This is a genomic window from Adonisia turfae CCMR0081 (assembly GCF_011009555.1).
Classification (GTDB): domain Bacteria; phylum Cyanobacteriota; class Cyanobacteriia; order Phormidesmidales; family Phormidesmidaceae; genus Leptothoe; species Leptothoe turfae.
Map to the genome: position 1 here is coordinate 4988525 of NZ_QXHD01000004.1, position 53068 is coordinate 5041592.

The following is a 53068-nucleotide window of genomic DNA, read 5'->3' on the forward strand; positions in this document are numbered from 1 at the left end:
CAAGTAGCATTGTGTCAGTACGACCCACCAAGTCAGTGGGTACTGCTCCATCAATATCAGTAGCCTCGTCGAGTCCCATTATTAGGAGCGTCACTGGACGGGATACCTGATAGCGGAAACCTGATTGCCATAGATCGCTCAATGGCGGTGTGGCCGTTTCTTCTCCCAAACCCTTAGGTAGAGGCACAGTCAATATAAAAGCTGCCCCAGCCGCTGCAGATACCACTGCTGTTGTTCCAAAAATGCCAGTCCAGGCAAAAACTCTGAGGGCGTTACCTAGAAATGAACGATGCTGAGGTATATCGGATGAAGTCGTGGAGTCGGACTGAGACGATGGAGAGGGAGACATAGGGTATTTATTAGAATGCCCGGACAGGCGGGGGATGCCTAGCAAAGAATGAATGGTGATCCCTAGAAACAAACTACGCACTCTTCAATCGAGAGTCAGAACGCGATTGGACGTGATTTGCGGATTATCATCCAAACAGCATGTTTGTTTATGGATTTCTCAGGTGTAGAAACAGTTGTGTTTGCTGGTGTGTCTATGGGGATGGGGCTATGGACGTTTGATGTGTTCCACACATTAGTGAGAAGTTAACCAATATTAAGCTGTTTCTATGCTTCGCGTTTTGGGGAATCGCTAATATTGTTCAGAATTCTATAAGGACACACCATTTTAACGCCGTAATTTAACTTTATTAAGTAAACAATGACACAACCTATGAACCCAACTCCAAAGTTAGTGCCAATTATTTTAGCTGGCGGTAAAGGTGAGCGTTTTTGGCCGGTTAGTCGTCTGAAGAACCCCAAACAGTTTTTATGTTTAGACGGTAGTGGTCGCAGTTTGATGCAGTCTACGGCGGATCGTTTATTGCCTTTGTCCGGTGGCTGGGATGCAATTTGGGTGATTACAGCGTCTCATTTGGCGGATGGTGTCAAACAGCAGCTGCCTGAACTGCCTGAGGACAATATTTTGGTGGAACCCCAAGGCCGTGATACAGCACCGGCTGTGGCCTGGGCAACTTTGGAAGTGGCTAAGCGCCATGGGGAGGATGCGATCGCATGTTTTTTCCCGGCCGATCACTACATCACTGACGAACCCAAGTTTCGTGCCACAATTCGTGCCGCAGCTGACTTGGCTCTGAGCCAGCAAGCCATTGCCACACTAGGGATTCAGCCCACGTTCCCATCCACGGGATACGGCTATATTGAGCAGGGCGATGATGCGGGTCAATATGGTGAGTTAGCCGCTTACCGTGTGAGTCGCTTTACAGAAAAGCCTGAGCGTAGCGTAGCCGAAGAGTTTCTGGCGAGTGGGCGCTACAGCTGGAACAGCGGCATGTTCATTTTCCCGGCAGGGGTAATGATTAACGAGCTCAAGACCTATTCGCCTGAGCTCATGGGACCGCTGATGTCTAAAGGTGTCGATGCCTATGCTGAACTGGAGAAGCTCAGCATTGACTACGCAGTAATGGAAAAAACCCAGAAAGCCTATGTAATGCCTGCCAACTTTGGTTGGGATGACCTGGGGGACTGGAATGCCATCGAGCGTCTGATGAAGGGGGATGCTGAAAATGTGGACATGTGTCAGCACCAGGCCCACGATACCAATGGCTGCATTGTTTACTCTTCTTCGGAAGACGAAGTAGTGGTCACCATTGGTTTAGAGGATGTAGTGATTGTGCGTGATGGTAAAGCCACCCTCATTGTTAAAAAAGACCGCACCCAAGACATCAAAAAAGCGGTGAAAGCCCTTGGACAAGAGCAGAAATTCCATCATTTCCTTTAAGGCATAGGTCATAGCCAGCCAGGCTAACTCATTAGCTTAACTTATATAGCTACAGATGCTTTATAAAGCTCCATCCGTTTTGGTTGGAGCTTTATTGCATTTTAAGAAGCGATAGTCAGTGAAAAAGGTTGAAAGCATTAACCTTAAACCATTCAGAGAGTTCATTGCTAGCTATTAAGAGGTTTTATGACAGCCACAAATCTCAAACCTGTAGAAATTCTTCGGGATACGTTTCAGCGGGTAGGCCCTGTGTTTGTGCCAGTTTTGCTGCTGGCGTTGCCTGGTGTACTCATTTCTGTTCTGGTTCGGAATGTGATGCTTCAAGGCATGCTCAATGTAATATATGCAATTTTGGTTGCGCCTATTTTAGGTGGAGCCATGATTATTCTGGTTAATCGCTGTTTAACAGGCCAGACAACGGATCTGAGTGAAGCGGTGGCCATGGCCTGGAGAAAGGCTAGCAATCTAATTCTGACGTCACTGCTATTAGTCGTAATTTTAATCCCAGCATTTGTATTGCTATTGATTCCAGGCATTTACCTCTCTGTACGACTATTTTCGACCCAATACGCTGTTGTCTTGGAAAATAAGTCACCAACCGAGGCGTTATCAGCCAGCTGGGAGCTAACCCAAGGAAAATGGTGGAAAATCTTCTGGGCTGTTTTTGTGATTACGCTTGCCTTGGTGATTCCACTGTTTATTGTTAGCGCTATTGTGGGTGCCGCCTTGCCCTGGGGTGCCACCATTGTGTCCAATTTGCTGGGGCTGGTGATCACGCCTCCCATCGTTATGGCATTGCTCATGGTCTATAAAGTGCTTAAAGGTGAAGCGGCTTTAGACGCTGATGGTGCGAATCCCGCGAGTGCTTGATCACTCTGATTAATTGATTAATATTGCTTCAGGTAAAGTTGGATCCTGAAACTATTTTTCTAGGCTGTGGAGTACGACACCCACAGCCTATTTTTTTAAGCATCTGACAGCTTCGAGCATGCCCCGTGCTTTGTTCAGGGTTTCCTGATATTCATTTTCAGGCACCGAATCGGCAACCAGTCCTGCTCCTGCCTGAACGCTAATCCGATGTGTGCCATCCTCCTTGCTTTCGACCACCATAGTTCGGATAGTGATCGCGCTGTTGAGCTGACCTTCAAAGTCGTAGTAGCCATAGACCCCAGAATAGGGGCCGCGACGACAGGGCTCCAGGTCATTCATGATCTGCATGGCGCGAATTTTGGGCGCACCACTGACTGTACCTGCTGGAAAACAGGCTTTGAGTAAGTCCCACGCGGTTTTGCCAGGTGCCAGTTCGCCGATGACGTTGCTGACGATGTGCATGACATGGGAGTAACGCTCAATGATCATCAGCTCATCAACGCTGACGGTGCCGCTGGTACATACGCGCCCCAAATCATTACGGCCTAGATCCACCAGCATCACGTGCTCGGCAAGTTCTTTGGGGTCAGCCAATAGATCCTCAGCATAGGCATTATCTTCAGCAATTGTTTTGCCGCGAGGACGGGTACCGGCAATAGGTCGGAGAATGGCGGTCAGGGTATCGTCATCGCCTTCGCGGGTGGCTTTGACCATAACCTCAGGGCTGGAGCCAATAATCTGCCAGCCTTGGAAGTTGAAATAGGCCATATAGGGCGATGGATTGACCAGTCGCAATGAGCGATATAGGTCAAACGGATTACCACTGTAGTCAGTTGTCAGACGCTGGGAGATGACCAACTGGAAAATATCGCCTGCTTTGATGTGGGCTTTGGCCGTTTCTACACTTTGGCAAAATTCGTCTTTGCTACGGTTACTGGTATAGGCCAGCTCAGCTGCTTGATTACTGCCAGGAGGGGTCCATGCAAGGCGACTGTCTTGGCTCGCTAAGGGCAGGTTGAGTTTATTGACGAGGTTGCTTATGCGATCGCAACTCTCCCCATAAGCCTGCTCCAGCCCAATCTCAGGGTCACGTAAATCTGCATAGCTAACAGCCCAAATTTTTCGCTTAACCTGGTCAAAAATCAAGAGGCTATCCACCTGCATCCATAGACCATCAGGCAGGTCACCCTGACTAAACGGGTGAATCGTAACCGTCGGCTCAATCCACTTGATCAGCTCATAACCCCAAAAGCCAAATAACCCACCAATACCAGGGGGTAAGGCGGGCAATTTCACCGGTTGATAGGGAGCAAGACAGTCCGTCAAAATATCAAAGGGATTGCCGGTAAACACTTGCTCAGTACCGTCGCGAAATCGCTGAGTGGTCGTTTCGCCTTTGGCTTCAAGAGTCCATAGTGGATCACACCCCAATAGACTATAGCGGCCAATATTTTCACCCCCCTCGACAGACTCCAGTAAAAAACTGTAGGGCTGCCCTGCGCATACCTTGCACCAGGCTGACACTGGCGTATCCAGATCGGCAACCCACTCCTGGTATACCGGGACAAAGTTACCCTGTTTTGCAAGCGTCTTAAATGTGTCGAGGTCTGGATAAATCATGGAGTATTGGAAGGTAGGCGTAAACGCATATGCAAGTTCAACCTTAAGTTGTTTTGCAGAAAACTACAGCTCTAGATGTGGATAACGTTGTTCAGCCTGTCTTATGGGGTTGAACCTTGGGTAAGCGGCAAAATTAATCAGAGGATAGTCGGCCATTAGACCATTAAAAAGAGGCAGCCCATAGACTGCCTCTTAAAGCCGTAACGGTTATTCTTCTAAACCAATGCAATAGGTGCAGTAGCTAAAATCCTTAAACCTCGTAGGGTTCCTTACCGCTAAACTTAATAGTCGCTGGGTTAGGATTACTCCCAATGTTGCGATCAATCTTGCCGCTGTAACCACGACCTTCGTTAACCTTCTCAGGAGGAACACCATCTGCCGGGTGCAAATAGGTAGTCTCACCAGTAGGTAAAACGCGATAAATTTTATAATCAGTAATTCTGGGCTTAAATTTGGTCTTGAGTTGACGGCTGAGAGCTAAGCACTGCTCTTTGCGAGCTAGATAAAGCATATTCTCGCCTGTGTTCATGATAGCTACACCACCAGTGGGCATCTCAAAGGGCTGTTCCTTTTTGCTGCTCCAGGTGATAACGTACTTTTCTTCCCGCTCAGCAGCGGAAAGTAGGCCACCAGTACTGCCACCAAAGATCGGAGTTTTGCCAGTAATTTCTTCAGACATGGAAATATTATCTCTCAACCTTATCGCTCACAAATTTATCACTGTAAATGACGTTGTTTACATTCTTTGTGAGGAAGCGTAATAGTTCTTCAGAGTTTAAATGTGGCTGTCTAAATCTGCTACATCCCATGACGATTAAAGGATTTCTAGCTTCACTGTTTTCTTCCCAGGAAAACACCATATCTAGTGGTAGTAACAAAGAACAATCATCAAATATGGTGAATTATTTATTTGGTGGAAAAAATTTATAGAATTTCTTGAGTAAGGTCAATAAGGTCAATATAGATACGTAATGAATATATGGGGAAAATGGCACCGTAACCATTGATAATAAAGGCACATTTAAGATTTCGGATTTATAAGCTGTGAAAATATTCCGAGCTCGCACACTACAGACCCTGTTTGCAGACAGTTGGACCATTTTTTGGGGGGACTGGTTGGATTTGCGGGTGCGGATTCCCCAAGTGGCGGCATCAGGGTTGGTGTCTCCCCTTATCTATATTTTGGCGTTTGGGTTGGGGTTGGGGAGTTCTCTCGACCAAGCTGCCCGCCCCCCCGTAGGGGATAGCTATTTAGAATTTATTCTGCCTGGTATGGTGGCGCTATCATCCATGGTGATTAGCTTTGGTGGAACCACGTTCTCGATTTGTGGTGAGCGACTGTTTACGAAAAATTTTGAGGAAATGCTGCTGTTTCCCATTCATCCTCTAGCGATGCATTTAGGAAAGATGTTGGCAGGGATAGTACGTGGTTTGTTAACGGCTGGCTCAGTGATTTTGGTGGCCATCCTGTTTACCCGTGATGTATGGAGTTTCTTGCACCCACTGTTTTTATTGCTGCTAGTGCTGAATTGTGCGGTGTTTGCTGGTTTAGGGGTAATTGTTGGCTTAAATGTTAAGTCCTTGGAGAGCGTTGGACTCTTTAACAATTTTTTGATTGTACCGATGTCATTTCTGGGGGCGACATTTTTTGACCCATCTACGCTGCCCGCTGTGCTAAAGGGCATTGTTTATCTGCTGCCCCTCACCTATACAACCATTGGCTTACGGGCTGTAGCGTATCAACCCCTGAATGAGTTTCCTTGGTACTCGATTCCTGTGTTGTTGATAGTTGCGATCGCACTTTCCATGAATGGGGCCTATCAGTTTGCCCGCCAGCAAGACTAACTTGCGATCGCGTCCTGCATGGTGGGAGGCATAGTTGCGATTTCTAGTGGAGTTTGGGCTACTAAGTGTTGTTGTAAGGTCTCGTCCTCCATGATGCGCTGTTCAAGCTCTGCTGCAACTTGGTTAAAGTTCAGATGCTGATCTCGCAGTTGTGAAAAAATCCGATAGGTACTGAGGGGCGGCACAGTCGCATCGTCTGTGGAGATCTGCACTAAGTTGTAAAGAGTGCCGCTTGCATAGACTGCAAACGTAATGCGAAATACCTCAAAAAAGTTGATGACCCAGCGACAGTCTTCTTCTGAATAGGTTTCGTAATATCGAATTAAGCTAGCAATACGAAGCTCCAGATGAGATTGTACATTGGGACAAAATAGGGCAATTTTGAGCAATAAAATGACTAGCACCAGTGGGTTTCCTTGGGCTAGGAACATACTAAAGAATTTGGACGGTTGTACCCCATCTTCACAGGTAAGAATGTCAATGACTCGTTTGCAGGTACGTAAAATCAGAGCTTCTGTTAATAACTCCGAGTTATTGTGCCTGTAAATTGTCAAAACAGAGTCGGGTAATTTGTCTTTGAGGGCGCGAGTAATGGGGGTATTGGGGAGTGCATAGGCTAGATAGTGCAATAACGCCCGTTTAAATTCCCAGTAAGTCAGCTGCTGGCATTGTTTACGCAACAAATTTGCCAGGTTCTCATAGCCAAAACGACCTGGCTGCAACAGCAGCATCTTGATCAAATTAATGGCAGCTTCGCCTAATACCGTTGGGTTATCGATTGTTGTGGGCGGAGACTCCATCTGGGATTTGGCTGTATACATTGCCAGATCAAAGCGAAACTTTGACTTCAGCTGTGACGATAAGTGACGAGCGGCTTCGCGTTGTTCTAATGGGTTCTCTAGATTTAGATACTGAGGAGCCAATAAATAGGATGTATATCGATTGCTCCAATGTTCATGCTGTTCGTAGCGGGCTGCAAACAGTTTCAGATCATGAAAGTCTTGACTGGTAATAAAGTTCCGCATCCAAATGCGCAGTCGCTTGAGGATTAGCGAAAACCCAGGACGCATTAAAACTTGGTCATCAAACATCTTGATCAGAGCGCGGATGGCGTCTGGTTGGCGTTGAATGCCCCAGTTGTTAATTAGGATGTAGCAAACCCGTTTGAGGGTAAATAGAAACTGCTGTTCGCTGTTCGCAATGACTATAGAATATAGGGCGACAGGAAGCTCTGATTCAGTGGATGATTCTGTGTAATCCACAAAAAGACGACGAAATGTGGCCAAAACAACGTCAACAGGTTCCGTTTGGACACTGTAGAGAAAGAAATCGTATAAGACGTGTTGGGCGTTCTGGATATCTGTACGAACCATAGTCACCAGGAACTCAATCAGGAACTTACATATTGTCAGCTAAGTCTACCTAAAAGAATTAATGATTTTCGGATGTAATGGCACCCGTGTGCCTACTGAAGCACTGCCAAAGCTATTGAAAAGTATAAATCGAGACATAAGAGTGGGCTGGGATGTCTGCGTATGAATCATGAAATTGCTTTTTAAAAAGCATGGACTGCTCCCCAGAGGCTGCCGATAGGTTTTAATGTCGAAGCATTAAAATTGAACGGGTAAGCAACAATAAGACCCATATCTGCCCCTCAATGAGAAAATGGGAATAGTCTGGTATACCCATCTTTCCATTCTAGGGAAAATCACTGGTGTGACGCCACTTAGAACGCCTAGCTTTGATTTGCTCCCTTTCGGTGTCCCTGTTGCTTGCACCAGGAGTACGATTGGAACTCATAGGTAACCTATTACTCAAAGGGTTAGCTTATTCACCGCAGCTAATCCCTTAGACGGATGGTTGTGCAACGACAGGAGCTGGTTGCTCTGCTTTGAGTTGAAATATGCGTTGAATGACCTGTGCCACTGACTTATCAGGGGTTGATGCGCCTGAGGTAATGCCGATCACAATTTTGCCAGTGGGCAACCAATCTTTAGAAACGGTTGGGGTTTGATGGAGTGGCTGATGCTCGATCTGGTTGCCAGGCCCTAAGCGCTGGGGACCATCGATGTGATACGACGGAATGTCACGCTCAATGGCAATTTCTTGTAGATGGGTCGTATTCGATGAATTGAAACCACCAATCACCACCATCAGATCCATGTCCATATCGACTAACTCAAACATGGCGTCTTGCCGTTCTTGAGTGGCGTCACAGATGGTGTTAAAGCTGGAAAAATGCTCATTAATGGCTTGAGGGCCATACTTTTTCAGCATGGTGCGTTCTAGCAGTTTGCCAATTTGTTCGGTTTCCCCTTTGAGCATGGTGGTTTGATTGGCAACGCCCACAGCGCCTAAATCTTGGTCAGGATCGAAACCTTGTGAATAGGCATTGGCAAATTTATCCAGAAACTCGGTGCGTTTGCGCAGCCTTTCCTCTGGAGAATTGCCGCTGTTAAGAATGTAGTTAGCAACGTACTGTGCTTCGTCCAGGTTGAGAACCACCAGGTATGTATTTGCGAAGGATTTGGTGGCTACGGTCTCTTCATGCTGGTACTTGCCATGGATTATGGAGGTAAATGCTTGTTTTTTATGCTTCTCTACGGACGTCCAGACCTTAGATACCCAGGGACAAGTGGTATCGACAATGGTGCAGTTAAGCTCGTTGAGGAGCTTCATTTCGTCAACACTGGCTCCAAAGGCGGGCAAAATTACCACATCACCCTGCTCAACGCCTGAAAAATCTTTTGTGCCGTCGATGACCTGGATAAACTGAACGTTCATTTCCTGGAGACGTTCATTGACACCGGGATTATGGATGATCTCGTTAGTAATCCAAATACGCTGGTTTGGAAAATGCTGGCGAGCTTCATAGGCCATGGCAATGGAGCGTTCTACGCCCCAGCAAAAACCAAAATCTTTAGCAAGCTTAATCGTTACATCGCCTTGAGTGTAGGTATAACCCTGGTTGCGGATAGTTTGAATGAGGTCGCTTTGGTATTCGTCATCCATTTGAACCGCAATTTGCTCTTTTTCTCCAAAGCCTTGATTGCGGTAGTAGTTATCGGATTTGTTGAGACTACGGCGAAATGCTCTGGTATCCATTGGTTTTACAAAGATGCAGCGAATGTACCTAGTCTACCGAAAAGGGGAATAGGGAGTGGGGACTAGAGAATAGGGAGTGGGGACTAGAGAGTAGAGATAAATTTCAATGCTTGAGTGGCCAAAGCTTTTAATACCCTTCAAAGTTTATGTTGGGGTCTCAAACTGGGGTCTTTGCCCATTCCCTTTCTCACCTATGGCAATTCCAGTTGACTATAAAGTGCGATCGCAGCACGCCACACCAAATACCCTTCTCGATTCAGGTGTAGGCCATCGGTCGTTAAATCCGGTCTCAGTTTGCCCTCACCGTTGGAGAAAATCGGATACAGTTCCAGATAGTAAGCATCGTAATCATCTGCGATGTTTTCTAAGGACTGATTCATGGCTCGAATCCGTTCGTTGGGCAGTTCGAGTAACAGATGACGGCTTTCCCAGGTGGCGGTTTCTGCGCCATGGGGCAATATGGACTGAACGACCACTTGGGTATCAGGATGATTGGTGGCCAGATAGTCCATGATGTCGCGATAGTTGTTCAGGACATCTTGATCGCTTTGGCCCCAGATCAGATCATTAATACCAATCATCAAAAAGATGGTGTCGACATTGGCAACATCAAGCAGGTGTAGACGTGACAGTAGGGTGTAGGTTTTTTCGCCGGAAATCCCCTGATTCATCCATATCCGACGCCCAGGCAACAATTCTGCTGGAAACCACAAACTCAGCGAGTCACCTAGCAAAATAGTCAGGTGATCTGGGTTTTTATCAGCCATGGTCTCAATTTCTTGCCCCAACAGGCTGACCCACTGTTGGTAACTCAGACGCCGTCGATTCGGTTGAGTCTCTAGTGCTGCTGGTTCAATGGCAGATGTCGGATCAGTGGCATAGGCGGCATTCGCCTGCGGCAGGACTGTTGGGTCACCGCCGCCAGATTTGTCCTGCCAAATGACTAGCAGCGCAATAAATAATACCCCGTTCATCATCAGTGAGAGGGCGGCCCAATAAGGGATTGTCAACGGAGATTTCAGAAACCGATTTGCCACAACAGTATTCGAGCCAACGTATAAGGCGTTGGACAGATTCTAATCGGATCTGCCATGGATGGACAGCCTTTGGGAATAGATTTTTTCTGATAAATTCGTGGGATCGTCGCCAGGGCAGTAGACCTAAGTTTCAGAGATCCGTTGCACTTCGTAAAGGACTAGTAAATGGCCATCAAAGTCACAAACGGCCTGTTCTGTAAATTTGAGGTCGGGAGGGGTGTTAAAGGAACTCGCTTTAATGGGTGTTAAACCCAAGGACTGGATCTGGGGCAAGGCGGCAGCCAAGGAGGGAATGCGAATGACGGTAGCGCCACGGTGAGGCACAGGAGCTGGTGGCAAACAGCTGCCTTTAACCTCCGTGAGTGCCAAGGCGCGGGGCTCTTCCTCTGTGCTCAGGGCTGCGAACCGCAGCTGTGCGGTTGCTGGCAGCTGAAATGCTGAGTATAGATAGGAATCAGCATCCGCCTTGCCTACATAGTCGAGTTGGAAGCCCAAACAGTCACGATATAGTCTGAGGGACTGTTCCAAATCTGCCACTAATAGGCATGGGCGCTTGAGATGCAATCTTGATGGCACAGTCTTCTCCGCATTCACCATGGCCTAAACATTAAATCTAAAGAGCATGACATCCCCTTCTTGCACCACGTAGTCCTTACCTTCACTGCGCAATAGGCCTTTCTCTTTGGCAGCGTTCATAGAGCCGTGTTCTACCAGGTCCTTGTAAGCAATCGTTTCAGCCCGAATAAAGCCCCGTTCGAAATCGCTGTGGATAACACCTGCTGCTTGAGGGGCAGACATGCCTGCGTTGATCGTCCAAGCACGGGACTCTTGGGGGCCAGTGGTGAAATATGTGCGTAACCCGAGCAAATCGTAGGTGGCTCGAATGAGGGATTTGAGTCCCCCTTCTTCCACTCCAAGTGCTTCTAGAAAGTCGATGCGTTCATCTTCTGGCAGCTCTAGGAGCTCTGCTTCGACTTGAGCGGAGATGGTGACTACCTGTGCATTTTCTTTTGCTGCCAGGGTTTTAATTTGCTCAACCCAGTCATTGCCCTCGGCAAGTTCATCTTCTGATACGTTCGCCCCATAGATAATGGGTTTGCGGGTTAAAAAACCTAAGGACTTAATGAGTAGTTCTTCGTCGTCTTCTAGCTCCACAAGGCGTGCTGATTTCCCTTCGGCTAGCACAGGCTGAATTTTTTCAAGCACAGCCAGTTCCGCTTGGGCTTCTGGATCTCTCCGTGCTTGTTTACGAACGCGCTCCATGCGGCGTTCAATTTGCTCTAGGTCAGCCAGGGCCAGTTCCAAGTTAATAATTTCGGCATCGCGCAGCGGGTCAATTGAGCCATCAACGTGAATAATGTCGTCATTTTCAAAACAACGCACTACATGGACAATGGCGTCTACTTCACGGATGTTAGCCAAAAACTGGTTGCCGAGGCCTTCACCTTTACTTGCGCCTTTGACAAGGCCAGCAATGTCTACAAATTCTATGCGTGCTGGAATCGTGTTTTCTGATTTGGAAATTTCGGTCAAGACAGCTAAACGAGCATCGGGCACTGCCACCACGCCAACATTGGGTTCAATGGTGCAGAACGGGAAGTTCGCTGCTTGGGCTTTTGCGTTTTCAACTAGTGCGTTGAAAAGGGTTGATTTACCTACATTGGGGAGCCCGACGATTCCAGCTCTAAGCATGGTCTCTAATTTTTATGAAGAAATTTCCATAGTCCAGCATAGGTCAAAGCGATAACCTTGGGGTTTGGGAAACTGTAATTCACGGATGCTCTGAATTAATCACTGTGGTTTTTGGTGTTAGAAACTCAAGATTTTAGCCAGATGTGGTCTATGCTTTGGCTAATGGGTATCTAGCACGTTAAGTCAAGATATTCCTAGTAAGTGTCTTGATGCTTGGCCTTCATTTTGTTTCTCCTGTTGTGAGCATGGAGATAGTTATAAGCCTCTGTTCTAATGATGGGACGAACGCTGTAAAATGCCAAAAATGCTGCGAAACTGGTGTAAATCAATGGTTTTTAGATTTTATCTTCAGGGACGTCAGGGTAGAGTGAAATCATTTTCAGCACTCGTGCTTTCAACATGTTTATTGCTCGGTCTCACCAGCTGTAACCGCGTGGGTGAGCGCACTAAAGATGTCATCAATGCGATTTCGATGCAAAACTTGTCCAATGGTCAGACGCTATTGAAAAACGAAGAGAGTGATGTGCAGCTAACGCTTCCTGCGGGATGGGTTGATGTCCAGACGTTGCGTCCTGATGCTGACTTATATGTTGCCCACGAAGATCGGACGATGTATGTCATGGTCTTGGCCGATCCTAAAAAGTCTGAATTGGATGGGTTTCCCTTGGGTAATCATGCCCTCCAGTATCTAAGTTTTTTTGATAGAGGGTTGAGCCAGAAACAGCCTGATAAAGCGACAAATGTTACCTCGCTGAATGGCCTTAATGCTGTGCAGTATGAAATCCAAGGGAATGTGGACAATCAAGCTGTGACGTACTTACACACAACAGTTGAGGGGGAAAACAGCTATTTTCAGGTGGTTGGTTGGACAACTGCGCAAGCGTACTCTGAAGCCAAGGGTGAATTGCTGACTGTAATTGAAAGTTTTCGAGGTAGTTAGTGGTGTTCTTCCTATAGCTGCTGTGGGAGATAGTGTCCGTTCTGTGGCGTAATGGTAATAGTGTAGGCATTAAAACCAGGATGTTATGGGCAGTTTTGTGATTAGACAGTTGAGAGCAGTTGTCAATCATTCTTTAATAAAGCGTTGGGTGGTGTTTGGTATTGCGATCGCAACTTTCCTCATCCCCACCTTGTGCAATCCTGGTCACGCTTGGGCGAGCCTCACTGACGATAGATATGACGGCAATATTTTTGCCCTTTATGCGGGAAATGGAGCCATTGTGCCCCCCCGTGTCAACTTGGCGCAGTCCCTCAAGCAAGAAAAGCCAACGCTGCTGTTTTTCTATGTCGATGACAGCAGCGACTGCAAAGAATATTCGTTTGTCATTTCACAGCTACAGGCTCCCTATGGCAGGGTCGCTAATTTTGTACCTGTGATGGCTGATGCTGTGCCGTTAAAAGATTCATTTTCGCCTAATGAGTCAGGGTATTACTTCAAAGGTTCAGTTCCTCAAACTCTGGTGCTAGATGGTAGTGGTAAAGTGCGCTTTGACCAGACTGGTGCCGTTACCTATGAAGAGGTGGATGATGTTTTTAGGGAGGTGTTTGATCTGATGCCTCGTGAAGAATCTAAAGAGCTACGCCGCCGTGTTGTCAATGAATTAAACGTGGAGCTTGTGCCAGGGGATTAGGCATTCGTCCCTAACTATGCCCCTAACTATGGGGTTTAGCGGAGAGTGCCCATGACCCACAAGCATAAGGGGCATGTACCTAAATCAGTTCTGGACTTGGTTGTATGTGCATCACTGATCGAGAACACTACGAATCAGGCTGCCTTATGTCGTACCTGCGAAGTGTTAGGGGTAAACCGGCTGATTCTGCCTGCCCCTGATGTTTCCTGGGAGTTTCGTAAAATTTCGGCATCTGCACAGCGTTGGCAACCATTAGAGTATTGTCCACCAGAACAGCTGGACCAATGGTTAGCTCAGCAGAATGGCTATGTCCGTGTTGCTCTGACGGTAGGCGGTTCAGTCCAAACGTTGACAGACTACATGTTTCCGGCAAAAACCTTGTTAATATTGGGCCGTGAATTAACGGGTATTCCAGCTGATATTGCTGCTATGTGTGATGTGACTCTAACCATCCCCCAATATGGACGAGTGGAATCATTAAATGTACAGACGGCGGGTGCGATCGCAATCTACGAATACAATCGTCAATGGCGATCATCCAATTAATCCAAGGGAATGTCAGCCGTTTCTGAGGCCTCCTCAACCACCTGATCTAGATCAATGGCAGTATCTTCGAGTTCAAGATTAGGCTCCTTGGTTGCCTCTACCGGACTATCGGGCTCTAGTGGATTAGGCCGTATGCGTCGGATTGGTAAATTGGCCATCAATGCCGTTACCCGCTGGTCTGACTCTAGAGAGAATTCCAGACCATCAAAATCGATCTCTACATAACGCGAAACGACCTCTAAGATTTCTTTGCGCAGCTTTTCTAAGTTTTGGGGTGAGATGTCAGATCTGTCATGGGCCAAAACAAGCCGAAGGCGCTGTTTAGCCGTGTCACGGCTAACCGGTTCAGGGGTTCCAAAGAGTCTTTCTAGGAATTCACTAATCATGATCGTTTCCGATGAGGCGGATGGCAAAATCAACGGTCGCTGTCCATCAACCGTTTGAATAAAAAACTAGTTAAATAACTGACGTAATTTTTTTAAAAAGCTATCCTTTGGCACACTCAGATCCATGAGTGGGACTTTTTCTCCTTGTAGACGACGAGCAATGTTGGAAACAGCAGTACCTGCTTGAGAAAGATCCTTACTTAGGATGAGGGGTTCCCCATTATTAGTTGAGACTACCACCTGCTCATCATCGGGAATGACCCCTAGCAGTGGCACTGCCAAAATATCTTGCACATCCTTCACCGACATCATTTGCTCAGCTTCCACCATGGACGGCTTTAGTCGATTGATAATCAGTCGCATTGCCTTAACGTCATTGGCTTCTAAAAGACCAATTACCCGGTCAGCATCACGGACAGCAGAGATTTCAGGCGTGGTGACAATAATGGCTTCGCGGGCTGCTGCGATCGCATTGCGAAAACCCATCTCAATTCCAGCAGGGCTATCGATTAATACAAAGTTGTAGGCCTTGGTCAGGGCTCTGACCAGTTTTTTCATCTGCTCTGGGGTAATGGATTCCTTAGAGCGATTCTGAGCAGCAGGTAGCAGGGCTAAATTCGGCTGACGTTTATCTTTGACCAGTGCCTGATCGAGGCGGCATTCACCAGCCAGTACGTCTAGGGCTGTATAAACGATGCGATTTTCTAGGCCCAGCAGTAGATCTAGGTTACGTAGCCCAAAGTCAGCATCAATTACTACGACGCGTTTACCTGACTTGGCTAGGGCCATTCCCAGGTTGGCCGTGCAGGTGGTTTTCCCAACGCCTCCCTTACCGGAGGTAATGACAATAATGCGGTTCATAGCCATGAATTAAATGGGCGATTGAGGACGGTGTGCGCGAAGGGTAGGGCTCAAGTAGGGCAATAATCGCACGTTGTGGCAAATTTTATGGGAAATTCTCCAGGGAATTTTTGTGGATCGCCCTATGCAAGTGCTTGAGTCTGTGCTGGAACCCTCTTTTCAAGGGACATTGAGGTGAATCTGGGCAAATTCGGATGCGATCGCAATCCGAATTTCTTCATTGCTAATATAAGCAACTTCTGGCTGATATAAGGCCGGTGGTTTTTCCGGTGCCCGAGCCACCTTATCGGCAATGCGTAGCTGTGTTGGTTGCATGTGCAATGCCATAATTCGGCAATCTGAATTACCATCTGAACCGGCATGGGCTATACCCCGCAGACGACCCCAAACAAAAATATCGCCTGCGGCGATCAAGGATCCCCCCGGATTCACATCACCTAAAACGACAATGGAACCTGGATGTCGAATTTCAGTTCCAGAGCGCACGGTCAACTGTATGTAGAGAGGCGTTTCCAGCGCTTTCCCTGGATCCCGGGAATCAGTCAGATGTTCTAAGGTTTGCTGATCTACGGAATAGCCTGCTGTGGCCGCCGCAACCGCCGTCTGTCGCCGCTGCGTATAAATACGCTTCATCCTTAGCTGAGCCGTTTGCAATAGCTCATCAAGTTCTTGCAGCTGACGATTATCGAGCAGTCGATCACGAGCAATTAGATGCACCGTTGTATTGGGTTGAAAGAAACGATTTTCAGAGTTAAGACGGCGAGAAAGCTGTTGACATAACTCGTCCCACTCCACCGGGGTGAACTTTTTCTCCGCTGCGGGAGACAGCATCAGTAATAGTCGCCCTTGCTCGCTCTTAAAGGTAACCTGCTGTTTAGAGACGCTTTCTGACTGGTCTACCTCTAGGTCTAAAGACGATACATCGACCAAGGCGTCACCCTCGTCATTATTTTCCTCTTCAAATACATAGAGTTCTACATTTTGCGTTCTCTTTAACCGTGCAGACAGCGCGGAGCGGCTAGTTTGATCAGCCTCATGATCAGCCGTGACTGACGTTGCAGGGTCTAGCTGCGATGTCTGCTCAGACATATTCGACTGCTCAGATGTATCAGTATTAGTAGGCTCGTCTGGCTGGAGAGGACTATCGAAAACCTCTTGATTGGTTATATTTTTGCCTGCGCCGTTATCCATATTCGAGTTGGCTAAGAGTGCTTCTAGGACGCCTTTAACTACAGATAAAAAATCGACCACTCAGTGGTCACCGAAGAGCATAAACCACTATAGAGCCCAAACCTCTTTCTAATCAGCGCATGTTTGGATTGCCCTCAGGGTTTTCGATATTGATTGTCACATTGCTATTGAATGGGTCATAAGGTTGAACTCGACACATATTATGTTTGATTCGTTCTCATCTATTCCTTTTCAGGTGTATTTAAGAGTGAAGCTTGCCTGGAATGGGGCAAATATAGGGCGTTACTTCTTGAAAAATTAGGATATCTAGATATTTGTTGTTTATTCAGTACATCTTAAGTCGTCTGAATTTTTGGGTGACGACAAGATTATTGGTGGTTTACTACTAATGTTTCTGTAACTGACGGTTACATCCTGTGGCTTTTCGGTGGGCACGGCTTTTATCAAAATGAGGTTTTTAGATATGTTTAAGCCCCGCTCTACCTTGACCCTGGCTGCTACGGTTGCGTTGCTAGCAGTGATTGCCCCTGGTCACCTTGCTTCTCGTGCCAATGTCTTGGCCGCCCCTATAGAGCTGTTTGTGATTTACAATTCACCGCTGACCTGCCATGCCTTGGACTGCCATTCACGCCAAGATTCATACTTTACTTAAGACAACGTCCCTGCTTCCTAAAGACACAGCCATTTTAATGGGAGTGTCTGGAGGGCAGGATTCTTTGTGTTTGGCGAAGCTATTGTTAGACCTACAGCCAAAATGGAATTGGCAGCTGGCAGTCGTGCACTGTGATCATGGCTGGCGATCTGACTCTGCTGATAACGCTGCCCATGTGGCAAAACTTGTTCGGCAGTGGCAACTCCCTTATTTTGTGGCGACAGCCCCAGAACTACCGAAAACAGAAGCTGCTGCCCGCAGTTGGCGCTACGGCATATTTGCAGAGTTGGCTAGCACCCATAGCTATTGCCATGTGGTTACAGGACATACGGCAACTGATCGAGCTGAAACTGTGCTTTATAACCTGTTGCGGGGCAGTGGTGCTGATGGGGTGCAGGCATTGAGCTGGCAGCGGCCTCTCAGTATTACCCACCAGGATGTTTATGTAACTCGACCGTTACTACAGCTGACTCGTCAAGAGACGGGGCTGTTCTGTCGAGAACTGGCGCTACCTGTCTGGCAAGATGCTTCTAACGAGAACCTGCACTATCGTCGCAATCGCATTCGTCAAGAGCTGATGCCTTATTTGCGATCGCACTTTAATCCCAATGTCGAAACCACCCTGGCCCAAACCGCCGAAATTTTTACTGCTGAGGTGACTTATCTAGAAGCGCAATCTCAGCAACTCTACAGCGAGGTGATTAATCGGATGGACCAGAATGGCTGGCGTATGCGTCGATTACTATTGCGAGCTGCCCCTTTAGCGTTACAGCGTCGAGTCGTTCGTCGGTTGTTGCAAAGGGTATTGCCTCAGCAGCCAACCTTTGACCATATTGAAAAACTCGTAGCCTTAGCCGATGCCCCTAACCGCACCCAGACCGATCCGTTTCCAGGTGGGTTAATTGCTCGGGTTGAGCACGACTGGATCACGTTGCAATAGTGCCACCACCGGGTACCCATGAACGGTTGGATCTACCTAGCAAGTATCGAGCAATCCACCTAAGCTATAGAGAGAAACTTCTTGGCACACTATGCGTTGGTTAATTGCAGTTGTCCTGGGGCTATGTCTCAGCTTCACTCCTCTATCGTTATTACCAGCGTTGGCAGGGCCGATAGGGGGCTCCCAGGCTGATATTAATGGTTTACGCCATCAGGCTTTTGATTTGACCCGTCAAGGTAAATTTGACCTAGCGGAAGTGGTATGGACGCAATTGGTTGAAGCATTACCTGATGAACCTGCTGTGTGGAGCAACCGTGGCAATGTGCGAGTCAGTCAAAACAAACTTCAGGATGCAATTCACGATTACGACCAGGCCATTGCCTTAGACCCATTGCAACCGGATCCGTATCTCAACCGAGGCGCGGCCTATGAAGCTGTGGGGAATTGGCAAGAAGCCATTGATGACTATAATCGGCTCCTCAAGCTCTCCCCTGACGATCCAGCGGCTTACAACAATCGTGGTAATGCTAAAGGCGCTCAGGGGGATTGGAAAGCTGCGCTTAAAGACTACGAAAAGTCGATTACGATTCAACCGAGTTTTTCGTTAGGGTATGCCAACTACGGAATTGCACTGTTTGAAGTAGGTGAACGGGCCAAGTCAGTGCAAGTACTCAAAAGCCTTGCACGTAAGTATCCCAACTATGCAGATGTGCGTGCTGCCTTGACAGCTGCATTGTGGGAAACGGGGAACTGGGGAGAAGCTGAGAGTCAGTGGGCCGCTGCAAGAGGCCTTGATCGTCGCTATGCCGATTTAAAGTGGGTCAAAAAAGTACGACGTTGGCCCCCCTCCTTAGTGGCCGGTCTAGACCATTTCTTAAAACTCTAACGATTACAGAGCGTTAGAGTGTGACACTTTTTTTTGAAACAGGTTGCGTTGCCAAGCATGGGCATGCAGCAACATTCGGGCAAAAAAATATTTTGGATGCATTGTGCCTGGCTAATTTTACAATTCTTAGCAATGGTGATTAACTGCTTTTTTTGTTTGTTGTATCAATGGTTTTTAGTGTGTAGGTTGAGCAATCTGTAGCGGCTATCATGATTGATTTCAGTCTTTCTACGATAGAAGTTCTTTGAATAGGGCTTGATACTTATAGATGAGTTGTGTTGTAAAGTGCAGCTAGCAAGGGTAGCTGTTGAGTCAGAAAGAGCAGTCCGAAAACTGGCGATTTCCTTCTGTAGCTAGCTTTTAGCAGTTGGTTTGTGTGTTGTATTTTGACAATTTCATCATTATCCTGATGTATCTACGCCTGTAGACTATGCGCTTTTGCATGTTCTCGAAAAACCTACGCATGTGCGGTTGAGAAATGCATTTGGGGGCTGGATGGCTATGTTACCTGGTGTTTTAACCCAATGACGACATTGCACGTCTTCTGGATGAAGTGCTCACCAAAGCGAGTGGCACATTAAGCCTAGTAAGCATTGACGGGTGTTGTCACTGATTGCACTTCCTTTATTCCTGGGCATCCTATGTACCACAGGTCTTTCAGTAAAAAATCATCTCAGCTACAGACACTGCTACCTGTGAAGTCTTCAGTGTGTGATGAGCCGGGATGGTGTTCATCTTGGCATACAGTTTCTGCCTCTATTGGGCAATTTCATCAATCCCTCGAACCTTCCTCAAGGATGGCTTGCTTCTCTGATCCTGAAGATGCTGTAGATCATGCTCAGCAGCTTCAACGGCAGATACAACAACAGATTGACTTACGGGAAACCATTCGGCAGATCCGACAAGTTTTATCAATCAATGATATCTATAAGACTGTTGTACAGTCACTGATGGACTTTTTTCAGGCAGACAGCATATTTCTTCTTGAAAATGCTCCAGGCTGTTGGCAGTCTGTAGAGTCATCACTCTGTTCAACGAGTAATGCCCATCAAACGAATGCTTTGAATGATTATCTCGGGTTAGAGAGTGTGATTGCAAAGCTAGAGCAGCCGTTTCCCATCATGGTTAATGACCAATCTGTTCTCCAGTTGCCAGTACATCAGCAGTGGCTTAGTCAATTCCCTGGGTCTTGGCTATTAGGGCCAATACACTTGCCTCATAAGCGGCAGACACAAACACTGGATAAACCTTGGGGCATAGTTGCGATTGGTCGCAAAGATCAGGCGAATATTTGGACGAAGGATGAGTTAGAACACGCAAAAGTCCTAGTGGATGAGATTGCGATCGCACTGCATCACAGCCTTTCGTACGAACAGCTAAGGCGAGAAAACCAAGATTTACAATCCCTGGCATTAACCGATAGCCTTACAGGGCTGGCTAATCGGCGACGATTTGATCGCTATTTTGATGCCGAATGGCAGCGGCTAGCACGGGATCAAAAGCCGCTCACCCTGATTTTGTGTGATATCGACTATTTCAAGCGGTACAACGATTACTATGGCCACCCGACGGGAGATATTTGCTTAGCTAAAGTTAGTGATATTCTGACTCGTTGTATCCGTCGCCCTGCAGATTTGGTGGCTCGTTATGGGGGGGAAGAATTTGCCGTGATTTTGCCCAACACTGACACGGGTGGTGGCCATAGCGTTGCCCTTGCCATAAAGGGTCTGCTTGCTAAAGCAGCGATTCCCCACGCAACGTCTGGCATTGCTGAGGACGTGACGTTAACTATGGGAATTGCCACCGTTATCCCTGGACGTCACCTCGCGTCCCAAGACCTGCTCCAAGCTGCTGATTTAGCGCTCTATCATGCTAAGCAACAGGGTCGCGATCGCATCTACGTCCATGCCCATTACTGCATGCATGAAGATGATTATCCTATCAGCAATAATAAATTAGAGCCCATTACCCATGATTTAAGCTCACCAGATAGATAGCTGCGGTATGTGCGTTATTGATAATTGATAATGCGTGCAAAATTCTGAGGGTCTAGACTTGCTCCACCCACTAAGGCACCATCAATGTCAGGTTGGGCCATAATTTCATCCACATTTCCTGGTTTGACCGAGCCACCATACTGGATGGGCACGTCTTTATTTGCCAGTTGGGAGCGAATGAGCCAGCACACACGGTTAGCCTCCTCTGAGGCACAGGTATCTCCAGTTCCAATGGCCCAAATTGGCTCATAGGCAATAATCAATTTGCTTTGATCAACCCCCATCAACCCCTTTTCGATTTGGTTAACCACGTGGGTTTCTGTGTCACCTGCGTCGCGTTGCTGTTTGGTTTCACCAACACAGAGAATGGGGGTAAGTCCAGCAGCTTGAGCCGCTTTCAACCGTAAATTAACCGTTTCATCGGTGTCCCCAAAATACTCACGGCGCTCACTATGACCAACAACGACATAGCGCACACCGATTTCCGTCAGCATTTCCCCAGAAATTTCTCCGGTATAGGCACCAGAAGATTCCCAGTGGATATTCTGAGCCCCTATCATCACCCGTGAACCATGGAGTGTTTTCGAAAGTGTGGTCAGGGCCGTGAAAGGAGCACATAGAATAACTTCTCGCTCCTCAGGGGTGGCCTCTAGCTGAGGCAAAAAACCATTCAAAAACGCCAGACTATCTGCCTGGGTTTTATGCATCTTCCAATTACCAGCGATAACAATTCTTCGCACGGGTGTTTAATTTTGCTCTCAATATTGCATCCAGCATCCTACCGAGAAACCTGAACCCAGTGCAAATCAGGTCAATAGATTGCAAAAAAGATAGGGGACATCATCGATAAAAACATATGAGGCCTGGCAGATGCTTGCCAGGCCTCACGTGCATCAACTATTAGTCCATACGATGTTAGTCCATACGAAAGGGGGTTATTCCGGTGCTAAGCCAGCTGTTTCACGCGCTTTTGCCGCTTCATCTGGATGGATATTAAGACGTGTGAGATTGACACGGCCACGGCCATCAATTTCCCGAATTTTGATTAGCACTTCCTCACCGACGGTTACCTCATCTTCGACCTTATTGACACGGTAGTCTGCCAATTGGGAGATGTGGATCATGCCCTCCTTGCCAGGTCGATATTCGACGAACGCGCCGATGGGAATGATGCGAGTGACCTTACCCACATATACATCGCCAGCCGAAGGCTTGAAGGTGATGCCTTCGATAATGGCCTGAGCCCGCTCTGCAGCTGCTCCATCCACTGAGGACACGGTAATGGTGCCATCATCTGCAATATCAACCTTGGCTCCGGTTTCATCGGTAATGCTCTTGATTTGCTTACCGCCAGGGCCAATGACCATGCCGATCATTTCGGGGTTAATCTTGAAGCTTAGAAGTCTAGGCGCATAGGGTGATAGCTCAGTGCGTGGGGCATTGATCGCCTCCAGCATCTTGGAGAGGATATGTAATCTAGCAGGCTTAGCCTGGTTGATTGCATCTGCAATGGTCTCTACGGATAGACCCGTAATCTTCATATCCATCTGCAATGCTGTAATGCCACTGTCAGTACCGGCAACCTTAAAGTCCATATCGCCGAGAAAATCTTCGATACCCTGAATATCGGTCAAAATGCGGATTTCATCGCCTTCTTTAATTAGACCCATTGCAGCACCGCTTACCGGCTTTGATAGCGGCACCCCAGCATCCATTAAGGATAGGGTGGAACCACATACCGAGCCCATGGAAGTTGAGCCGTTGGAGGACAAAACCTCAGACACAACCCGAATCACATAGGGGAAGTCGCCCATGGATGGTAGGACAGGCAGCAATGCGCGTTCGGCTAGTGCTCCGTGACCAACTTCTCGACGTCCTGGTGAACGCATGGGGCGAGTTTCACCAACGGAGTAAGGAGGGAAGTTGTAATGGTGCAGATAGCGTTTCTCTTCATCGGGATGCAGGTCATCCGTCATCTGGGCATCCCCTGGAGTGCCCAGAGTAACTACAGACATAACCTGGGTAAGGCCCCGTTTGAATAGTCCTGTACCGTGAACCCGACTGGGTAGCACCTTTGTGCGGCAGCTAATGGGTCTCACTTCATCGAGTTTACGACCATCGACCCTAACCCTCTCTTCAAGGATTTGAGCGCGCATCAACTTTTTGGTTAAGCCTTTATAGGCATTGCCAAACGCTTTGCCATCTTCTGTGACAGCTACTTTAATGGGATCCTCGTCATCCAGCTCATCCAGCTGTTCGCTGATGTGAGCTTTTAGTGCATCCAGTTTTTCATCCCTTTCTGGCTTGGCAAGCTCAAATTCTTTCAGGATATCTTTGATGCCATCGGTTGCTTTCTCTGACAAAAAGTTTGTCAGAGTTGAATCTGTTTCTGGGCTAGGCAGAGTCACTTGCTCAACACCTAACTCCGCCAAGATGTCTTTCTGAGCCTGGATGATGTCACGAACAACCTCATAACCGAAGTCAATCGCTTCAATAACATCTTGCTCAGGCAGCTGGTTGGCTCCAGCTTCAACCATGATCACACCGTCAGGTGAACCGGCAACGACCAAGTCCAAATCGCCGTTTTCAATTTCCTTATAGGTAGGATTGATAATGAAATCATCACCAATTAGACCTACCCGTACCGCTGCCATAGGGCCATGGAACGGAATTTGGGCTAGTAGAGTTGCGATAGATGCGCCTGTGGCTGCCAGAACATCAGGTGGAACATCATGATCCATCGAGACAGTGGTGGCAACGATTTGAATGTCATTCCGTAGCCATGATGGGAATAGGGGCCGCATGGGCCGGTCGATAAGACGACTGGTCAGAGTTGCTCTTTCTGGTGGACGTCCTTCTCGACGTAAAAAGCCACCTGGGATCCGCCCTGCTGCGTAGAGGCGTTCTTCGTAGTCAACTAGCAAGGGTAAAAAATCGATGCCATCCCTTGGGCTAGCGGACTGGGTTGCGGTTACTAATACAGCAGTTTCTCCAGACTCAATCAGTACTGAACCGCCTGCTTGGGGGGCAAAAAGACCCACCTTAAGTCGAATATCCCGTCCATCAAAAGATATTGACTTGTCAATTTCTTGCATTTACAACTACGTCCTTCTTACTTCTTTCACATTTGTTCTCTGGCAATCCTAGCACTGATGTAGAACAGTTGTTTCCTCTTCAAAATTAAAGATATGGCTGCTGCCAGCACATACTTTTAAATAAGATTGAATTCGTTTGAATACTTGTTCCCTAAGAGGCCTCACCTTTATGGGAGACCCTTCTCTAAAAAATATTTCAAGCTATATGCCCAGTTGAAAATATGTGGTGAGTAAGGACAAAGTTAAGGCCAAACTAATCAGAAATAGTTTGTTTTGCTCAAGTATTTTTCAAAAACGAACTCTAAACCTTTGGCACGGTTTTTGAAGTGATCATAAATTTTGTCTCGGAAGTTGAGAGGCTGCCTCATGCGTTTTTTCTAATCTTGTTTAGCATCACTGGGTGAAGCCTAGATTTGTTTCAGCTTTTGGTGTTGCCGAGGGCAGGATACTTTATAGTAAGCGCGATTAATGGAATTTATTGCATTATGACTGTATTGGTGACAGGGGTAGCTGGTTTTATTGGCTATTTTCTAGCGTAGCTGCTGTTAGCTGAGGGCGAAACTGTTTATGGCATTGATAACCTCTTACCACAGAGGATAATGTGGACCATCCGGTATCGCTTTATGCTGCAACTAAGAAGGCAAATGAGTTGATGGCTCATTCCTACAGTCATTTGTATAATCTGCCGACGACAGGGCTGCGCTTTTTTACGGTCTATGGTCCATGGGGACGGCCAGATATGGCTTATTTTAAGTTTGTAGATGCGATCGCAAACGACCGTCCCATTCAAGTTTACAACCACGGCAAAATGCAACGGGACTTCACCTACATTGATGATGTTGTCGAAGGTGTAGTACGGGTGCTACGGCACTTGCCTCAACCGATCACAGATGATGCCTTTAATACGGCTGCTCCCTACAAGCTCTACAACATCGGTAATCATAGCCCAGTAGAGCTAATGCGCTTTATCGAGATTATTGAGCAAGTGTTAGGAAAAACGGCTGTCAAGGAAATGATGTCCATGCAACCAGGCGATGTGCCAGTAACCTATGCGGATGTTGTTGATTTGACCGCGGATGTAGGGTTTGCTCCAAGCACTCCTTTAGAGGAGGGCATTGCGAAAATTGTTGCCTGGTACCAAGACTATTATGGACGTTAGCCCTAGCTAGGCCGACGGCGAATGGTGCGATAACCCAGCACGCTAGCAATCACCACTATTAATAGATAGGGACTATAGGCCACTAACCATAACCCTAGCTGCATAAGCCCTACCGTCAGGTTGCCGACTGACTGGGTAGCATCTCGCCATGTGGTACTAATCGTTTCGCCGAGGGGACGCCCAATGGGTTGTGGTGCAACAGCTGCTGCCAATGACAAATCAACTGTGGAGTAACGTACCTGGGTCTGTAAATTTTGCACACGGGCATCAATTTGCTCAATTTGCTCCCGTACACGACTTAGTTCGCGAGACACCTCTAACACATGGGAGATTTCACCGGAGCGTTCCATGATTTTGAGCAAAGATTCCTCTGATTTTCGGAGATTACGTAGCCGAGCCTGAGCATCAATAATTTGTGTGGACACATCTTCAGCACTTAAGCCCTGCTGTTGAATAGTGCCAAGGTTACTCAATGCTTCTAAGAGAGGATCTAAATTCGCTTGGGGCACTCGAATGCGTAAGTAGGCCGTGCGTTGACTTGCCTCTATTTGATTGTCTTGGAGGTCTAGAATATCGCCCTGGTGAGTGCGAATAATTTGTGAGGCGCTCTTTAAGCCATCATCGACCGAATCGACGATTAAGTTAAGCTGGGCGCGTTTAATCAGCTGAGGTTGGCCAGAGGTTACAGCGGCATCATTGGGGGGCTCGACAGGTCTGCTTGCATCGGCTTCCATTGCTTCTTGAGCTGTCAAGATGTTGGCTGATTCAGCAACTGCTGCTGTTTCGGCTGGAGCCTGGGCTTTGGAGCGAAACTCATCACCACTGATACTCATTTCAGTGGCCGCCCCACAGCTCACTAAGCTAGCGACTGCCACAAGGATTGCTAGGCCTGCTCTCATTGACTTTGCCATGGGTTTTCTTACGTCTCATACGAGTTGCTTGTCCTCAGTATGAAAGGGAATTCTGGCTAAATTCGCCAGGTTACCAATTTTGCAACAACGCCACACCGCATATCTCTTTGGCTGTGAGCCTCACCTCAAATTTTCAGTACTGAAAATTTATGACTGCAAAAACCGTACTCCAGAGTACTTCGAAGATGGAACGATTGTAGCTAGTGCTGTAACTAGAAAAATAAAAGTCTGAACGTAAATTTGCCATACTAAAACTACTGATACATCAGCTGTTGTCCCAGCATGAGGCCAGGTCCCTATGACCGTCACCACCTACAAATGGACCATAGACCGCTACCACCAGGCCATCCAAGCTGGCGTATTCGACGACCAGCCCGTCGAACTACTACGCGGAGAAATCATCGTCATGCCACCGGAGGGTGAACCCCACGCTTACTACAACCGTGAAGCAGGCGATTACCTGCGCAGCCTGCTCGGCAGCCGGGCTAAAGTCAGCGAAGCCCATCCCATCACCCTCAGCGACGACTCAGAACCCATCCCCGATCTGGCCATCATCAAACCCCTGGGCACTGTCTATCTAAAGCATCACCCCTACCCCAGCGATATCCACTGGCTGATCGAATTTTCCAACGCTACCCTCACCAAGGACCTGACCACCAAAAAAAACACCTATGCTGTATCCGGGATTCAAGAATATTGGGTCGTCAATTTAACGGATAAACAGCTCCATGTCTTCAAAAATCTACAGAATGGGCAATATACCTCGGAAGATGTCCTGAAAACTGGCATCGTATCGCCTATGGCCTTTCAGAATATAAAAATCCAGGTGTCTCGTCTGATGACTCCATAGCTAACGATCCAACCAAAAATTAGGCCATACTCTGAAGTCAGGAGCAAGTTGAAATACAAAACCTATATTTGGAAGGGATTACAGGCTAATTAGTTTATTTTGACTAACTGCGTTTCGCCACTCACCCATCAAGCAAATCAGCCTTAATGCATACGTATTTATAAAGTCGCAAAGCCTGTATGAGCGGTGAAAGTAGTGTCAGTCCAAAAATTCTATCGTGGATTCATCAGTTGCCGATTTTGCAACCATCCGCTAGCATCCCAGTTTCTCTGAGTATTCATACAATAAGCCTCGGTTTCTCACAGAAACCGAGGCTCTAATGCGGATGAAAGGACTTGAACCTTCACGTCACGAAGACACTAGAACCTAAACCTAGCGCGTCTACCAATTCCGCCACATCCGCTTGCGAACTCCATACTATCAGAGAATTTGAACAAGTTAGTAGCTAGTTTTCTAGAATAGATATTTTTCCCTCCATCAAATCATGACTCCTCAAAATAATCACACTAGTTTAGTGCGTGTCGGATTATCAAAAGAATTCGAACAAGTGATAGTCGGTTCTCTGGAATGGACAATGTTGTCCTAGCCGGACCATTATAGGGATGTGTACATGTGGTTAAGCCGCAGCACAATAGTGGCTTAGACTACTAAGTGACTACTATATATATGATTAATTGTGTAGACGACTGTTGTCGTTACACGCGCAGTGGGAGAAACCTAGCGGATGGGAAAGGTCGTCGGTATTGACCTCGGTACTACCAACTCAGTTGTCTCAGTCATCGAAGGTGGCAAACCGGTGGTCATCGCCAATACGGAGGGGATGCGTACGACCCCTTCGGTGGTTGCATTTAGCAAAGAGGGTGAGCGTTTGGTGGGGCAAATGGCCCGGCGTCAAACGGTACTCAATCCTCAGAACACCTTCTACAACGTTAAGCGCTATTTGGGGCGTAAGTATACAGAGTTAACCTCTGAGTCAAAACGTGTTCCCTACACCGTGCGTAAAGATGATGCTGGCAATGTTAAAATTCGCTGCCCGCGTCTAGATAAGGATTTTGCCCCTGAAGAAATATCATCCATGGTGCTGCGTAAGCTAGCTGAAGAGGCTAGCCGTTACATGGGGCAGCCGGTGACTGGCGCAGTTATTACGGTGCCTGCTTACTTTAATGATGCGCAACGTCAGGCTACCCGCGATGCAGGCCGCATTGCAGGTCTAGAGGTAAAACGGATCATCAATGAGCCCACAGCAGCAGCATTAGCCTACGGACTGGATCAGCAATTTAATCAGACTATTCTGGTCTTTGATCTGGGGGGTGGCACGTTTGATGTGTCCATCTTGGATGTTCGTAATAACGTCTTTGAGGTGAGAGCTACCAGCGGCGATACTCAGCTCGGTGGTGTCAACTTTGACAAGAAAATTGTTGACTGGTTAGCAGACGAGTTTTTAGAAACTGAAGGTGTTGACCTACGACGAGATCGCCAGGCATTGCAGCGTCTGACTGAAGCCGCTGAGAAGGCCAAAATTGAGCTATCGGGGCTGCCCACAGTTGAAATCAATTTGCCTTTCATTACGGCTACTGCTGATGGGCCAAAGCACATTGAGAAAAAGCTGTCGCGATCGCACTTCGAATCCCTGTGTGCTGATTTAGTGGGTCGCCTCCGTGCTCCTCTACAACAGGCGATGAATGATGCGCATCTGTCTCCCTCACAAATCGATGAAGTGGTTCTTGTGGGCGGTTCTAGCCGTATGCCCATGGTTCAGCAGCTAGTGCGCTCTATTTTGAGTAAAGAACCCAACCAAAATGTAAACCCTGACGAAGCCGTTGCCGTTGGTGCGGCTATTCAGGCCGGTATCCTCACCGAAGAAGTGAAGGACATCATGTTGCTGGATGTCACGCCGCTGTCTCTAGGGTTAGAGACTATTGGTGGTGTGATGAAAAAGGTGATTCCGCGTAACACTACGATCCCTGTCCGACGCTCCGATATTTTCTCCACGTCTGAAAATAATCAGACCGTTGTGGAAGTGCATGTGATCCAGGGTGAGCGGGAAATGGGGATAGATAATAAATCCCTGGGGCGGTTCAAGCTTATGGGAATCCCCCCAGCACCAAGGGGAATTCCACAGATTCAGGTGTCTTTTGATATTGATGCCAACGGTATTTTGCAGGTATCGGCCATGGATAAAACCACGGGCCGTGAGCAAAGTATTACCGTGCAAGAAGCGTCCAATCTTTCTGACGATGATGTGCAGCGCATGCTGCGGGAGGCGGAAGAATTTGCTGACGTTGACCGGGGCCAGCGAGAACGCATTGAGAAGCGTAATCGAGCTGAGACGCTAACGTTCCAAGCGGAGCGAGCGATGCGCAGTGTTTCCATTGATTTTGGATTACAGTTTGCTCGCGATCGCAAACGCCGCATTGATAACCTGATTCAAGACCTGCGTGATGCCCTCAAACGAGAGGATGAGCGCATGATAGACATGATTCAATCTGAGTTACAGGATGAACTGTACGAGTTGAATCGCGAGGCCTATCTGTACGATGCCGATAATGACGACGGCAATATCTTTAACCAGATTGGCGACACCATTAAAAAAGCCTTTGAGGATGACGACGATTACTATCGTCGTGACTATGACTGGAATGGTCAAGGCCAGTGGGGTACCCCCAGCTGGACTGCTGGTCGTCGTGATAATCGCAGTGGTTGGGACGATTGGGATGATAGCTGGAATCAGCCAGCATCACGTCCAGGTAGCGCACGTCAATCCTATGATGCTGCCCCTCCTCGTAGTTACGATAATCGCAGTGGTTACGACAATCGGGATTACGATAACCAGGGGCGTCGGGCAGACAGTTACGATCAAGCATCCTACGGGCAAGGGGCTTATGATCAAGGAGCTTATGGTCAAGAATCCTATGGTCAAGATGCTTATGGGCCTGATGCGTATCGTCAAGAGCGCTTTAATCAAGACAGGTCTAACCAGGGGCGTTATGATCAGCGTCGTTATGACCAAAATACCCAGGGTGGCTATGGGGGCAATTCCTATGAGTCTCAGCCGCAAGATCGCTATGAGCAGCGTTCTTCTCAAGATCGATATGTTCAAGGCGGCTATGGCCAAGAGACCTATGGCCAAGAGGCTTATGGCCAAGGATATGACCAAGGAAGTCATGGTCAACGTAACCAAGACCGGTATGAGCGTAGTCCCGACCGTAATCGCGAGGAGAATTTTGATCGCAGCAATGCCTACAGAGATGTAAGGGATAACTACGACCAACAGGGCTATAACCAAGATCGCTACGGTCAGCGTGACGTGGGTGATGGTCAAGATGCTGGAGCCGCTCGCCGCTCGGCTTATGGCCAAGATAATAATGCAGAGCAAGATCGCTATAGACCAAGCTCCACGGATAGAAATTCGGTGAGACCGCAGACTGGTTCTGGTCGCTATGCGCCCTCTAATGCTGGATATCCATCTCAGCCAGCCGATGGCTATGCCAATGGAGGTAAATCTACAGCTAGCAGCTGGAATTCTAATGCGTCTTTGGATGAAGATCCTTGGGCTGATAAGGCTGGTGAACCAGCCAGTAAGCCCGCCAAAGGTTACTCTGATAATTCTGGTCGGCCCAGCAGCAGCTCACAAAGCTATAACGAGGATGAATGGGGCGACCAGGACGAACTCTGGTAAGCCGGTCGGGACCCTCACTATGCAAAATTTTCGAGACTACTATGAGATTCTCGGCATCGTTGAGAGTGCTGATTCATCAACGATCAAACAGGCCTATCGTCGTCTTGCACGCCAGTTTCATCCCGATCTAAACCCTGGAGATCAAGAGGCTGAAGAGCGTTTTAAATCCCTGGGTGAAGCCTATGAGATACTTTCCGATGCTGATCGGAAGGCTCAGTACGATGACTACCGACGGTATTGGCTACAGCAAAAGTCTGAGGCCGACTATCGGGATTTAGAAGACTTTAACCGGTTTGTTGATCAGCTGCTTAATCGCCAAGTGATTCCCAAATCGCCAGTTCAACCTAAGAAAAAACAAACGCAAGCAAAGACAACGGGTGATCCTCGACGGCGGGATGCAGAAGCATCTCTTCAGGTTCCCTTAGAACGAGCGTTTCAAGGAGGAGCTGAACGGGTACGCCTCGAAGATGGACGTGCCTTAGAAGTGGATATGCCACCTGGCATGCTCACGGGGCAACGTATTCGTCTACGGGGTCAGGGTATTAATGGTGGTGATCTTTATCTAAATATAGTTGTGGAGCCCCATCCCTTTTTAAAGGTGCAAGGACGAGATGTCGTCTGTCATTTACCGATTACACCCAGTGAAGCAGTTTTGGGTGGACAAATTACTGTGCCCACCCTTGATGGGCCTGTCCAAATGACCATTCCGGCAGGTATTCAATCGGGGCGAAAGCTACGGTTGGCTGGTAAGGGGTATGGTCGCATAACTGAAGAACGCGGCGATCAAATTGTGGAGATCGAAGTGGCAGTCCCCAAGCTTCTCAGTGACCAAGAAGCCGAGCTCTATGAAAAGCTACGAACAATTGAAGCGTTTAATCCTAGGGCTCACTTAACGTACTAAATTAAGCCCCAAAATAGGCAGGAGCCTGACCTGGAGTCCATTTGATATTGCACCCAACGCTGGGTATCTGGTCGTCAGATAAGCCCTGTCCGGCCAGGAGCGTATCAATTGCCTGGCGTAGGTCTTTGCCTGTGACTGGTTTGCCATTACTAGGGCGGCTATCATCTAGCTGTCCTCTATAGGCTAACTTCAGCGCGCCATCAAATAAGAAGAAATCGGGGGTGCAGGCAGCGGTATAGGACTTGGCTACGCCTTGAGTTTCGTCATAACAATAGGGAAAGTTGAACCCCTGGGTTGTCGCTTGAGTTTTCATATGCTCGGGAGCATCTTGGGGGTGCGTCTGAATGCTATTGGCACTAATGGCGATAATGCTTAAGCCTTGCTCGGCATAGTCATGCCCAATTTGGGCTAGTTCTTGTTCCACATGTTTGACAAATGGGCAATGGACGCAAATAAACATGACTAACAGCGCTTTGCTGCCTGAAAAATTCTCTAGGGTGACAGTGTCACCCGACACAACATCGATTAATGAAAATTCTGGAGCTTGGGTTCCCAATGCCAACATTGTGGACTCAACCATCACCATGGCAGATACCTCGAAGTACGTCCTTTATTGCTGATTCAATCAAGTTTGTGAGCGATTTAGTGGATCTAATCGCCAGCTAAAACCCGGCTCATTAGCCACCAAATGCCATGGCTGACATAACAACCGCAGATAGCAGAAGACCAGGGCTTAATAGCAAAATTAGCGTTAACAGCTCATGCATTTCCATAGACTTAGATGTTTCCTTTCAAAAGACTGCGGATATTTAATCGGGTGTTGCTGACCTCGTGATGATTCCATCTGTCAAATTGAGGCTGTTGGCAAGCTATACAGATGGACTTATCGTCTCAATCAGCAACGGTTTAATGGTTTCTGACTGCACTTATCATGGCCGATAAATCTATGAGGCGTGGGGAATTTTTATCAAAAATATGGGTCGTATTTGACAAAGTACCGTATCCTTTTACTTTTAATTGTGTCTGTTGGCGTTCTGTGGGGTAGTTTTATGGCATTCAAGCACTGTTTGCATCAGTCGTTAGGAGGTAGCCTGATTGCTCTTGCTTTATCAATGGCACCAGCATTCGCAGAAAATCTACAGAATTGGTCGTTTGATACGAGTAGCAATGAACTAACATTTTCCTTGTCTGACGAGGTTTTTCCAGAGTTTTTTCTACTTTCAGAACCCCCACGCTTAGTCCTCGATATCCCCAACACAGACATTGGCGATATTGACCCAGAGCAGATTTATGATGGAGCTGTCAAAAATATTCGGGTAGCCCAGTACACCCCAGAAAATGTCAGGGTTGTCATTGAATTAGCTCCGGAAATAGTTCTATCCCCTGAGCAGGCTGACATTCAATTTGATGATAGTGATGATGGTCAACGACATTGGCGTTTTCGCCCGTTAATTGCTGAAAACAATACAGTTGCCCAGAGTACTTCCCTAACCCCAGTCCAGAACTCTGACGATCATAATGTCAGTCTTGCCGCAGCGAATCTACACATTCCTCAAAGCTCGACAACCACAACAGCACTGCCCATTGATCCCTATGAGTCTGAGGCTTCTAGCGGTGTAGTGAGTGTTCCACCCTTAGAAGAGAATGATGGGGTCAGTGTTCCACCTTTAGCAGACGTTAACGTTCTATCCATAGAAGATAATAATGCTTCTGACAATGCTGCTCCAGTGTCTGTCGTTGATGCAGAGGTGCCAGAATTGCCACCTATGAAGGTTCCAGAGCTTGAAGATACTGGTACAGAAGATGTCTTGACGCCAACAGTAGTTTTAGAAGCAGAATCACGGCAATCGACCCTACCAGATCTCGCTGCCAGTACGAGTGAGCAACCTGTCGCTGCCGCTGAGCCGATTAGTGCGGAGGTAACGCAGAACGCAGATGTGGCCGTCGCTGGTGATGAGACTGTAGCAGCGGAAGAGCCGACTCCTGCTGTCAAGATGCCAGGGGAGTCATCTGCCGCTGTGCCAGACGTCGAGATGCCTGCTCCTGCAAGGCCGGCGTCAACTGCACTGGCTCCGGTTGAATTATCGTCTTTATCTGAAGAAGACCAGACAGTTGCGGAAGATCGTGACCCACCTGATTTTCAGACTATTCAACAACCTGCCGCTGAGCGTACAATTGTGCAAACGGACTTACCTGTGCCGCTACAGTTTGGGCAACCCTTACCTGAAGGGATCTAGGCTAAAAGATCTGAAATGCACTGAGGTTTCGGGGAACAGCAGTGTGCTGCCCCCCTATGACTGTAATGCCCTAAATTCGAAATATTTACTCTCCATAGAGCCATGGGCTTTATGAGACTGAAATCTTTTTAGGACGGGATGATTTGATACCTGAGCGCTTTTTTGTCCTGTGGTTTGATTGCTGAGCTGCAATGGGCAATGTGAAGTGAATTTGCGTGCCCTGATCTTTGCCTTTAGATGTGGCCCAAATTTTGCCGCCCTGCGCTTCTACAATTTGACGGCAAATGGCAAGTCCCAAACCTGTTCCACCCACTGATCTGCGGAGTGCCCCTTCTTCTTGGTAAAAACGTTCGAAGACCGTTTCTAATCGCTCTGGCTCAATGCCTCGGCCACTGTCATTGACTGAGACTTCTACAAACGCATTGTCTTTGATGTGGGCTTGGATGGAGATATTTCCGTTGGCCGCCGTAAATTTACAAGCGTTGTCCAGTAGCTTGGTAAGTACCTCAACGATCCATTCACCGTCGCCCCGAATCAAAGGTAGGGACTCTGGTAAGTCAACCATAATTGTCGAGGAACTGGTCATTGTTCGTCGACTGCTTAAGGCAAGGGCAACACATTCGCTTAGAGCAAGGGACTCCAGGTTCCATTCAATACGACCACTTTCAAGGCGCGATAGGGTTAAGAAATCTTGGACGAGCCGTTGCATGCGTTCAGAGTCATCCATGGCAGTTTGCAACATCGCTTGCCGCATATCCATGGGCATGTCAGGCTCTGTAAAAATACTTTCTAGGCAGACTCGAATAGTCGATAGGGGGGTGCGTAGCTCGTGGCCAGTAATGGCGATGAGATTGCTGCGTGTTCGATCGAGGGCTTCTAGCTGTTGGTTGAGACTTTCTAGATTTGCATAGGCTTCAGCTTGAATTACAGCTACACTGAGTTGAGCAGCAACGGCTTCCACCAGACTGATATCGTTTTTGCTCCAGGGTTGTGGGGTATCGCTGCACTGGTGAAGCTCAATCATTCCTAGTAACCGCTCTTGGTAAATTAGAGGTACTAGTAAGCAGCTATGAATATCCCATTGGTTTAATAAACCATCAATAGTAGAGATATCGTCGATTTGATTCTTCTGTTGGCTACCAACTGGGGTTTGTGAGTAGGTCAGGGATTCCCGTTGTCGGTTGACAGTTTGGAACAGAGGATTTTCGATAAGAGGCCAGACTTCGCCTTTGAGAGAGGTGATATTTGGTTGCCGGAATTCATGTTGAATTTCAATACTGTCGTAACGGTCACTACGATAAATAATGCAGCGACAAGCAGAAATTTCTTGCCCGAGTTCGTGGGTTGCGATCGCAAACACCTCAGTTGGGTTCAATGACTGACGAATAGCCGCTGTAATTGAATTGATCAACCGCTCACGATTTTCTTGAGCGGCCATCGTTTTATAGGCTTTAAGTAGCTTGTACTGACTAGCCTGCACATACGTAACTAATCGCTGAGCAAAGGGATAGGACTCAGTAACCTCAGCGTTATAAGGTTTACCCCCAAGTAGGTCCGCTGGCAAAAAATCAGTCTGAGCTTGGGTGATTTTATCGGATAAATCTGGTCGATAGTGAGCAATACGCTTCAACAAAATATAAGCTGCCTGTTCACAGACACGCCGATCAAGCGTCCAAATGCCTTCAAAACGACGGCTTTGATCAAACGCAGGCGCACCGTTTAAAACCCTAGGTTTTTGCGAACCATGATGCTCACGGCAAACCAAACAGGCCGTGTACTGTTGGCCCAAAACTACGAGGTGCCATTCATGCACCAGCGCATCTTCAGGATCAAAGGCAATGGTTTCATGCCTGACAGTGCCATCAGCATTGGCAAACTTGGTATTGGTGGCTGCTAACACATAAATTTGAGGCGTAATGTCAGCGAGTCGTAAGTAACGATGAGCTTCTTGACGATAAAAGCGTTCCTGCTGAAAGCTGGCAATCATCAAAGGACGATCGTCCCCCGCCAATACCTGATCTTCCATCGCATGGGAAAGGGCCGTCAGCGATGTTTTGAAATACATTTGTGGCCTTAGTGCCGGTAAGACCGCAAGCAGCTCGTCTAAAACTGAAGCCGGATTGCCCATTAACTGTAGGATTTAATTGATGTCGAGACTCTTCGCCCAACTGCCCCAACCTTATCAGTGCCTATCCAGGCTGCGGAGGAATTGTAACTAAGCTTAGAGGAGAGGTGTAAGGCGTCAGAAGAGCAGCTTGCCATCCTTCCAAGGATGGCAAGCTGCTAAGGGGCCACGGAAAAAGCTCTGTAAAGTTCGAAGGCTTTAATTCTCCGAAAAATAAAGGTGGGCGGTTTCCTGAATGAAACCACCCACCTCTAAAACGCTATTCCTTATGGGTTCTAAGTATTTATAAAGAACCGGAACGACTTAACAAGCTTAGGCAACACCGCCCATATCGCTAGTGTCCTTCAGGAAACCGCTGTAAGCTTCCATGCCGTGCTCGCCAATATCCAAGCCCTTCAGCTCTTCCTCAGCAGAGACACGTAGACCAAACGCAGACTTCAGGATGGTCCAAACAATGGCACTGAATACAACAGTAAACAGACCAATGGCAACGATACCGATCACCTGAGAGATGAGCTGCTCGATGCTACCGCTGTAGAACAGGCCAGTTGTGGTATCAAACAAACCTACGGCAAGGGTCCCCCACATACCGCACACAAGGTGTACGGAAATAGCGCCCACGGGGTCATCAATTTTGATGCTGTCAAAGAAGCTAACGGAGAAGACAACAAGGATACCTGCAAGCAGACCAATGATGATCGCACCCCAGTAACCAACAACAGCACAGCCAGCCGTGATACCTACCAGCCCAGCCAAAATACCGTTGATAATCATGGATAGGTCAGGCTTACCGCTCATGATCCAAGCAGTTACAGTTGCGGCTACACCACCAGCTGCTGCCGCCAGGTTAGTGGTTACAGCAATATAAGGTACAGATGCGCTAGCTGCTAGCTCAGAACCAGGGTTAAAGCCAAACCAGCCGATCCAAAGGACAAGACAGCCAAGGGTAGCAATACTCATGTTGTGGCCAGGAATCGCATTAATCTGACCATCTTGGTACTTACCAAGACGAGGGCCAAGGATAGCGGCACCAACTAAAGCGGCCCACCCACCCACGGAGTGAACAACGGTGGAACCAGCAAAATCAAAAAAGCCCAGGTTACCTAGCCAGCCATTGCCAGACCAGACCCAGTGACCAGTGATGGGGTACGAAATGGCGGTCAGCAGAATGCTAAAGAGAATGAAGTCAATGAATTTGATCCGCTCTGCAACGGCACCAGACACGATAGTTGCTGCAGTACCTGCAAAAGCTGCCTGGAATAGGAAGAACACAGGAGCAGTTAAGTTACCTGCATAGGGCTCGGTTGTAGACAAACCGGACAGGAAGAAATTACCCATACCAAAAACAGGGTTGGCCTCGTTAAACATAAGACCAAAACCAATTGCCCAAAAAGACAATGTAGCAAGGGCAAACACGATCAAATTCTTGGAAAGAATATTGACAGCATTCTTCTGGCGACAGAAACCGGTTTCCAACATTCCGAAACCAGCGTTCATAAAGATCACCAGAATGGCTGCGATCAGCACCCAGATGTTATCCAAAACAAACTGAACATTGTCAGCAGTAATTGCATCTTCTTGAGCATGGGCTGCAGTATTCCACGTGGCAACGATTACTAATGCCAGGGGGATACAAACTAACCAAGCCCATGAAAAGCTTCTGCCAAAAAAGCGCTTAGCCATCTGATCAAATGGCGGCGCATAAGAATCCCAGACAGACGATTTACGCCGTCTCGCCTTGCGGCTCAAATTTAGACTAGACATCTCAACAGACGTTCCTACAACACAATCCAATCAACTAAAACTCACTCTCAAAGGATCCAGCCCTAGACAGTGATGTCTTTGTGTGAGGGGACCTTGACAGTTCAAGATACTCAATGACCGACAAGAGATTTAGGACCGTGATATGGCTCTGCCAAAAATTGGAGAAAATCTTAGTTAAGAATTTTCACCATCATGAATGGCAGATCTGCCACATTCTGCGCCCTAAACACCTAGCCTTAAGCGTCTGGTTTCTCTTTGGTGCATTGTGCATATCTATTAGATAGATTCCACCAATTTCAGCCAAGTCATTCTGTATCAAGTAATACACTTGGTTTGTGTGACTGGAATATTCGGGGTTTGAGACCTCATTATTTTGGCTTATTTTCAAAAATTAATATTATTGACAGCCTAAAACCCTTGCTGCTATGTGTTCTCTTTTGTGTCCTTTGAAGGGAACATCGTTTTTAGGTAGGGATGGTGACCCAGTTCGTTGAGTCGAGTTTGTTTTTCCAGGACGCTATCTTCAAGGGATTTCCGATAAGCTTGGACGCGCTCGAGGAGCTTGCGATCGCATGTTGCCAATATTTGCACCGCTAACAGACCCGCATTTTTTGCATTGCCAATTGCTACCGTTGCCACTGGGATGCCACCGGGCATTTGGACGATGGAATAAAGTGAGTCTATGCCTTGCATGGCGCGGCTTTTTACAGGGACGCCAATCACAGGAAGTGGCGTCAGGGCGGCCACCATGCCGGGCAGATGAGCAGCTCCACCAGCCCCAGCAATAATGACTTTTAGGCCTCGTTCGACAGCGGTTTGAGCGTAACTCACCATGCGTTTTGGGGTGCGATGAGCCGATACAATGGCCACTTCGTGAGGAATACCAAAGTCTTCGCAAACGGTAATGGCTGCTTCCATAGTGGGCAGATCAGAGTCGCTGCCCATAATGATGCCAACAAGAGGAGAAGTCATGGGATGAAAGGTGAAACGTTATATCTGGCTGTGCCAGAGTTGCTGTTGTTAGCCTACCGGGTTCCTATGGGATGATTCGTACAAAGATTTGAACTGCAACTGCCCATGTCAATTTTGCTAAGTGCACGATTACCTCATCTGTCGGGACTCTATTGTCTTGAGGTAGTCGGCCATCAGCTGCGCTCTATGTTACCCATGGCTAAAGTGTCGGCTAATGCAGTACAGGCAATTGACCTCAACGGCGATTGGGTTTCCCTAGGGGGTGTGGATTTACAGATCAATGGCGTTTTAGGGTTGGCATTTCCTGATTTGACTGATCCTGTAGAACTGCAGAAAGCAGCTAGTTTTTTGTGGAGTCAGGGGATTGATGCGTTTACCCCCACTCTGGTGACAGCCCATCCAGATAAAATTCAACGCAGTCTCTCTGTAATTCAGGATTACCAGACTCAAGGTTTTAACAGGCAGCCACGGCATGCTGTGGTTTTGGGGGCACATCTAGAGGGTCCATTTTTGAATCCGGCTAAGCGAGGAGCGCATCCTCAGGACTATTTGCAGTCGCTTTCACTGGATCGCGTTCAAGGGTTATTGGGGGGCTGTATTGACGTAGTTAAGATCATTACCCTGGCTCCAGAAATAGAAACCGATGCTGCGGTGATTCCCTGGTTGCGATCGCAAAACATCATTGTCAGTCTTGGCCACTCCCTGGCGACATCAACCCAAGCTCAGCAAGCCTTTGCCCAAGGAGCCTCAATGGTGACCCATGCATTCAATGCCATGCCAGGATTGCATCACCGTGCACCTGGGTTACTAGGGGCTGCGTTAACCCAGCCCAATGTGTATGCAGGTCTGATTGCCGATGGCCAGCATGTGTGTCCTACGATGCTCGACCTGTTGCTACGAGCTGGACGAGGTGCCTCTGAAGGTGTCAAGGGCGGTCTATTTCTGGTGAGTGATGCATTGGCTCCCCTGGGTTTACCGGATGGTACCTATCCCTGGGATAGTCGTGAGATGGAGGTGGTAGACGGTACGGCTCGATTGCCGGACGGGACCTTGTCAGGCACTACCCAGCCCTTACTGAAGGGGGTAACCAATTTGGTCCAATGGGGGTTATGTGATGTCAATGAAGCCATCGTCTTGGCTACCGAAAGACCACGCCACGCTGTAGGGCTGCCAGGATTAGCTCCCAGACAAACTGCCAACTTACTCCGTTGGCACTACGATGGCACGACTCTCAGCTGGCAGAGAATTTTAGACGAATAAGGTATTGCCCATATTTTCACTACACTTCAGGTTGCCAAAACGTAATAGGATCTGACGGTAGAGAAATCCTAATGATCACTTCTGGCCAATCCTATGACGAGTGCAACTGACGATAAAACCATCGTTCGTAATTATTTTAATGCCCAAGGTTTCGATCGTTGGAGCCGTATCTATGGAGACGGTCAGGTCAATAAAGTCCAGCGAGACATTCGAGAAGGGCATCAGCAAACTGTTGATCACGTTCTTTACTGGTTTAAGCAGGATGGTAATGCTCAGGGGCTGACGGTCTGTGATGCTGGCTGTGGTGTCGGTAGTCTCAGTATTCCTTTAGCGGAGATGGGGGCAGTAGTGTCTGCGAGTGATATCTCCGAGAAAATGGTAGAAGAAGCTAGTTTTCGTGCCAAGGAACTGTTGCCGCCAGAGTCTGTACCTACCTTTGATGCGCAGGATTTAGAAACCCTAGACGGTAGCTATCACACAGTTATTTGTTTGGATGTACTCATTCACTATCCTCAAGAAAAGGCTGGTGACATGATTGCCCATTTAAGTTCTTTGGCTGAGGACAGACTGATCCTTAGCTTTGCTCCGAAAACCCCCTTCTATACCCTACTTAAGCGTATTGGCGAGTTTTTCCCGGGCCCAAGTAAAGCAACTCGTGCTTATCTCCACCGTGAGGCCGATATTCGTGCAGCTTTGAAGGCAAACGGCTGGCAGATTAAGCGTAAGGAATTTACAGCAACACAGTTTTACTTTTCTCGCTTGTTTGAAGCTGTGAAAGTTACAGATTAGAGGTTGCCTTCAGGGCTGACGCGTTAGCCCTGAAGGGTTGGCTCCTGTCTTAATGACAGACGCTATTTTTGCAGGTGTTGATTGGGAAGCTGGTCGAGGGTGTTGGGCTGATGTAGACAAACGCAATTGCGCCCTGACTTTTTGGCGGTATATAAGCCCAGGTCAGCCATCTCAACTAGGGCACTCGGTGGAATTTCTAATGTTGGCACAAAGCTGGTCACACCTAAGCTCATGGTGACATAGTCGGCGGTTTCGGAGGCGGTATGGGGCAAGTTGTAGGCGGCTAGCTTCGATAAAATGGCACGTGCGATCGCAGTCCCTTGTTCCGCTGAGGTATTGGGTAGCAGCACAACAAATTCTTCACCCCCATAGCGAGCATTTAACGCACCACTCGCTTTAACAGTGGTGCGGATGGCCTGAGCCACCTGTTTGAGGCATTCATCCCCCTGGGGGTGACCGTAGGTATCATTATATTTTTTGAAATGGTCTACGTCACCAACAATCAGGGCCAAGGGGTGTTGCGCTCTCAAGGCCCTAAACCACGCTTGTTGCAGACTCTCATCAAATGTGCGGCGATTGGCTAGCCCAGTTAATTTATCGTTGGTGGAAAGGACCTGTAATTGTGTGGTGCGATGTGCCCCTGAGAGCCCGGCGGCGATCCATAATCCCAAAAGCATAGGGACAACGGGTAGCCAGAGTCCTGTAAAGCTCAATGTTCCATAGCTGATACTAAACACGAGCAAGCTGATGCCTGGAATCAGCGTCAGTCGCTGCCATAGTTTGGTTGCTTGTTGAGTAAGATAGCTGCCATAAATAGAAATACCTATGATCAGCAGGCTTTCTAGCCACTGGGGCCATGCCTGAATGAGGGGACGACCGTCGAGGGTCGTACTGATAAGCTGGCTAGCAATTTCTCCATGTAGCTGTACACCAAATTGAATTGTGGGTTGTCCATTTGGCTGTTGACCTCCGGTGTAGAAAATATCAGCTTTACTAAATGCCATGCTGCCGATTAAGACGATGCGATCGCGCATCAAATCTGGTGGAATTTCGTTACGTAATACTTGTTTGAACGAAACAACATTAAATGGGGTTTTATGTCGACGAAAATTAAGGAGAAGCTGATATCCTTGCGCATCTGTTTCAGCGTATCCTCCTGTATGGGTCTCTATCGGAGGAAATTGAACATTCTTAAGCGTTAGTATCGAAGACTCTAAATCTGGTTCGATTTTCTCAGGTTCACCAGCTAAATATTCAAGGGCTAGACGCAAACCAAGAGACTCAATAACATTGTGTCCACTGGCCGCAGGAAATAATATGCCGCGTCTAACGCGGCCATCGGCATCGACCACAACATCACTGGCGGCGATTTGATCGGCACTCTTCAAAATGGCGTTGCCAGGTATTGCATTCCCTTTCTGATTACCAATTACTTTTTCGATCCCGATAAGATTAGGGGTATGGGTAAATACTGTCGCTAAATTCTTGCTTCCAGGTTCGTTGGGTAAATGACGATAAAAATCTAGACCGATAATGCGAGGCTGTTGCATCTGAATTTGGTGGATTAGATCCACCATAGTCTGATCACTGACATGGTTAGTACCTAGGTAGTTATCCAAATCAGCATCAGTAAGACCAACGATGACGACCCGTGGATCAGTGGATTCAGGCACTCGCAGCGCCAACATTTTGTCAAAAGCACGTAGTTCTAGTATTTGTAAACTGCCCAGCGATCGCAAGCCTATGATGCTGCTGGCTGTGATCACACTGGCCATGGCTCCAAAACCATATGCTTTCCTGACGCTATGCCAGAGCGTTCTTGCAACGTCTCCAATCTTGTCTGTTTTTACCAAGGGTTACCATCCGTGCATGATGTAATCGCCAGTACTTCAGCCACACGGTGGTTGCCTAAATGAGATTAGAGATGTACCACCGCTGATAACGGTATTTCTGCTGGACTTTGCCCTTGTTCCAAAAGAGTCTGCACCATGGTTTCAGCATCTGTTACCCCCTGACTCCTAGCCGCAAGCAGCACAGCGATAGCGTCGTACCAAATACCTTGGTTTGCGTAAGTACTGGCTCGTTCCAGGCTAGATAGATTACTTACATCTAAGGATTCCCGGTTTATATGTTCAACGAAGCTGCGGGCAGAAATTTCAGCGTGGTGATCTCCTGGGCATGAGACAAAAACTGTCCAACGATATTTCTTATGAAGAGCTAATCTGTTGTCTTCAGGTAAAGTCACACTGACTGTGGCAGTTTTCTCTAGCTCAATCGTTTGACTATAAATGGGAGTCGCCAAAGCAGGATCCGACACATGCAATGTCATTGAGACTGGCATAGTAGTTGATACATGCCATGCCAATGTAGGATTTGACTTAGTTGTCAGTAAGTTTGATCGATCTCCTGGAACCATCAGGGCTAAGCGAGTTGCGCCATCATCAATGCTGCAACTAACGGCTTCTTGCCCTCTGCGTCCACCTGATAAGGTTGATTCGACGTTACCTCGATCTGTATCAGGAGTCCAGCGAATCCGTTCTCCAGCATAGCTAGGCGCTATCAAGCTTAACCCAAGGCAACTAGCTAGTATGGCCGATGATAGCCGATGACTTTTTTGCAGTACAGCTATTATTTGCTGCGAAGTGAATACGGTGAACTGGATCATGACAGGATGTACATGTCTTATCAGGATGAGCTAATGGGACATTTAGAAAATCCCTTAGTGATTTCAATGTATCCTTTTTGACTTAAAGAAGTGTAAAAAACACTTAAAAAGCCTTAGAAGATATGTTCAGAGTCAGTAAAGTTTTGAGGTGTAACGTACGTGTTTGTACTGAAGGATGTGTCTGTGTGTCAACACTAGTACCAGGGATTGCCTACCATCGTGAACCCTGCCCAGTAGAACGGATGCGAAAACTCTGTTGTGGGTAGCCTTAACTCAACGGGCAGGGTTATATCTCCCTGAGATGTGTATAGCATATTGTTATTGATATGAGCCGCCCCAGTAATCAAAGAGATTTGTGCTCTTTGTAGAGAATGGTGACGGAGCGTTGTATGGGGTAACTGGTGATAAAACTCTGTCATTAATGCCAGGGTCCCTATGTCCGAAACATTCCATAGACTCCCAATGGAGGTTTCAATACCTGCTGCTGCTGCTAGCCCGATAAAGCCTAGTTCTGCTTCAGGGCTGCTTAAAGCTGTCCCACAAGCACTCAGGATTAAGAGCTCTAAATCTGGCCAACTTAGCGTTTTCATTTGATGAAAGTTAAGTGGCGTATCCCAAAATTGAATGAATGACTGCTCTAAGTTGCCTGCATTGAATTCAGCATGGGTGGCTAAATGTAATAACTCTGGTTGTTGTGATGTTTTTAGCTTTAGAAAGTTGTCGAGTGTAAACGTTTCATTAAGAAGAATTTCTCTGGTTTGGAGGCTTTGGGCAACAACATCGAGTTCAAGGGGAACGGCTGGTAGAGTATCGAGAGCCTCGAATTGGTTCGCACCAGCAACGAGTGAGCGAGGAACAGAAATAGTGTTGTCAAACTGGTGCTGTATTAACCCCATGCTAGGAATGAGAGATACTCCATATTCTTCAATGATGAAGGTGTCCTCTTGCATCATTGCCGCTAGGGGAATGGTTCTCAGTCCTTGGTCCAGAGAATACATCACATGATCAATTTGCTTTGCCTCCAAGTCTTGTGTGAGCGGTGCTAATAACCAGTCATACATTTGGCGAGCTAAGGCTTTATAGCTAAGTGGGTCTTCAGGGTCTGAAACAGCCAGTCGAAATAGCTTTGCCTGTTGAGTTAGCTCAGCCCGTGACACATCGACCAATTGTTGGACGGGTTCTCCAGTAGCGGATACCAAAATTAACAGTAGTTGATCCTCTGGGCTGGCATTTTGCTGAGTCCGAGGTAATGTAAATCTGTCGAGACCGGCCTCAGTGTTAGAGGCTGGAGGCACAAAGACAGCATAAATAACTGCTGATTTACTTTTATAGTCGTGATTAGCTTGATTTAGGATGTTTTGTACTGACTGTAAGGTGACGGGTTGAGTTTGAGGCAATTGCCAATAATTTACATAGTCGTTACTCAAGGCATCTTCTAAGTGCTGAAAAGCTGATTCGTCAAAGTACTGTAAACGACCGTTTGTAGTTGTTGTATGGGTTGGCCTTATACGTGGGTTTAGGGGACGGCGGAACGGCTTTTCTGCTTGAATTAATGCTTCCCTATTGCTAAATCGAATTGATTGTACGGCGGGTGTATGAGGAGGCTGGAGCTGTTCTAAAACAGGGGAAGGCTGAGGCTTGCCTGAGATAGGTCGTGATGAATTTTGAGGTTGAGATCCATTTGTTTCAAGACCTTCAGTTTCTGTTAGTAGGGGAGAAACTGCATTAACAATATTGCTCTCGACAGCACCGATGTCGATGATACCACCGATAATTCTAGGGTTTCCGTGTTGATCGTTGATGGTGGCTGCTGAATTATGGCCAGTATTAGCGGCTGGGCTATCATTGTGCAACTGATGTGATGGGAGATTGCCCAAAGTGTTGTTAAGGGGTGTCAATCTTGGCTGTAGTGGAGTATTGATTGTGCCTACCAGATTACTAAAGACAAAACCTGTGCTGCCTTGATCGATGCCAATCAGGTTGTTTCCCAGATCGCTAAACTCTCCCTCTATGTCAGGATTAGTTGGGGCAAGGTTGTTGGCCACAATGGTGTTAATTAGCTCTGGAGTAGATAAAGTTGTGAGGTTTTCGGATATGCCACCTCCAGAGGTTGTGGCGATATTGGCTGCTACCGTGACGTTTGTGAGTGTTGTGGGGCCAACGGTACGGAGTCCGCCGCCCACGATAGCTTGATTACCGGAGATAGTGCTGTTGGTAATGGTTACCTGTGACAGGTTCGAAAATCCGAAGTCGCTAGCAATTTCAATGCCGCCTCCAAGGGTAGCTGCTTGGTTGCCAACAATGGCGCTGTTTGCGATCGCAATTTCAGTTTCACTATCAGTAGCCAGATTGAGAATGCCGCCACCACTCTTAGCCGATAGATTATTACTAATCAGTGTCGCATCAATCGTGATCTCTCCTCCAGCAGTATTTAAGATTCCGCCGCCGCCATCATAGGTGCCTATTCCTGTTGCCTGATTGTTGGCAACAGTGCTGTTCACTAAGGTGAGTTCACCTTGGTTATAAAGCCCGCCACCTCTTTCAGCCATATTATTCATGAAGTGGCTGGCCCTAATCTCTCCATCATCGTCTAAGAAGATGGCTCCACCAGCATCGCTAGCACGGTTTTCAGTAAAGTAGGCCGTGTCGATGCTCAATGCACCTTCACTAAAAATTGCGCCACCGTTGGTTCCTGCTCTGTTGTCAGAAAAATCTGTATTGGAGATGCTAACTATGCCATTGGGATCAACATCGATGGCCCCAGCATGTTCTCCAGCTTGGTTGTTATTAAAGGTGCTATCAACCACTGTAACTGAACCTTGAGCAATATCAATCGCTCCACCATCAGAGGCACTACGATTATTGTCGAAAATCGTGTTAGACAGGATAAGCGAGCCTCTATTTTGAATGGCTCCACCATCTTGTGAACTACTTGTGACCTCATTGTTGGTAAACGTTACATGACTAATTGCAACGTTGTTGCCAGATGTCCTGAGACCAGCACCATCTGACGTACTAGAGCCATCCTGTATGGTGAGATTATTAATATTGATATTGTCTCCATTGCTGGTGATATCAAAGACTCGTTGATCTCCAATCCCGTTATTGTCAACATCACCACTGATAAAAGTGCTGGCTTGACCTTGCCCGACAAGATTAAGGGAGTGGTTAAGGGTGATGGTGTGAGGCTCACGATAGGTGGTGGCCGCTAGATTTACCGTGCCACCGTAAGCGACAGCATCCACAGCATTTTGAATACTGCCGTTAGCGCCTACATTCACTGTATTGGCCGAACCCGATAGTTCTCCAATGCCCTTAAGAGTAATTTTCCCATTGAGATTTAAGGTGTTTGTATCAATAAATAAATCTCTGCTAGAACTGTTGCCACTAGCATTAATAGCTGCATCGAGAGTAATGGAATTACTGGCTTGTAAAGTGACATTAGTGCTATTTAATGAACTGACGATTGTAGACGCATTAATGGAGCTGTTAATGACATCGTTAGTGCCTGCCACAATGCCTCCAGTACCACCTGTTTCGATGACTGTGAGATCGATGGGGTCGATGAGCCATATGCCTGCGTCTCCGTAAGGAGCAGTGGTTGTGACATTGGCATTGTCTCCGATGGTGAGTTGATGCAGTCCAGAGGTTTCTACCAGACCGCCATGACCCGTTGCAGATTGAGCTGAAATGCTACCATCAAAGACTGTTGTGCCATCTGACCAAACAATTACTTGGCCCCCATGCCCCTGGGTGGCATCGGCAACTAGGCTAGTGGTTGCCGTAATTTCTGTTTGAGAGGCATGGGGTAAATTTCCTTGCCCTTGATAGTCTCCTCCAATACGAATCGAGCCTCCGCTGGTGTGACCAGAAGCATTCAAGGTACTCTCAAGTACCTGAATAGTGTTTCCTAAAAGATTGATTTCACCACCTGTGATGCCTTGGGTAGAGATGTTGCCAGCATTCTGGAGACTAAAGGGAGTTGGAATGTTGTTGGCAATATCACGATGTATGAGAGTAGCTGTACCATCATTGCCAATGACCAACTCATTGCTGTGGTTGAAGTCACCACCAGTGATCAAGGCTGGTAGAGTCTCTGAGATGTCAGGCTCGGTGGAGATCTCTAAGCTTAATAGGCCGCCCATTTGTGCCAGTCGAATGGACTGACCCGGTTCTGTAGCCAAGAGGGTGATTTCGCCATCAGGGGCACTTAACGTGCCAGTATTTGTTACTTGAGAGGCTAACAGTCTGAGGCTATGTCCCTCACGCACAGTGAGCTGGCCTTGGTTGATGATGGTACTTGGGTAACTAAAGCCAAAATGGCTGGGGGGAGTTACCAAGGTGCTGTAGTCCGGATCGCCCATGATCTCGAACCATTGATCGTCAGTACCAAGGTGGGTGGCGGTTGTAGCTGTGAATGAACCTCCAAGGTCAAGACGAGCATTGGGGCCAAAGAGCAGCCCAGCAGGGTTCACTAGGTACAGATCCGCATTACTACCGGTTACTTGCAGCAATCCATCAATATTGGAGGCAGTGCCACCGATGACTTGTCCGATGACTGTATGGGTGTTTGAGGTGGTCAGGAAGTTTGCCGTTTGGTGCTGGTCCAGGTTGAATTGCTCAAAGCTATGGAAGAGATTGCTTCCTGCTTGATTGCCACCACTAATATCAATGATGCCTGGTTCGGAAACAGTGGCTTGGGTTGCGTTGCTTGTGGGCACAATTGTTTGTGCTTGTAGTGGAAAGGGCGTTGAGATAATAATTCCACTGCCAACGACGGGGATTAGCGCAAAAGCGGCGGTTACTTTAGTCAAGACTTCCATAGATCAAGGTCAGCCTAAATCTCGGCGATTCAGGAGTCAAACGAGAGTTGTGACGATGATTGAGGGGTGTCATCGTCACCGATAAACCAAGAAAATTAATGTTCGGGCTTCAAAGAAATAGAGCGGTCTCTTTGGTCTCTTTTCAACTATAAGACTCGTAAGTCAGGTCTTACTTCCTACGTAAAACTAACCAAATTTGCATTAAGTTTTTCTGAAGTCAATCAATTGATGTCAATTTAATCAGCAACCTCTAAGACAGAACGACGGGCATTGTTTACTCTGGAGAGGTTCGTTTGTTGACCACACTATGACTGCTCGGCTGTGTATTGCGATCGCATCTATTTTAGGAGGCTTATCCGTAGCAGGCGGTGCCTTTGGGGCCCATGCACTCAAAGCCCAGCTGACAGAAAAATCCCTGGCGACATTTGAGATAGGCACACGCTACCAGATGTATCATTCCCTGGCCTTGCTATTGGTGGGACTTCTGTGGTTACAACTTCCGAATAATAGCTGGCTCAGCTACGCCAGTTGGGCATTCATCATCGGCATTGTGATTTTCTCCGGCAGTCTCTATGGCTTGAGTCTGTCAGGCATCAAAGTTCTGGGTGCTGTGGCCCCCATTGGTGGTTTGGCCCTCATTATTGGTTGGGCATTTTTAGCCACAGCTGCATTCTCTCTGACAAACTAAAGAGCTAGGGGATGAGTTTTGCATTTTTAGCAATAGGTTTGATTGCCCTTACCGATAAGCTCAAGCTCAAGGCAAAAAATCTTGAACTCAGCTTTTTCTGTTCACTAGTACTATGTGTCGTTTACTTGCCTATTTAGGAAAGCCCATCTTCCTTGAAGAGCTCATCCTCAAACCTGAGCATTCCTTACTGGTTCAAAGCTATCAGCCAAAAGAGTTAGAAGTGGCCTTGCTCAATGCAGATGGGTTTGGTATTGGCTGGCATCATCCCGATGACATTGCGGCTGAGCCTTTTATCTATCGCAATGTGCTACCCATTTGGAATGACGCTAACCTGCCTCACCTGTGTCGTTACATTCAGGCGCAGTCATTCGTTTCCAATATTCGCAGTGCCACACCAGGCTTGCCCCTCGACTTTAGTAACTGTCAGCCGTTTCGCCACGGCCAGCTCTTATTTGTTCACAACGGCTATATCGATAAATTTCGACAGACACTGTATCGCCCCATGCGTGATCTAATTGGCGATGTCGCTTATCAAAATATCTATGGTCTGACAGACTCTGAACATATTTTTGCCCTGATTACCCATCTGCTAGAGCTGGATCCCCAGTTGGCGTTATTGGGAGCTTTGGAACAGGCCATTGAAATGATTCAATCCTTGGCCAATGAATACGACGTCCGAGTATCGGGTGTGATCGTTCTGAGCGACGGTCAAAAACTTGTTGCAGCTCGTTTTGATAATCAAGCCAAGGCCCCATCATTTTATCTATTGCGTCAGCCAGAGAGCATTATTCTGGCTTCCGAACCTTTATTTTCAGGGGATTGGGAGCCCATTGCTCAGGCCCATAGTTTGACTGTTGCTGCTAACGATCTTCAACCCCAAATTCATGGTTTTTCTCTCGCTACCTGACACTGGATCTGCTGATGCGTCAAAACTTCGCACCTACTTTCAAGCCACTCTCCAAACCTGTCGCCATGGCACGTTAGCCCTAGTGGATGGCATTAGTCAGACTGTATTGCAACAGCAGGCACATCCTGACTTTAGCCCTGTGGGTTGGCACTTGGGACATATTGCATTTACTGAGTCTCTATGGATTTTGGAGCATTTAGCTGGGCAACCATGTCCGTTCCCCAGTTATCGAACGCTGTTTGCTGCCGATGGACTGCCTAAGTCTCAACGCCAGATGTTACCTAGTTTGGACGAGCTACTAATTTTCTTGGCAGATGTGCGACGGCGGACATTGGCGTATTTGAGTACTGCCCCTGTGGTCGAGCAGGCACGTCTATGGCATTGGCTGATTCAACACGAATGTCAGCACAGTGAAACCATGTCCCTGGTTATGGCCCTACATCAAAATCAGGGTCAGGTCACGCCTCTAAGAAATCCTGTTGCTGGGCCCATGCATGAGACTCCTACAGGTATGGTCCATATCCCTGCTGGAGAGGTTTGTCTGGGCTTAGTAGCTGACCGTGATGGTCTGGATGGTGATGTGGCCATTGATAATGAGCGACCAGCCCATTGGGTGGATGTAGCAGCTTACTCCATTGACCGCACACCAGTCACCTGTGAACAGTATCAGCGTTTTATGGATGCTGGTGGATATCAGGAGCGGCAATGGTGGTGTGATACGGGCTGGTGTTGGTTACAGACGGCCCAGGTGAACCAGCCCCTGTATTGGCCTGCCCAAGATGTAACCGCATTTAGACACCATCCAGTCTCTGGTGTGAACTGGTATGAGGCAACTGCCTATGCCCGCTTTGTAGATAAGCGCTTGCCGACTGAGGCAGAGTGGGCCTTGGCAGCGCAGGGATTAACGCCCAAGCTGCAAACATTGCTAACAACAGATCAAATTAATTGCAATCATCACTTGGGCTGCACCAGCCCTGTTGGGAGATCTGATCAAGCCGTTAGCGATTACGGTTGTTATGATCTTTTGGGGAATGTGTGGGAATGGACCCATAGTTGGTTTCGTCCCTATCCAGGATTTGAAGCCTATCCCTATCAAGGCTATTCAGCAGTTTACTTTGATGATGGCCATCGAGTGCTCCGAGGGGGCAGCTGGGCGACTCGTCCTTGGGGGCTACGGTCCAGCTTTCGCAACTGGTACGAGCCCCATGTGAGAGAGCTATTTATGGGCTTTCGCTGTGTGCGCTAGAGAAGTTTGCAATCTTCCCACGAAAAATACAGTCCCACGCTACACTGGCCCTGGTTATTACGGTTTTCTATGACTTTTTCCACAGCTGATTGCGATTCTCCGATGGAGAAGCATGGCCAACGCACCAATGCTAACTTGGCAGATCGCAACGTTATCGATCCAGCTCGCCTTCAGATCCAAACTCTGCTCAGTAATGAGCCTGAGGTCAGGGTAATGGATGGGCAGGATGTGATTGAAGGATTAACCCAAATACCAAAATCTTTGCCACCAAAATATTTTTATGATCACTTAGGATCAGAGCTATTTGAGAAAATTTGTACGCTCCCAGAGTACTATCCCACCCGCACTGAATCGGCTATTTTTCATCGCTATGCCCATGCCATTACTCAGCTGACTGGCCCTTGCGAGCTGGTGGAGCTGGGCAGCGGTAGTGCGACAAAAACACGCATTCTTTTAGATGCCTATCGGGCTGCTAATTTGCCGTTACGCTATATCCCTGTCGATGTCAGTGGCAGCATGTTGAAAGATAGTTCTGATCAACTACTATATGATTATCCTGAACTCAGGATTCACGGGATGATCGGTACCTACGAACCTGCCCTCAATGCTTTGCCAGCTGCCAACTTGGCTACCCGAATGGTGATGTTTATTGGTAGTACCCTGGGTAATTTGTCTCCTAATGACTGTGAACAATTCTTGCAGTTGGTAAGTGGGGCCCTGGAGCCAGGACAATTCTTTTTGCTGGGCTTAGATTTGCAAAAGGATATTGGCACTGTTGAGGCGGCTTATAACGATGCTCAAGGGATAACGGCCATGTTCAATCTCAATATGTTGCAGCATCTCAACCATCGCTATCGAGGAGATTTTTGCCTTGATAATTTCTATCATCAAGCGATGTATAACTCGCAAAAACATCAGATAGAGATGTATTTGGTGAGTAAGCAAGAGCAGACGGTGACGCTCCAAGATCTAGATTTGACGGTGAAATTTGCTGAGGGAGAGCGACTGTTAAGTGAGATTTCTCGCAAGTTTGATGTGGTTCAGATGGGTGCTCAGCTGGCTAATCATGGGTTAAAAGTATTGCAAACCTTTACCGATGAACGGCAGTGGTTTGGTTTGATTTTGGCTCAAAAGGGTTGAGGGGGAGATTTTATTGGGGGTAAGCATTGCTGCCCTCTAACAAAACATTTAAAACATTGCAAATTGTGCGATCGCAACCGATTTAATCTCTCAACGAGATAAAATACCTCGGTAGAAAATTGACACGATGTTTTGCAATCACTACTCTCCGTTGCTCGCAAGATTGACGCATTTACCTGTCAAATCGGCAAGTTCGCCTATTGGTTAGTGCTGGCCATGATTGGGGTTGGCACATGGAATGTCATTGGCCGCTATTTAGGTAATGTGGTCGGTCAAAATTTAAGCTCCAATGCTCTGATCGAAACTCAATGGTATCTATTTGATATTGTCTTTTTGCTTGGGGCTGCCTACACCCTACAAAAGGGGGGCCATGTGCGAGTGGACGTGTTTTATGATCGCTGGTCCCGTCGCCGCAAAGCGTTGGCTGATTTCATTGGGACGGTGTTCTTTCTTATTCCGTTTTCTGCACTGGTGATCTACTTCTCCTGGGGAGCTGTGCTGAAGTCTTGGGCGGTGTGGGAGAACTCTCCGGACCCTGGTGGGCTCTTACGGTTCCCAATCAAGACGATGATCTTGGTTAGCTTTGGGCTGTTGATACTACAGGGCATCTCAGAAGCCATTAAAAACTGGGCAATTTTTTCAGGGTATCTACCCGCAGATGAGGCCCCAAAGACATTAGATGGGGAGGCGGATGATGTTAGTTGATTGGTTGGGGCCACTGATGTTTGCTGGGGCCTTGGTGCTGCTGTCATTAGGTTACCCTGTGGCGTTTTCCCTGGGTGGGGTGGCCATCTTGTTTGGTCTAATTG

At 47.6% G+C, this 53068-nt stretch carries 41 protein-coding genes, 1 tRNA gene and 2 pseudogenes (1 of these 44 only partly in view); 22 read left to right on the plus strand and 22 right to left on the minus strand.

Annotated elements, in window-relative coordinates:
- A protein-coding gene (locus DXZ20_RS25390) for an LCP family protein (protein WP_250564675.1) crosses the window boundary here: on the minus strand, positions 1 to 349 show its start. The gene continues 998 nt to the left of window position 1, outside the view; only the first 349 of its 1347 coding nucleotides appear in the window; it begins with the start codon at positions 347 to 349; its stop codon lies off the left edge, out of view.
- 360 nt (positions 350 to 709) lie between these two features.
- On the opposite strand from DXZ20_RS25390, the gene DXZ20_RS25395 reads away from it, so the two are divergent.
- Both DXZ20_RS25395 and DXZ20_RS25400 read left to right on the plus strand, forming a co-directional pair.
- Positions 710 to 1789: a mannose-1-phosphate guanylyltransferase gene (locus tag DXZ20_RS25395; protein WP_250565923.1), complete on the plus strand. Its 1080-nt coding sequence runs from the start codon at positions 710 to 712 to the stop codon at positions 1787 to 1789.
- 186 nt (positions 1790 to 1975) lie between these two features.
- A complete protein-coding gene (locus DXZ20_RS25400; protein WP_163701845.1) occupies positions 1976 to 2659 on the plus strand; it encodes a glycerophosphoryl diester phosphodiesterase membrane domain-containing protein in 684 nt (227 codons plus the stop codon).
- Between the two features lie 87 nt (positions 2660 to 2746).
- On the opposite strand, the gene DXZ20_RS25405 is transcribed toward DXZ20_RS25400, so the two are convergent.
- Both DXZ20_RS25405 and DXZ20_RS25410 read right to left on the minus strand, forming a co-directional pair.
- Positions 2747 to 4279 (minus strand): anthranilate synthase component I family protein, encoded by a 1533-nt coding sequence (locus DXZ20_RS25405; protein ID WP_163701846.1) that lies wholly within the window; start codon positions 4277 to 4279, stop codon positions 2747 to 2749.
- Positions 4280 to 4529: 250 nt separating this feature from the next.
- Positions 4530 to 4958, minus strand: a complete 429-nt coding sequence (locus DXZ20_RS25410; protein ID WP_163665834.1) for a photosystem I reaction center subunit II PsaD — start codon at positions 4956 to 4958, stop codon at positions 4530 to 4532.
- Between the two features lie 365 nt (positions 4959 to 5323).
- Between DXZ20_RS25410 and DXZ20_RS25415 the strand changes: the two genes are divergently transcribed.
- Positions 5324 to 6124: an ABC transporter permease gene (locus tag DXZ20_RS25415; protein ID WP_006516876.1), complete on the plus strand. Its 801-nt coding sequence runs from the start codon at positions 5324 to 5326 to the stop codon at positions 6122 to 6124.
- On the opposite strand, the gene DXZ20_RS25420 is transcribed toward DXZ20_RS25415, so the two are convergent.
- The 5 genes from DXZ20_RS25420 to ychF form a co-directional block, all read right to left on the minus strand.
- Complete coding sequence (locus DXZ20_RS25420; RefSeq protein WP_163701848.1) at positions 6121 to 7497, minus strand: hypothetical protein; 1377 nt, start codon at positions 7495 to 7497, stop codon at positions 6121 to 6123. The genes DXZ20_RS25415 and DXZ20_RS25420 overlap by 4 nt on opposite strands.
- A 475-nt stretch (positions 7498 to 7972) precedes the next feature.
- A complete protein-coding gene (locus DXZ20_RS25425; RefSeq protein WP_163701850.1) occupies positions 7973 to 9229 on the minus strand; it encodes a 4-hydroxy-3-methylbut-2-enyl diphosphate reductase in 1257 nt (418 codons plus the stop codon).
- Positions 9230 to 9420: 191 nt separating this feature from the next.
- A complete protein-coding gene (locus tag DXZ20_RS25430; protein WP_250565924.1) occupies positions 9421 to 10239 on the minus strand; it encodes a GDSL-type esterase/lipase family protein in 819 nt (272 codons plus the stop codon).
- A 150-nt stretch (positions 10240 to 10389) separates the two neighbouring features.
- Positions 10390 to 10863: a VOC family protein gene (locus DXZ20_RS25435; protein ID WP_163665827.1), complete on the minus strand. Its 474-nt coding sequence runs from the start codon at positions 10861 to 10863 to the stop codon at positions 10390 to 10392.
- 3 nt (positions 10864 to 10866) lie between these two features.
- Positions 10867 to 11958: a redox-regulated ATPase YchF gene (ychF, locus tag DXZ20_RS25440; protein WP_163701853.1), complete on the minus strand. Its 1092-nt coding sequence runs from the start codon at positions 11956 to 11958 to the stop codon at positions 10867 to 10869.
- Between the two features lie 328 nt (positions 11959 to 12286).
- Here ychF and DXZ20_RS25445 point away from each other — a divergent pair, with 328 nt between their 5' ends.
- The 3 genes from DXZ20_RS25445 to DXZ20_RS25455 all read left to right on the plus strand — a co-directional run bounded on the left by DXZ20_RS25445 (position 12287) and on the right by DXZ20_RS25455 (position 14135).
- Positions 12287 to 12898, plus strand: coding sequence for a hypothetical protein (locus DXZ20_RS25445; RefSeq protein ID WP_163701855.1), 612 nt, complete (start codon positions 12287 to 12289; stop codon positions 12896 to 12898).
- A gap of 85 nt (positions 12899 to 12983) precedes the next feature.
- On the plus strand, positions 12984 to 13589 hold the full coding sequence (locus DXZ20_RS25450; protein ID WP_163665821.1) for a thylakoid membrane photosystem I accumulation factor: 606 nt from the start codon (positions 12984 to 12986) through the stop codon (positions 13587 to 13589).
- A gap of 51 nt (positions 13590 to 13640) precedes the next feature.
- Positions 13641 to 14135 carry a TrmH family RNA methyltransferase gene (locus DXZ20_RS25455; RefSeq protein WP_163701857.1) on the plus strand — a complete coding sequence of 165 codons (495 nt, stop codon included), beginning with the start codon at positions 13641 to 13643 and terminating at the stop codon, positions 14133 to 14135.
- A gap of 113 nt (positions 14136 to 14248) precedes the next feature.
- Here the strand turns inward: DXZ20_RS25455 and minE are convergent.
- The 3 genes and pseudogenes from minE to minC all read right to left on the minus strand — a co-directional run.
- Positions 14249 to 14521 (minus strand): annotated as a pseudogene (minE, locus tag DXZ20_RS25460) (cell division topological specificity factor MinE); the annotation flags it as partial.
- Between the two features lie 66 nt (positions 14522 to 14587).
- Positions 14588 to 15382: a septum site-determining protein MinD gene (minD, locus tag DXZ20_RS25465; protein ID WP_036018754.1), complete on the minus strand. Its 795-nt coding sequence runs from the start codon at positions 15380 to 15382 to the stop codon at positions 14588 to 14590.
- A 159-nt stretch (positions 15383 to 15541) separates the two neighbouring features.
- On the minus strand, positions 15542 to 16633 hold the full coding sequence (gene minC / locus DXZ20_RS25470; RefSeq protein ID WP_348918023.1) for a septum site-determining protein MinC: 1092 nt from the start codon (positions 16631 to 16633) through the stop codon (positions 15542 to 15544).
- Positions 16634 to 17036: 403 nt separating this feature from the next.
- Between minC and DXZ20_RS25475 the strand changes: the two genes are divergently transcribed.
- The 4 genes from DXZ20_RS25475 (at position 17037) to DXZ20_RS25490 (ending at position 21048) form a co-directional block, all read left to right on the plus strand.
- Positions 17037 to 17225: a hypothetical protein gene (locus DXZ20_RS25475; RefSeq protein ID WP_163665815.1), complete on the plus strand. Its 189-nt coding sequence runs from the start codon at positions 17037 to 17039 to the stop codon at positions 17223 to 17225.
- Positions 17182 to 18165 (plus strand): tRNA lysidine(34) synthetase TilS, encoded by a 984-nt coding sequence (gene tilS, locus DXZ20_RS25480; RefSeq protein WP_163701860.1) that lies wholly within the window; start codon positions 17182 to 17184, stop codon positions 18163 to 18165. Before DXZ20_RS25475 ends, tilS begins: the two co-directional genes overlap by 44 nt.
- Before the next feature lie 91 nt (positions 18166 to 18256).
- Entirely contained in the window at positions 18257 to 19051 is a 795-nt protein-coding gene (locus tag DXZ20_RS25485) for a tetratricopeptide repeat protein (RefSeq protein WP_163701862.1), read from the plus strand.
- A 797-nt stretch (positions 19052 to 19848) separates the two neighbouring features.
- Positions 19849 to 21048: a sensor domain-containing diguanylate cyclase gene (locus DXZ20_RS25490; RefSeq protein WP_163701864.1), complete on the plus strand. Its 1200-nt coding sequence runs from the start codon at positions 19849 to 19851 to the stop codon at positions 21046 to 21048.
- 14 nt (positions 21049 to 21062) lie between these two features.
- Here DXZ20_RS25490 and tpiA read toward each other — a convergent pair whose 3' ends face one another.
- On the minus strand, positions 21063 to 21788 hold the full coding sequence (gene tpiA / locus DXZ20_RS25495; RefSeq protein WP_163665801.1) for a triose-phosphate isomerase: 726 nt from the start codon (positions 21786 to 21788) through the stop codon (positions 21063 to 21065).
- A gap of 195 nt (positions 21789 to 21983) precedes the next feature.
- Positions 21984 to 24143, minus strand: coding sequence for a polyribonucleotide nucleotidyltransferase (locus DXZ20_RS25500; protein WP_163701866.1), 2160 nt, complete (start codon positions 24141 to 24143; stop codon positions 21984 to 21986).
- 580 nt (positions 24144 to 24723) lie between these two features.
- Between DXZ20_RS25500 and DXZ20_RS25505 the strand changes: the two are divergent.
- A pseudogene (locus tag DXZ20_RS25505) lies at positions 24724 to 25302 on the plus strand (NAD-dependent epimerase/dehydratase family protein); the annotation flags it as partial.
- Between the two features lie 2 nt (positions 25303 to 25304).
- Here the strand turns inward: DXZ20_RS25505 and DXZ20_RS25510 are convergent.
- Positions 25305 to 26213 (minus strand): DUF4349 domain-containing protein, encoded by a 909-nt coding sequence (locus DXZ20_RS25510; RefSeq protein WP_163701868.1) that lies wholly within the window; start codon positions 26211 to 26213, stop codon positions 25305 to 25307.
- A gap of 298 nt (positions 26214 to 26511) precedes the next feature.
- Between DXZ20_RS25510 and DXZ20_RS25515 the strand changes: the two genes are divergently transcribed.
- Positions 26512 to 27063 (plus strand): Uma2 family endonuclease, encoded by a 552-nt coding sequence (locus DXZ20_RS25515; protein WP_163701870.1) that lies wholly within the window; start codon positions 26512 to 26514, stop codon positions 27061 to 27063.
- A gap of 320 nt (positions 27064 to 27383) precedes the next feature.
- Here DXZ20_RS25515 and DXZ20_RS25520 read toward each other — a convergent pair.
- Positions 27384 to 27466, minus strand: a tRNA-Leu gene (locus tag DXZ20_RS25520).
- A 321-nt stretch (positions 27467 to 27787) separates the two neighbouring features.
- Between DXZ20_RS25520 and dnaK the strand changes: the two genes are divergently transcribed.
- On the plus strand, positions 27788 to 30742 hold the full coding sequence (gene dnaK, locus DXZ20_RS25525; RefSeq protein ID WP_163701872.1) for a molecular chaperone DnaK: 2955 nt from the start codon (positions 27788 to 27790) through the stop codon (positions 30740 to 30742).
- A 19-nt stretch (positions 30743 to 30761) separates the two neighbouring features.
- The gene (locus tag DXZ20_RS25530) at positions 30762 to 31643 is read left to right on the plus strand and encodes a DnaJ C-terminal domain-containing protein (protein ID WP_163701874.1); all 882 of its coding nucleotides are present in this window, start codon (positions 30762 to 30764) and stop codon (positions 31641 to 31643) included.
- Position 31644: 1 nt separating this feature from the next.
- Here the strand turns inward: DXZ20_RS25530 and DXZ20_RS25535 are convergent, their stop codons facing one another.
- Entirely contained in the window at positions 31645 to 32229 is a 585-nt protein-coding gene (locus tag DXZ20_RS25535; RefSeq protein WP_163701876.1) for a thioredoxin family protein, read from the minus strand.
- 463 nt (positions 32230 to 32692) lie between these two features.
- Here DXZ20_RS25535 and DXZ20_RS25540 point away from each other — a divergent pair, with 463 nt between their 5' ends.
- Positions 32693 to 33880: an AMIN domain-containing protein gene (locus DXZ20_RS25540; RefSeq protein WP_163701878.1), complete on the plus strand. Its 1188-nt coding sequence runs from the start codon at positions 32693 to 32695 to the stop codon at positions 33878 to 33880.
- 109 nt (positions 33881 to 33989) lie between these two features.
- Here the strand turns inward: DXZ20_RS25540 and DXZ20_RS25545 are convergent, their stop codons facing one another.
- From DXZ20_RS25545 to purE, 3 genes are all read right to left on the minus strand, one after another.
- The gene (locus DXZ20_RS25545) at positions 33990 to 36008 is read right to left on the minus strand and encodes a DICT sensory domain-containing protein (RefSeq protein ID WP_163701880.1); all 2019 of its coding nucleotides are present in this window, start codon (positions 36006 to 36008) and stop codon (positions 33990 to 33992) included.
- A gap of 309 nt (positions 36009 to 36317) precedes the next feature.
- Entirely contained in the window at positions 36318 to 37769 is a 1452-nt protein-coding gene (locus tag DXZ20_RS25550; RefSeq protein WP_431732088.1) for an ammonium transporter, read from the minus strand.
- 423 nt (positions 37770 to 38192) lie between these two features.
- A complete protein-coding gene (gene purE, locus DXZ20_RS25555; protein ID WP_163665784.1) occupies positions 38193 to 38741 on the minus strand; it encodes a 5-(carboxyamino)imidazole ribonucleotide mutase in 549 nt (182 codons plus the stop codon).
- Between the two features lie 105 nt (positions 38742 to 38846).
- Between purE and nagA the strand changes: the two genes are divergently transcribed.
- Together nagA and bchM are read left to right on the plus strand one after the other, a co-directional pair.
- The gene (nagA, locus tag DXZ20_RS25560) at positions 38847 to 40001 is read left to right on the plus strand and encodes an N-acetylglucosamine-6-phosphate deacetylase (RefSeq protein WP_163701882.1); all 1155 of its coding nucleotides are present in this window, start codon (positions 38847 to 38849) and stop codon (positions 39999 to 40001) included.
- Between the two features lie 93 nt (positions 40002 to 40094).
- Positions 40095 to 40790: a magnesium protoporphyrin IX methyltransferase gene (gene bchM, locus DXZ20_RS25565; protein ID WP_163701884.1), complete on the plus strand. Its 696-nt coding sequence runs from the start codon at positions 40095 to 40097 to the stop codon at positions 40788 to 40790.
- A 62-nt stretch (positions 40791 to 40852) separates the two neighbouring features.
- Here bchM and DXZ20_RS25570 read toward each other — a convergent pair whose 3' ends face one another.
- From DXZ20_RS25570 to DXZ20_RS25580, 3 genes are all read right to left on the minus strand, one after another.
- The gene (locus tag DXZ20_RS25570) at positions 40853 to 42565 is read right to left on the minus strand and encodes a CHASE2 domain-containing protein (protein ID WP_163701886.1); all 1713 of its coding nucleotides are present in this window, start codon (positions 42563 to 42565) and stop codon (positions 40853 to 40855) included.
- Between the two features lie 143 nt (positions 42566 to 42708).
- Positions 42709 to 43455, minus strand: a complete 747-nt coding sequence (locus DXZ20_RS25575; protein ID WP_163701888.1) for a DUF928 domain-containing protein — start codon at positions 43453 to 43455, stop codon at positions 42709 to 42711.
- Positions 43456 to 43649: 194 nt separating this feature from the next.
- Positions 43650 to 48278 (minus strand): CHAT domain-containing protein, encoded by a 4629-nt coding sequence (locus DXZ20_RS25580; protein ID WP_163701890.1) that lies wholly within the window; start codon positions 48276 to 48278, stop codon positions 43650 to 43652.
- Positions 48279 to 48585: 307 nt separating this feature from the next.
- Here DXZ20_RS25580 and DXZ20_RS25585 point away from each other — a divergent pair, with 307 nt between their 5' ends.
- From DXZ20_RS25585 to DXZ20_RS25605, 5 genes are all read left to right on the plus strand, one after another.
- Positions 48586 to 48966: a DUF423 domain-containing protein gene (locus tag DXZ20_RS25585; RefSeq protein WP_163701892.1), complete on the plus strand. Its 381-nt coding sequence runs from the start codon at positions 48586 to 48588 to the stop codon at positions 48964 to 48966.
- A gap of 112 nt (positions 48967 to 49078) precedes the next feature.
- Positions 49079 to 49873, plus strand: a complete 795-nt coding sequence (gene egtC / locus DXZ20_RS25590) for an ergothioneine biosynthesis protein EgtC (RefSeq protein ID WP_163701895.1) — start codon at positions 49079 to 49081, stop codon at positions 49871 to 49873.
- Complete coding sequence (locus DXZ20_RS25595) at positions 49851 to 51119, plus strand: SUMF1/EgtB/PvdO family nonheme iron enzyme (protein WP_163701897.1); 1269 nt, start codon at positions 49851 to 49853, stop codon at positions 51117 to 51119. Before egtC ends, DXZ20_RS25595 begins: the two co-directional genes overlap by 23 nt.
- A 69-nt stretch (positions 51120 to 51188) precedes the next feature.
- Positions 51189 to 52259, plus strand: a complete 1071-nt coding sequence (gene egtD / locus DXZ20_RS25600) for an L-histidine N(alpha)-methyltransferase (protein ID WP_348918727.1) — start codon at positions 51189 to 51191, stop codon at positions 52257 to 52259.
- A 132-nt stretch (positions 52260 to 52391) separates the two neighbouring features.
- Positions 52392 to 52964: a TRAP transporter small permease subunit gene (locus DXZ20_RS25605; protein WP_163665758.1), complete on the plus strand. Its 573-nt coding sequence runs from the start codon at positions 52392 to 52394 to the stop codon at positions 52962 to 52964.
- Positions 52965 to 53068: the final 104 nt, after the last annotated feature.

Excerpts from the sequence above, each read along its gene's own strand:
- DXZ20_RS25395 (WP_250565923.1), top strand. The coding sequence starts at position 710 with ATGACACAACCTATGAACCCAACTCCAAAGTTAGTGCCAATTATTTTA.
- DXZ20_RS25400 (WP_163701845.1), top strand. The coding sequence starts at position 1,976 with ATGACAGCCACAAATCTCAAACCTGTAGAAATTCTTCGGGATACGTTT.
- DXZ20_RS25405 (WP_163701846.1), bottom strand. The coding sequence starts at position 4,279 with ATGATTTATCCAGACCTCGACACATTTAAGACGCTTGCAAAACAGGGT.
- DXZ20_RS25410 (WP_163665834.1), bottom strand. The coding sequence starts at position 4,958 with ATGTCTGAAGAAATTACTGGCAAAACTCCGATCTTTGGTGGCAGTACT.
- DXZ20_RS25420 (WP_163701848.1), bottom strand. The coding sequence starts at position 7,497 with ATGGTTCGTACAGATATCCAGAACGCCCAACACGTCTTATACGATTTC.
- DXZ20_RS25425 (WP_163701850.1), bottom strand. The coding sequence starts at position 9,229 with ATGGATACCAGAGCATTTCGCCGTAGTCTCAACAAATCCGATAACTAC.
- DXZ20_RS25435 (WP_163665827.1), bottom strand. The coding sequence starts at position 10,863 with ATGGTGAATGCGGAGAAGACTGTGCCATCAAGATTGCATCTCAAGCGC.
- ychF (WP_163701853.1), bottom strand. The coding sequence starts at position 11,958 with ATGCTTAGAGCTGGAATCGTCGGGCTCCCCAATGTAGGTAAATCAACC.
- DXZ20_RS25445 (WP_163701855.1), top strand. The coding sequence starts at position 12,287 with ATGGTTTTTAGATTTTATCTTCAGGGACGTCAGGGTAGAGTGAAATCA.
- DXZ20_RS25450 (WP_163665821.1), top strand. The coding sequence starts at position 12,984 with ATGGGCAGTTTTGTGATTAGACAGTTGAGAGCAGTTGTCAATCATTCT.
- DXZ20_RS25455 (WP_163701857.1), top strand. The coding sequence starts at position 13,641 with ATGACCCACAAGCATAAGGGGCATGTACCTAAATCAGTTCTGGACTTG.
- minD (WP_036018754.1), bottom strand. The coding sequence starts at position 15,382 with ATGAACCGCATTATTGTCATTACCTCCGGTAAGGGAGGCGTTGGGAAA.
- DXZ20_RS25475 (WP_163665815.1), top strand. The coding sequence starts at position 17,037 with ATGTTTAAGCCCCGCTCTACCTTGACCCTGGCTGCTACGGTTGCGTTG.
- tilS (WP_163701860.1), top strand. The coding sequence starts at position 17,182 with ATGCCTTGGACTGCCATTCACGCCAAGATTCATACTTTACTTAAGACA.
- DXZ20_RS25485 (WP_163701862.1), top strand. The coding sequence starts at position 18,257 with ATGCGTTGGTTAATTGCAGTTGTCCTGGGGCTATGTCTCAGCTTCACT.
- DXZ20_RS25490 (WP_163701864.1), top strand. The coding sequence starts at position 19,849 with ATGGCTTGCTTCTCTGATCCTGAAGATGCTGTAGATCATGCTCAGCAG.
- DXZ20_RS25500 (WP_163701866.1), bottom strand. The coding sequence starts at position 24,143 with ATGCAAGAAATTGACAAGTCAATATCTTTTGATGGACGGGATATTCGA.
- DXZ20_RS25510 (WP_163701868.1), bottom strand. The coding sequence starts at position 26,213 with ATGGCAAAGTCAATGAGAGCAGGCCTAGCAATCCTTGTGGCAGTCGCT.
- DXZ20_RS25515 (WP_163701870.1), top strand. The coding sequence starts at position 26,512 with ATGACCGTCACCACCTACAAATGGACCATAGACCGCTACCACCAGGCC.
- dnaK (WP_163701872.1), top strand. The coding sequence starts at position 27,788 with ATGGGAAAGGTCGTCGGTATTGACCTCGGTACTACCAACTCAGTTGTC.
- DXZ20_RS25530 (WP_163701874.1), top strand. The coding sequence starts at position 30,762 with ATGCAAAATTTTCGAGACTACTATGAGATTCTCGGCATCGTTGAGAGT.
- DXZ20_RS25535 (WP_163701876.1), bottom strand. The coding sequence starts at position 32,229 with ATGGTGATGGTTGAGTCCACAATGTTGGCATTGGGAACCCAAGCTCCA.
- DXZ20_RS25540 (WP_163701878.1), top strand. The coding sequence starts at position 32,693 with ATGGCATTCAAGCACTGTTTGCATCAGTCGTTAGGAGGTAGCCTGATT.
- DXZ20_RS25545 (WP_163701880.1), bottom strand. The coding sequence starts at position 36,008 with ATGGGCAATCCGGCTTCAGTTTTAGACGAGCTGCTTGCGGTCTTACCG.
- DXZ20_RS25550 (WP_431732088.1), bottom strand. The coding sequence starts at position 37,769 with ATGTCTAGTCTAAATTTGAGCCGCAAGGCGAGACGGCGTAAATCGTCT.
- purE (WP_163665784.1), bottom strand. The coding sequence starts at position 38,741 with ATGACTTCTCCTCTTGTTGGCATCATTATGGGCAGCGACTCTGATCTG.
- nagA (WP_163701882.1), top strand. The coding sequence starts at position 38,847 with ATGTCAATTTTGCTAAGTGCACGATTACCTCATCTGTCGGGACTCTAT.
- bchM (WP_163701884.1), top strand. The coding sequence starts at position 40,095 with ATGACGAGTGCAACTGACGATAAAACCATCGTTCGTAATTATTTTAAT.
- DXZ20_RS25570 (WP_163701886.1), bottom strand. The coding sequence starts at position 42,565 with ATGGCCAGTGTGATCACAGCCAGCAGCATCATAGGCTTGCGATCGCTG.
- DXZ20_RS25575 (WP_163701888.1), bottom strand. The coding sequence starts at position 43,455 with ATGATCCAGTTCACCGTATTCACTTCGCAGCAAATAATAGCTGTACTG.
- DXZ20_RS25580 (WP_163701890.1), bottom strand. The coding sequence starts at position 48,278 with ATGGAAGTCTTGACTAAAGTAACCGCCGCTTTTGCGCTAATCCCCGTC.
- DXZ20_RS25585 (WP_163701892.1), top strand. The coding sequence starts at position 48,586 with ATGACTGCTCGGCTGTGTATTGCGATCGCATCTATTTTAGGAGGCTTA.
- egtC (WP_163701895.1), top strand. The coding sequence starts at position 49,079 with ATGTGTCGTTTACTTGCCTATTTAGGAAAGCCCATCTTCCTTGAAGAG.
- DXZ20_RS25595 (WP_163701897.1), top strand. The coding sequence starts at position 49,851 with ATGGTTTTTCTCTCGCTACCTGACACTGGATCTGCTGATGCGTCAAAA.
- egtD (WP_348918727.1), top strand. The coding sequence starts at position 51,189 with ATGACTTTTTCCACAGCTGATTGCGATTCTCCGATGGAGAAGCATGGC.